Below are 41,955 nucleotides of genomic sequence, written 5' to 3'. Positions count from 1 at the left end.
GTGGCCTTCTCGCTGTTCAAGCAACACGCGATGTTCGATGCCCGCCTGGCGGCCACTGTCGCTTGACGAGAACCATAGAACCTCAGCCCGAACGGACCCAAAGGCTGCGTTCGGCACGCCCGGCGGCAAGCACGCCCGACTGCACGCGCATCCGCGCCGACGGGCACGCCGCGCAAAGCGCCGTGCCTTTCTCTGACGCCCGGCGCACCACCAGCCCCGGGTAATCCCGGTTCCCGAATGCGTCATGACGGTGTCACATGCGCACCTTCAAATGAAAACGTTTACATGATGTTTTCCATCGAAGGTTTCTCCGCATGAGCATCCAGGCCGTCGCCGACAAGGCCGGCGTCTCCATCGCCACCGTCTCGCGCGTGTTCAACGCGCCCGACAAGGTGCTGCCCGCCACGCGCGCGCTGGTGGAGTCGGTCGCGCGCGAGCTGGGCTACCTGCCCAGCGCCAGCGCGCGCACCCTGCGCACCCAGCGCAGCCGGGTGCTGGGCGTCGTGCTGCCCACGCTGCTCAACCCCACCTTCGCCGAATGCCTGCAGGGCTTGGCCCAGGCCGCGGCCGAGGCCGGCCATGCCATCGTGCCGCTGACCACCGGCTACGACCTGGACGCCGAGCAGCGCGCGGTCGACCAGCTGCTCGCCCGCGAGGTCGAAGGCATGGTGCTGGTCATCTCCAATCCGCCGACCTCCGCCGCGCTCGCCCGGCTGCAGGCGCGCCAGCGGCCCTATGTGCTGGCCTACAACCGGCATCCGGCGCATTGCTGTGTGGCGGTGAACAACGAGGCCGCCTCGGCCGAGGCCGTGGCGCATCTGGCCGCGCTGGGGCACCGGCGCATTGCCATGGTCAGCGGCACGCTTGCCCAGTCCGACCGCTCGCAGCAGCGGCACCGCGGCTTTCTGGCCGGCATGGCCGCCGCCGGGCTCGAGGCGCCGCCGCTGATCGAGGTGCCCTTCGTCGAAGCGGCGGTCGACGCGCTGCGCGAACGGCTCTCAGCCAGCGACCGGCCCACTGCCCTGTTCTGCTCCAACGACCTGCTTGCCATCCGCGCCGTGCGCGCAGCCCACCTTGCCGGCCTGCGCGTGCCGCAGGACCTGTCGGTGATGGGCTTCGACGGCATCGCGCTGGGCGACGAGCTCACACCGCGGCTCGGCACCATCGAGCAGCCCGCCGCCGACATCGGCCGCCGGGCCGCACAGCTGCTGGTGGCGGCGCTGGACGAGCAGCGCACGCCGCTGCCCGCGGACAGCCTGCTGCTGCCGCACCGCCTGCGCACCGGCGAATCATGTGCACCGCCGCCAGTCATGGCGGCCGACGAGCCCGCCTCCCCCACAACCCCCAAGAGCCGACGCCGCCCCGCGCGCTGAACCGGCCTGCCTCTGTCCGTCCCTCTCCCATCCAAAGGAACGCTTCCATGACCTCCAAGCTCCTCGCCGCCACCCGCCTCGCAGTCGCCGCCGCCGGCTTCGCCGCCACCGCGGCCTTCGCGCAGACGGCCATCTGCTACAACTGCCCGCCCGAATGGGCCGACTGGGGCAGCCAGATCAAGGCCATCAAGGCCAGGACCGGCGTCACCGTGCCGCCGGACAACAAGAACTCCGGCCAGGCCCTCGCACAGCTGGTGGCCGAGAAGGCCAGCCCCGTGGCCGACATGACCTACCTGGGCGTGACCTTCGCCATCCAGGCCCAGAAGGACGGCGTGGTGCAGCCCTACCAGCCCGCCAACTGGAAGGACATTCCCGATGGGCTCAAGGACCCGCAGGGGAACTGGTTCACCATCCATTCGGGCACCCTCGGCTTCATGGTCAACGTGGATGCGCTCAAGGGCAAGCCGATCCCGAAGTCGTGGGCCGACCTGCTCAAGCCCGAGTACAAGGGCCTGGTGGGCTACCTGGACCCGGCCTCGGCCTTCGTCGGCTACGTGGGCGCGGTGGCGGTGAACCAGGCGCGCGGTGGCAGCATGGACGACTTCAAGCCGGCCATCGACTACTTCAAGGCCCTGCAGAAGAACGAGCCCATCGTGCCCAAGCAGACCGCCTATGCCCGCGTGCTCTCGGGCGAAATCGGCATCCTGCTCGACTACGACTTCAACGCCTACCGCGCCAAGTACAAGGACGGCGCCAACGTGGCCTTCGTGATCCCGAGCGAAGGTACGGTGGTGGTGCCCTACGTGATGAGCCTGGTGGCCAAGGCGCCGCATGCGGCCGACGCCAAGAAGGCGCTGGACTTCGTGCTCTCCGACGAAGGCCAGGCCGTGTGGGCCAAGGCCTATCTGCGGCCGGTGCGCGCAAGCGCCATGCCCAAGGACGTGGAAGCGCAGTTCCTGCCTGCCAGCGAGTACGCCCGCGCCAAGCCGGTGGACTACGCGAAGATGGCCGGCGTGCAGAAGGCCTTCTCCGAGCGCTACCTGAAGGAAGCGCGCTGAGCCGATGCAGCGACCGCAGCTGATCCTGCTGGCCTGCGCCCTGCCGGCCGGCATCTTCTTCCTGGCCTTCTGGCTGCTGCCCGCGCTGCAGCTACTGGCCCTGCCGGCGCGCGAAGGGGCTTCGGCCTACTTCGCGGTGCTGACGCAGCCGCGCTACCTCACGAGCATGCTGCAGACGCTGGCGCTGTCGGTGGTGGTCACGCTCGCCACCCTGCTGCTGGGCGCGGCCGTCGGCCTGTACCTGGCGCGCCAGCGCTTCGCGGGCCGCCGGCTGCTGCTGGCGGTGCTGACGCTGCCGCTGTCCTTTCCGGGCGTGATCGTGGGCTTCTTCGTGATCCTGCTCGGCGGCCGGCAAGGGCTGGTGGCCGACATCTCGTCCAGCCTGGGCGGCGAACGACTGACCTTCGCCTACGGGCTGCTGGGGCTGTTCCTGGCCTACCTGTACTTCTCGCTGCCCCGGGCCATCGCGGCCTACACGGCGGCGGCCGAGGCCATGGACCCGGCATTGGAAGAGGCCGCGCGCTCGCTCGGCGCCTCGCGCATCGCCATTGCGCGCGACGTGTGGGTGCCCGAGCTGGCGCCCACCACGCTGGCCTGCGGCGCCATCGTCTTCGCCACCGCCATGGGCGCCTTCGGCACGGCCTTCACGCTGGCGAGCAAGTTCGAGGTGATCCCCATCACCATCTACGACGAGTTCACCAACTACGCCAACTTCGCGCTCGCGGCCTCGCTGTCGATCGCGCTGGGGCTGGTGACCTGGGCCGTGCTCTTCATTGCGCGGCGCTTCAGTGGGGAGGCCGGCGCATGACCACGGCCCGCAGCGGTACATCGCGCTCGCCCGTGTTGGCGACGCTCACCGGCCTGGTGGCCTTCTTCACGCTGGCGCCCATGCTGCTGTCGGTGCTGGCCGGCCTGGTGACCAACTACGGACGCGGCTGGCGCAGCGGCTTCACGCTGCGCTGGCTGGTGGAGGTGTGGGACAGCTACGGCAGCACCGTCACCGGCTCGCTGCTGCTGGCCGCGACCTGTGTGCTGTGCACCGTGCTGCTGGGCGTGCCCTGCGCCTGGGCCCTGGCACGCAGCCGCACGCGCGCGGCCCGCCTGTTCGAGGAGCTGCTGACGCTGCCCGTGGCCGTGCCGGGCCTGGCCACGGCCCTGGCGCTGATCCTCGCCTACGGCCAGGTGCAGGGCTTTCGCCAGAGCTATGCCTTCATCCTGGTGGGCCATGTCGTCTTCACCCTGCCGTTCATGGTGCGCACCGTGGCCTCGGCCTTCCAGCGGCGTAAGCTGGTGGCGCTGGACGAGGCCGCGCGCACGCTGGGCGCGAGCTTCGTGCAGCGCTTCCTGGGTGTGCTGGTGCCGGCCGTGTTCCCCGCCATCGTGGCGGGCTGCCTGATGGTGTTCACGCTGTCGGTGGGCGAGTTCAACCTCACCTGGATGCTGCACACACCACTCACCCGCACGCTGCCCGTGGGCCTGGCCGACAGCTATGCCTCGGCCCGCATCGAGATCGGTTCGGCCTACACCCTCGTCTTCTTCCTCGTCATCCTGCCCGTGCTCTGGGGCCTGCAGGCCGCCGCGGACTTCATTCGCAAACACCATGGAACTTGAACGAACGGCCATCGACATCGAACGCTGCGCCAAGACCTATGCCGACGGCACGCGCGGCCTGCAGCCCACCGACCTGCATGTGGAACCTGGCGAGGTGCTGGCCCTGCTCGGCCCCTCGGGCTGCGGCAAGACCACGCTGCTGCGCCTGATTGCCGGCCTGGAGGGCATGGACGCGGGCGGACGCATCCTCTTCGGCGGCCAGGACGTGAGCGACCGTCCGGTGGAGCGGCGCAACGTGGGCATGGTGTTCCAGAGCTATGCCCTCTTTCCGCAGATGAGCGTGGCCGCCAACATCGGCTACGGTTTGCGCATCCGCGGCACGCCGGCGGCCGAGGTCGAACGCACGGTGGGCGAGCTGGTGGAGCTGACGCGCCTGACCGGCCTCGAACACAAGCGCCCGTCCGAGCTCTCCGGCGGCCAGCGCCAGCGCGTGGCCCTGGCCCGCGCGGTGGCAGTGCGCCCGCGCGTGCTGCTGCTCGACGAGCCGCTGGCCGCGCTGGACGCCAAGCTCAAGGAGTCGCTCCGCGACGAGCTGGCCGAGTTGCTGCGCCGGCTGCACATCACGGCCGTGCACGTCACGCACGACCAGCAGGAGGCCCTGGCCATCGCCGACCGCTTGGCGGTGATGCGCGGCGGCCGCATCGTGCAGGTGGGCCGCGGCGAGGACCTGTACCGCACGCCGGCCCATCCCTTCGTGGCCGAGTTCCTGGGCCGGGTGAACCGCCTCGACCGCAACGACGCCGCGCGCCAGCAGGGCGTGGTCATGCTGGGCGGCGTGGCGCTGCCCTGCCCCGATGGCCTGGCCGCGCAACCGGCGCTGCTGGTGCGGCCTGAGGACATCGAACTCGGCCCCCCGCAGACCGGCTGGGGCCAGGCCCGGGTCGTGCAACGGACCTTCCTGGGCGAGCGTGTGCAGCTGCGGCTGGACACCGGCGACCAGCCGCCGCTGCTGGCCGAGGCTGGCCGCGACTGCCCTTGGCAGCAGGACCAGCAGGTGGGCATCCGCACCACCGCCGACCGCCTGATGCCCGCCACGGAGATTGCCTGATGACCCGACCCACCTTCCTCGTGCAGCTCACCGACCTGCACATCCGCGAACCCGGCCGCCTGGCCTATGGACGTATCGACACCGCGCCCTACCTGCGTGAGGCGGTGGCCAGCGTGCGGCGGCTGCGGCAGGCGCCCGACGCCATCGTGATCACCGGCGACCTGAGCGACTTCGGGCGCGAGGCGGAATACGCGCACCTGGCCGAGCTGCTGGCGCCCCTGGGCGCCACGCCCGTCTACCTGCTGCCGGGCAACCATGACGAGCGGGTGCAGCTGCGCCGCAGCTTTCCCACGCACGGCTACCTGGGCGACGGCGAGTTCGTGCAGTTCAACGTGGCGGTCGGGCCGCTGCGGCTGATCGCACTCGACACGGTGACGCCCGGCGCCTCGCATGGCTCGCTGTGCAGCCGCCGGCTCGACTGGCTGGCGCGCGAGTTGGAGGCCAGCCGCGGGCAGCCGGTGGTGATCGCCATGCACCATCCGCCCTTCCGCACGCTGATCGGCCACATGGACGACATCGGCCTGCTCGAAGGCGCGGCCGAGCTGGAAGCGCTGGTGCGGCAGCATCCCAACGTGGAGCGCATCATCTGCGGCCACCTGCACCGCGCCATCGACGTGCGCTTCGGCGGCACCGTGGCCAGCACCGCGCCGGCCCCCGCGCATCAGGTCTGCCTGGACCTGGCGCCCGATGCGCCCTCGGCCTGGACGCTGGAGCCGCCCGGCTTTCGCGTGCATGCGTGGGACGGCCAGCGGCTGGTGACGCACCTGGCCGCAAGCGGCGTCTTCGAGGGGCCGTATCCCTTTCATGACAACGGCGCGTTGATCGACTGAACGCCACATCCATGACGGACCAGCCAAGGCCTGCGCTCTGCTGGCGCTGCGCACCCGCATGCAGCGGCCGCAGAGAACTGGTCCTCAGCCTACGGCCAGGCTGGCACGAGGCGTGCAGAATGGTTGCCCCGTTTTCCACTGCCACTCTTCACGAAGGAGACGCACCCCGTCCATGAAGCATCTGCTGAACCTGCTTGCCGCCGTCGCCCTGCTCGTGTGGGGCACCCATCTCGTGCGCACGGGGGTGCTGCGCGTGTTCGGGGGCGACTTGCGCAGGTTGTTGCAGCGCAGCCTGGGCAACCGCTTCTCGGCGGCTCTGGCGGGCATCGGCGTGACGGCGCTGGTGCAGTCGAGCACGGCCACCTCGCTGATGACCTCGTCCTTCGTGGGGCAGGGGCTGATCACGTTGCCTTCGGCGCTGGCGGTGATGCGCGGCGCTGACATCGGCACGGCGCTGATGTCGGTGCTGTTCTCCACCGATCTTTCCTGGCTGTCGCCGCTCTTCATCTTCACGGGCGTGGTGCTGTCGATCACCCGGCCGGCCAGCGCAGCGGGGCGGTTCGGCCGCATCCTGATCGGCCTTGGGCTCATGCTGCTGGCACTGCAGCTGGTGGTGCAGGCGACCGGCCCGCTGTTCGAGAGCGAGGCCATGCGCGCCGTGATCGCCTCGATCACCAGCGACCTGATGCTGGAGATCACGGTGGGCGCTGCGCTGGCCGTGGTCGCCTACTCCAGCCTGGCCGTGGTGCTGCTGGTGGCGGCGATGGCCACGGGCGCGGTGGTGCCGTTGGACGTGGCGCTGGGCCTGGTGCTCGGTGCCAACCTCGGCAGCGGGCTGCTGGCCGTGCTGACGACGGCCAAGTCGCCGCCCGCGGTGCGGCAGGTGACCGTGGGCAACTTCCTGTTCAAGCTGCTGGGCGTGGTGATCGCGGCGCCCTTTGTGGGGCTGGTGCTGCGTCACGCGCCGACCTCGCTCGTGGATTCGCCGGCGCAGCTGGTCGTGATGTTCCACCTGGCCTTCAACGTAATCGCGAGCGTGGCCTTCATCGGTCTGACGACGGCCGTGGCCAAGCTGTCGATGAAGCTGGTGCCGGTGCCCCGCACGCCGGCCACCGGCTCGCGGCCGCGGCACCTCGACCCTTCTGCACTCTCCACGCCCACCCTGGCCATCTCCAACGCCGCGCGCGAGGCGCTGCACCAGGCCGACGTGGTGGAGAGCATGCTGATCGGCGTGCTCACGGTCATCCGCAGCAACGACCTGCGGCTGGCCGAGGAGTTGCGCAAGATGGACGACCAGGTCGACCGGCTCTACTCGGACATCAAGTACTACCTCACCAAGATCTCGCGCGAGGCGCTGGGCGAGGAGGAGAGCCGGCGCTGGACGGACATCATCAGCTTCACCATCAACATGGAGCAGATCGGCGACATCATCGAGCGGGTGATCTCCGACATCGAGGACAAGAAGATCCGGCCGCACCGCAACTTCTCCGAGGCGGGCATGGCAGAGATCGTGGAGATGCACGAGCGACTGGTGGCCAACCTGCGGCTGGGCATGAGCGTGTTCCTCAACGGCAATGTGCGCGACGCGCAGAAGCTGCTGGAGGAGAAGGTGCGCTTCCGCGATCTGGAGCGGGCCTATGCCAACACCCACCTCACGCGGCTGATGGACCGCACGGCGCCGAGCATGGAGACGAGTTCGCTGCACATCGACCTGATCAGCGACCTGAAGCGCATCAACTCGCACATCTGCTCCATCGCGTACCCGATCCTGGACTCGGCGGGGGCGCTGGCGCCCAGCCGGTTGCGGTCGTCACTGGTCGGGGCGGACGACCCGCACTGAGGGCTTTGACACGGCCCGTTGCTGGCTGCCGCGCGATACAGGTGTCGGTCAGGGCGGGTGCGCCGGTCCGGACGGGGGCGGGCCACCGCCCGGACCGGAACTGACCGCCGGTGCTGCAAGCCCGCAAGCCCGCAAGCCCGCAGCGACGCGAGGACGCGAGGACGTGAAGAGGCGAAGAATCCGTCCGTATCACCGCCCCCAACAGTTCGGGCTGAGCTCGTCGAAGCCCTGCGCAGCCCTGAAAAGGCAAGGCACGCCTTGAGCATCGTTGCTGCACGGCATGACGCCGGCAATGACCTCGAAGCGCCGCCGAGAGCCCACAGCCTTCGTACCGGCCGATCGAGCACCCGGTGTCCGCGCGCGAGGAATGGCCCGGCGCGGGCGATTTGCGAGGCGGCGAGAAGCGCAGCGGACCCGGCCGCGGGCCTGCCGAAGGACAGGCCCGCTTCGTGATCTGACTCGCGGCAGTTGTTTGAGCGGAGCTGCCGCAGGCAGCGCAGCGAGTTCTGCCGCGGGCCGGGTTCGCGAGCATCGCAGCGGAGTCGGCACGCAGTGCCGACCGCCTTGCCATGAGCCCACGCCGGGCCGTTCCTCGCGCGCCCGCCCTGCCCTCAACCAGGCTGGCTCCCCAAGCGTCCCACCAAATCCGCCCAACTCAAACGGTCCATCCACACCCCACCCAGCAGCGCCTCAGCCAACCGGCCCAAGCACGCCAAGTCCGCGGCCACCACGGGCCTGATCCGCCGAGCCCCACCGCACTTACACCATTCGCCGCACCGTTGCTCGCCGTCACGCAGACCACCGGCCGCGCTCGGGATATTGAGCTGACCCAAGGCTGACATCCACGCACCCGCACGATGATCAGCGCCCTCTGAAACCACGCCTGGGAGAAGGCCCGATGAACGACCTGACGAAGCACCACCAAGACGCCACCGGACTGCTGGACACGCTGCAGTGGCGCTACGCCACCAAGAAGATGGACCCCGCCAAGGCCGTGCCGGCCGACAAGGTCGAGCGCATCCTGGAAGCGATCCGCCTCGCGCCCACCTCCAGCGGCCTGCAGCCCTTCGAAGTGATCGTCGTCACCAACCCCGAAGTGCGCCAGCGCATCCAGGCCATCGCCTGGAACCAGGCCCAGGTCACCGAAGGCTCCCACCTGCTGGTCTTTGCCGCCTGGGACCACTACACGGCCGAGCGCATCAACCACATGTTCGACCTGGTGAACGAGGAGCGCGGCTTCCGCAACGAAGGCTGGGAGGCCTACCGCCAGAAGCTGCTGGCCGCCTACCCGGGCCGGCCCGCCGAGCAGAACTTCGAGCATGCCGCCCGCCAGGCCTACATTGGTCTGGGCGCGGCCGTCATCGCCGCCGCCTTCGAGCAGGTCGACAGCACGCCCATGGAAGGCTTCGACCCCGCCGCGCTCGACGAGATCCTGCAACTGCGCGCGCGCGGTCTGCGCAGCGTCGCGATCCTGCCGCTGGGCTACCGCCAGGCCGACGGCGACTGGCTGGTGAACCTGAAGAAGGTGCGCCGCCCGCGCGAGCAGTTCATCACCGAAGTGCGCTGATCGCGCACACCCCCCGTGGCGCGCTTCGGCGCTGCGCTGCGGGGCCTGTCTGTGTTCAGGCTTTGCGCCAGTTCAACGCCGATGATCGACGACGTCGGCTCAACCCGCGAAGCCGCCCTCGGCCAGGAAGGCCTCCTCCTCCGGCGTGCTCTGCCGCAGAAGGATCGCGTTGCGGTGCGGGAAGCGCCCGAAGCGCTCGACGATGTCCCGGTGCTCCTCGCCATGGCGCAGGGCCTCGGGCGCGAGGCGGCGGTAGAGCGCGACCGAGCGCTGCTGGTCGGCCAGCTCTTCCGAATGCGCGAAGGGCAGGCAGAAGAAGAGCCGCAACGGCGGCTCCACCCCCATCTCATGCCCTTGATCCAGTGCCCGGCTGGCAACGGCCCGCGCGCGCGGATCGGTCGCATACATGTGGGCCGTTCCACGAAAGGCATTGCGCGGGAACTGGTCCAGCAGGATCAGCAGCGCCAGGGCGCCTGTCGGCGTCGCAGCCCAGTCATCGCGTTCACCGCGCGCCGCCGCCAGATGCGACTGAAGGTAGCGGTCGAACAGCGCCGCATCGAAGGCATCGCTCTTGCGGAACCAGTTCGGCTGCGAAGCACGCCAGAAATCCACGAGAGCAGCGGCTTCGGGCGGAATGGAGGCGGAAGGCGACGTCATGGGCAGGGGGGGCCGCGCAGGCTGCGACAGGAAAGGGGGCCGGCATGATGCCAGCCATGGTCCACCGGGGCCGTCGAGCCTTCGAATGGACCCGGCTCGCGGCAGCGGCTCTGGAGGAAACGACCGTTCAGGCCGTCCGCGGCGCCGCAGCCGCTGCGCCATCGGCGAGCGCCGGCTCGGCCCGCCGCGCATAGCGCTGCGCCAGCACCGCGCACACCATCAGCTGGATCTGGTGGTACAGCATCACCGGCAGCACGATCGGCCCCACCGCCGAGGCAGGGAACAGCACGTTGGCCATGGGCACGCCGCTGGCCACGCTCTTCTTGGAGCCGCAGAACACGATGGCGATACGGTCCTCGATGGAGAAGCCCAGACGCTTGGCGACGGCGTTGGTGACGCCCAGCGCCAGGGCCAGCAGCAGCGCACTCACCACCGCCACGGCGATCAGGGCAGACAGCGGCAGTTGGTGCCACAGGCCCTTCACCACCGCGGCGCTGAAGGCCGTGTAGACCACCAGCAGGATCGAGCCCTGGTCCACCCACTTCAGCATCTTGGCATTGCGCTGCACGAAGCCACCGACCCAGGGACGCAGCAGGTGACCGGCCACGAAAGGCACCATCAGCTGCAGCAGGATGCGGCCGATGGCGTCCAGCGAGGCATCGGCATGGTGGCCGGGCACCACCAGCAAGTTGACCAGCACCGGCGTCAGCAACACGCCCAGCAGGGTAGAGGCCGAGGCGCTGCACACGGCCGCCGGCACATTGCCGCGGGCCATGGCCGTGAGCGCGATGGACGACTGCACCGTCGAAGGCAGCACGCACAGGTACAACACGCCGGTGTAGAGCGTTGGCGTGACCAGCGGCTGCAGCAGCGGCTTGAGCGCGAGCCCCAGCAGCGGGAACAGCACGAAGGTGCTGGCCAGCACCAGCAGGTGCAGCCGCCAGTGGCCCACGCCGGCCAGCACGGCCTCGCGCGACAGCCGGGCGCCGTGCAGGAAGAACAGCGCCGCGATGGCGATCGTGGTGAGGGTTTCCATGCCGACCGCCACGCGCCCCTGCGCGGGCAGCAGGCTGGCCAGGGTCACGGTGCCGATCAGCATCAGCGTGAAGCGATCGGGCAGGAAGCGGGCGAGCGATGTCATGAGGCGATTGGACGCCTCTGCTCCATCAAAGGGAAATGGATTTATCTGATGGTTTTATGATCCAGCCGCATGAATGTGTCGCTGCGCCAGCTCCGTGTCTTCCTTGCCGTGGCGCAGCTGCGCAACTTCAGCCGGGCCGGGCAGGAGGTGGGGCTGACCCAGCCTGCCGTGAGCCGCGCCATCCACGAGCTGGAGTCGCAGCTGGGCCTGAAGCTGCTGGACCGAACCACGCGCGAGGTCGCCCTGACCGAAGCGGGCCGGGCCCTCGCGCTCAAGCTGGCACGCGTGCTGGACGAGCTGGACCAGTCCCTCGCCGAAGTGCGCGACCTGGGCCGACTGCGCCGCGGCAAGGTCCGTGTGGCCAGCAGCCCGACGCTGTCGGCCTACCTGATGCCAGCCTGCATCGCCGCCTGCGTGCGCGAGGAGCCCGACATCCAGCTGCTGCTGCTCGACCGCATCCAGCAGGACGTGCTCACCAGCGTGCGGGCCGGCGAGGTGGACTTCGGCGTGGTGATCGAGCCCTCCGCCGACGAGGACCTGCATTCCGAGGCCATCATGCGCGACCCCTTCGTGCTGGTCCTGCCGCAGGGGCACCGGCTGGCGCGCAAGTCGGCGGTGCCCTGGTCCGCGCTGGACGGCGAGCCGCTGGTGCTGCTGGACCATGCCTCGGGCAGCCGGCGGCTGATCGATGAGGCGCTGGCGCGGCATGGCGCGCAATGTCCGGTGTCGCAGGAGCTCGGCCATCCGACCACGGTCTTCCAGATGGTGGTGGCCGGCCTGGGCATCAGCGTGATGCCGGCCCTGGGCCTGCCGCCGGGCGGCTTGAACGGCCTGCAGGTGCGGCCGCTGACGCCCAAGGTGGAACGGGCCATCGTGCTGGTGCACCGGCGCAACCGCCAGCCTTCGCCGCTGGCGTTGCGCGTGTGGGAACTGGTGCGCGCCACCGCGCGCGAGCGCGAAGCGCAGGGCGCCGTTCCCTCCGCCTGAAGTGCCCCGCGCAAGACGAGGCCGCGGCGGTCAGTCCAGCGTGAGCACGGTGCAGCCGGTGGTCTTGCGGGCTTCCAGGTCGCGGTGCGCCTGCTGCACGTCCTCCAGGCGGTAGCGCTGCTCCACCGGGATCTTGACCGCGCCGCTCTGCACCACGGCGAACAGGTCGTCGGCCATGGCCTGGGTGCTTTCGCGCGTGGCGATGTGGGTGAACAGCGTCGGCCGCGTGATGTAGAGCGAGCCCTTGGCGCCCAGCTGGCCGATGTTGACCGGAGGCACCGGTCCCGAGCCGTTGCCGAAGCTGGCCAGCAGGCCGAAGGGCCGCAGGCTGTTCAACGAACCCTCGAAGGTGTCCTTGCCCACCGAGTCGTAGACCACCTTCACGCCCTTGCCGCCGGTGATCTGCCTGACCCGCTCGGCGAAGTCCTCGCGGCTGTAGTTGATGCAATGCGCGGCGCCGTGGGCCAGCGCCAGCTCGCACTTGGCGTCACTGCCGGCGGTGCCGATCAGTTGCAGGCCCAGCGCCTTGGCCCACTGGCAGGCGATCAGGCCGACCCCGCCGGCCGCCGCGTGGAAGAGCACGAAGTCGCCCGGCTGCAGGCCTTCGGCGGGCAGCGTCTTCTTGAGCAGGTACTGCGCCGTCAGGCCCTTGAGCATCATGGCCGCGCCGGTCTCGAAGGAGATCGCGTCGGGCAGCCGGCACACGCAGCGCGCCGGCATCACGCGGCGCTCACAGTAGGCGCCGGGCGGCTGGCTGGCGTATGCCACGCGGTCGCCCACGGCAAGATGCGTCACGCCCTCGCCCACCGCCTCGACCACACCGGCCGCCTCCATGCCCAGTTGCAGCGGCATGGGAAAGGGATAGAGGCCATTGCGCTGGTACACGTCGATGAAGTTCAGGCCGACCGCATGGTGACGCACACGGATCTCGCCGGCGCCGGGTTCACCGACCTCCACCTCCACCAGCTTCAGTTCCTCGGGACCGCCCTGGCGGTCGATGCGGATGGCTTTGCTCTTCTGGCTCATGGGTTCATCTCCTGGGTTGTCGTGCGGGATCGCAGCCGATGCGGGGCGGGACCGGGCGCCCTTGCAAGGCGCCGGTCGCTGCGGGTCAGTAGGTGCCCGGGTACGCGCCGCCGTCCGCCAGCCAGTTCTGGCCGGTGACATAGGCCGCATGCATGCTGCACAGGAAGGCACAGATGGCGCCGAATTCCTCGGGCGTGCCGAAGCGGCGCGCGGGAATGGTCTTCTTGCGTGCCTCGTGAATGGCGTCCACGCTCTGGCCGGTCTTCTTGGCCGCGGCGGCGGCGGTGCCCTGCAGCCGATCGGTGTCGAAGCTGCCGGGCAGCAGGTTGTTGATCGTCACGCCCTTGGCCGCGAGACCGGTGCGCGCCACGCCGGCCACGAAGCCCGTCAGGCCGCTGCGCGCGCCGTTCGACAGGCCCAGGATGTCGATCGGCGCCTTCACCGAGCTGGAGGTGATGTTGACGATGCGGCCGAAGCCACGGGCGGCCATGCCATCCACGGTCGCCTTGATCAGCTCGATGGGCGTGAGCATGTTGGCGTCCACGGCCTTGATCCAGGCTTCGCGGTCCCAGTCGCGGAAGTCGCCGGGCGGCGGACCACCGGCGTTGGTGACCACGATGTCGTAGTCGGCGTGGGAGGCGAAGGCCTGGGCACGGCCCTCGGCGGTGGTGATGTCGGCCGCCACCCATTTGACGAATGGCGCATCGCCACTACTGGCCGGGCGCTCGGCCTCCAGCTTGGCGGCGGCGGCCTGCAGCGCCTCGGCGCCGCGCGCCACGATCACCACATTGACGCCCTCGCGCCGCAGCGCCTGCGCGCAGCCAAAGCCCAAACCCTTGCTGGCGCCGCACACCAGCGCCGTTCTGCCTGCAATACCCAGATCCATGTGTAGAAGACTCCTAGATGAATGCCGCGCCGGGCCAGCCGTGCGGCGATGGGGCGCAAGGGTAGCGGAGCCGGGCGATCCGTGCTCGGCCGAGGGGAGTGCCTGTACAGCCTGCGGGACCGGCAACCGCCGCTGCGCGACCGCCGCGCACGCGCAATGACGAGTGCGCTCAAGGCCGGGTGAAGACGTAGATGCCAGCCAGCACCAAGGCCGTCCCCGCGGCAATCCACACGGTGAAGGGCTCGCCGAGCAGCACCACACCCATCAGCAGCGTGGACATCGGTCCGATCATGCCCGTCTGCGCCGCAACCGCGGGCCCAATGCGCTCGATGGCCATCATCACGGCCAGCACCGGCACGGCGGTGCACAGCGTGGCATTGAGCACCGACAGCCAGACCACCTGCGGCGCCACATCCATCACCGTGCCGACGGGCCGCAGCACCAGGTACTGGCCGATGCACAGCAGACAGGCCACCGTCGTGGCCAGACCCACCAGTCGCAGCGAGCCCAGTCGTTTGACGAACTCGCCGCTCCACACGAGGTAGATGGCATAGCTGATCGCACTCAGGAAGACCAGGAAGGCCCCCCAGGCCGTCGCACCGCCCTGCCCGAGGCCGAGCTCGTGGCCGAAGACCAGCATGACGCCCGCATAGCTGATGGCCGCGCCCAACAGCTGTTTGCCGCGCACCTTTCGGCGGTACACCGCCCAGCCGAACAGCATCACCAGCGTGGGGTTAAGGTAGAGGATCAGCCGCTCCAGGCTGGCCGAGATGTAGGCCAGCCCGGCGAAGTCCAGGAAGCTCGCCAGGTAGTAGCCCGTGAGCCCCAGCCCGAACACGCCCAGCCAGTCGCGCTGCGTGAGCGGCGGCTTGCCCCGCCCTGCCCACCACGCCATCACCGCGAACAGCGGCAGCGCGAAGAGCATTCGCAGCATGATGAGCGTGACGGCATCCACGCCATGGCGATAGGCCAGCTTGACGATGATGGCCTTGCCGCTGAAGGCGATGGCACCGAACACCGCCAGCAGCAGGCCGGTGCCCATGCCGGCGCGGGCCTTGGGGGAAACGGAGGAAGACGCCGCGCCGCTGCTCATCTCACCAACCGGCGGCGAGGCCGTCGCGCCGCGGATCGCTGGCGATCACATAGCCCTCGGTCTTCGGATCGCCCATGCGCCAGATGAACTGGCCGGCGCCGAAGTCCTGGTACGAGTCGTTGATGACATCGATCTCGTGGCCCATGCCGCGCAGGCCCTCGACCACGCCGGGCGCCATGGCCGACTCCACATTGATGTTCAGCCCGGCGTTGAAGCGCCAGCGGGGCGCATCGCAGGCGGCCTGCGGATTCTGGTGATGGTCGATCATGCGCACCAGCGTCTGCATGTGGCCCTGCGGCTGCATGTTGCCGCCCATCACGCCGAAGCTCATCACCGGCTGGGCGTCCTGCGTGAGGAAGCCCGGGATGATGGTGTGGAAGGGCCGCTTGCCCGGGGCCACCTGGTTGGGGCTGCCGTCCTTCAGGCTGAAGCCGTGGCCGCGGTTCTGCAGGCTGATGCCGAATTCCGGCTCCACGCAGCCCGAGCCGAAGCCCATGTAGTTGCTCTGGATGAAGCTGACCATCATGCCGTTCTCGTCCGCGGCCGTGAGGTAGATGGTGCCGCCCTTGACCGGGTTGCCGGCCTGGAAGTCCTGTGCGCGGTGCATGTCGATCAGTTTGGCACGGCTCGCCAGATAGGCGTCATCGAGCATTTGCTCGGGGGTCACCGTCATCGACGATGGCTCGGACACATAGCGGTAGACGTCGGCGAAGGCCAGCTTCATGGCCTCGATCTGCAGATGCTGGGCCTGCGCCGAGTCGATGGCCATGTCGGCGATGTCGAAGTTCGACAGGATGCCCAGCGCGATCAGCGCCGCGATGCCCTGGCCGTTGGGCGGGATCTCGTGCAGCGTGTAGCCGCGGTAGTCCTTGCTCACCGGCGTGACCCACTCGGGCTTCCAGTTGGCCAGATCAGCCGTCGTCAGGCTGCCGCCGTTGGCCGCCGAGAAGCGGGCCAGCGCGTCGGCGATCTCGCCGCGGTAGAAGGCCTCGCCGCGCGTCTGGCCGATGGCGCGCAGCGCGCGTGCCGCGGCCGGAAAGCGGAACAACTCGCCCACCTCGGGCGCGCGGCCCCAGGGCATGAAGCTCTGCGCGAAGCCCGGCTGGTCGTGCAGGATCGGCGTGGCCGCGGCCCACTTCTGCTGCACCACGGGCGGGATCAGGTAGCCGCGTTCGGCCACTTCGATGGCCGGCACCATCAGGTCGGCGAAGGGCAGCTTGCCGAAGCGCTCCGACAGCGCGGCCCAGGCGCCCACGGCGCCCGGCACCGTCACCGAATCCATGCCGCGCATGGGTGGTGTGGTGCCATCGGCGCCATGCTTGCGGCGGAAATATTCGGGCGTCCAGGCCGAAGGCGCGCAGCCGGAACTGTTCAGGCCATGCAGTTGCTGGCCGTCCCACAGGATGCAGAAGGCATCGCTGCCCAGGCCGTTGCTCACCGGCTCCACCAGCGTCATGACGGCCGCGGTGGCGATGGCGGCATCCACCGCGTTGCCGCCTTGGTGCAGCATGCGCAGGCCGGCCTGCGCGGCCAGCGGATGCGAGGTCGACACCACGTTGCGGGCGAAGACCGGGATGCGGGTGGAGGGATAGGGGTTGCCGTAGTCGAAGCGCTTCATGGGTCTCTCCTGCAAGGTCCTGTGTGTCTGGGGGTCGAGGGCGGTCAGTCGTTGGTGATCTTGCGCTCGACGATGATCTTCTTCCACTTGGCGGCGTCCTGCGCCACCATGGCCGCGAACTGGGCCGGCGTGCTGGTGGTGGGCTCGATGCCCAGCTTGTCGAGCTTCTCGCGCACCTCGGGATCGGTGATGGCCTGCGCCGCTGCGGTGTTGACGCGCGCCACCAGGTCGGCAGGCAGACCCTTGGGGCCGTACAGGCCGAACCAGGTCACCGATTCGAAGCCCGGCAGCGTGTCGGCCACCGGCGGAAGATCGGGAACCAGCGGGCTGCGCTTGAGCGAAGTGACGGCCAGCGCGCGCAGACGTCCGTCACGCACGAAGGGCAGGCCCGTGGGCAGCGAATCGAACAGCAGGTCCACCTTGCCGCTCATCAGGTCGGGCATGGCCAGGGCCGTGCCCTTGTAGGGGATGTGCGTGACGAACACGCCGGCCATCGACTTGAACAGTTCCGCCGTCAGCTGCACCACGGTGCCGTTGCCGCTGGAGGCGTAGTTGAACTTGCCGGGGTTCTTGCGGGCCAGTTCGATCCATTCCTTGACGCTGCGTGCGGGCGAGCTGTTGGGCACCAGCATGATGCTGGGCGCGTTGCCCACGTGGACGATGGGCGTGAAGTCGCGCACCGTGTCGTAGGGCAGCCTGGGATTGATCGACGGGCCCACCGAATGCGTGCTGGTGGTGGCCAGCAGCAGCGTGTAGCCGTCGGCCGGCGCCTTGGCCGCCAGATCGGAGCCGATGGCACCGCCGGCGCCGGGCTTGTTGTCCACCACCAGCGCGTTGCCGAGCTTCTCGCCCATCTTCTGCGACAGGGTGCGGGCGAACAGGTCGGTGGCGCCGCCGGCCGGAAAGGGCACGATCAACCGGATGGGCTTGGACGGATAGCTCTGCGCCAGCGCGGCGCCGGCGGGAAGCAGGGACGCCGAGGCGGCCTGCAGGAAATGTCTGCGTTGCATCGTCAAGAGCGAAGAAGAGGGAATGGTGGGTGGCGGTCGGCCCGGCGGCCGCGCGGCGCCGATTGGAACGCTTTCGGGACTGATGAGGAAATGGATTTGGTTGATGAATTCATGCAGCCCATCTATGAATCGCACTGCACTCGCCCGCCCAAAGAAAAACGGCACCCGAAGGTGCCGTTCGTTGGTGCAAGGGGCGTGCCGCTGGCCGCACGCCGCCGCCCCCGTCATTCTTCGACGAAGGCTTCCTCGCGCTTGGACTTGACCGAAGGCAGCAGCACGATCACCAGGAGCAGCACCGCCATCAGCAGCAGGCCGGCCGAGATCGGCCGCGTGACCAGCACGCTCCATTCGCCGCGCGACAGCAGCAGCGCACGGCGCAGGTTCTCCTCCATCATCGGTCCCAGGATGAAGCCCAGCAGCAGCGGCGCCGGCTCGCAGCCCATCTTGATGAAGGCATAGCCCACCACGCCGAAGATGGCCACCATCCACACGTCGAAGGTGTTGTTGTTGGTCGAGTACACGCCGATGGCGCAGAACAGCACGATCGCCGGGAACAGCCACTTGTACGGAATCGACAGCAGCTTGATCCACATGCCGATCAGCGGCAGGTTCAGGATGATCAGCATCAGGTTGCCGATCCACATCGAGGCGATCAGGCCCCAGAACAGTTCCGGGTTGCTGGTCATCACCTGCGGGCCGGGCTGGATGTTGTGGATGGTCATCGCGCCCACCATCAGCGCCATCACCGGGTTGGGCGGAATGCCCAGCGTCAGCAGCGGGATGAAGGAGGTCTGCGCGCCGGCGTTGTTGGCCGACTCGGGGCCCGCCACGCCGCGGATGTTGCCCTTGCCGAACGGGACTTCGCCCGGACGCGGCTTGAGCTTCTTCTCCAGCGTGTACGACGCGAAGGACGACAGCAGCGCGCCGCCGCCGGGCAGGATGCCCAGGGCCGAACCCAGCGCCGTGCCGCGCAGCACGGCGGGCGTCATGCGCTTGAAGTCTTCCTTGGTGGGCCACAGGCCCTGCAGCTTGGCGGTGAAGATCTCGCGGTCTTCCTCGGGCTTGGCCAGGTTGGAGATGATCTCGCCATAGCCGAACACGCCCATGGCGATGGCGATGAAGCCGATGCCGTCCGTGAGTTCCGGAATGTCGAAGCTATAGCGGGCCACGCCCGAATTCACGTCCGTGCCCACCAGACCCAGCAGCAGGCCGAGCACGATCATGCAGATGGCCTTGAGCAGGGAACCGGAGGCCAGAACCACCGCGCCGATCAGGCCCAGGATCATCAGGCTGAAGTACTCGGCCGGGCCGAACTTGAAGGCCAGCTCGGTCAGCGGCGGCGCAAAGGCCGCCAGGATCAGCGTGCCCACGCAGCCGGCGAAGAAGGAGCCCAGGCCGGCGGCCGCAAGCGCCGGCCCCCCGCGCCCCGCCTTGGCCATGGCATGCCCGTCGATCACGGTCACCACCGAGGCCGATTCCCCAGGCAGGTTCACAAGGATGGCGGTAGTGGAGCCGCCATACTGCGAGCCGTAATAGATGCCGGCCAGCATGATCAGCGCCGCCACCGGGGGCAGCGCGTAGGTCGCCGGCAGCAGCATGGCGATGGTCGCCACCGGGCCGATGCCGGGCAGCACGCCGATCAGCGTGCCCAGCAGGCAGCCGACAAAGGCATAGATCAGGTTCTGCAGCGTGAAGGCCGCGCCGAAGCCGATCGAAAGGTTGGTAATCAGATCCATGGGATTGCGCCGATCAGCCGGTGATGAACGTGGGCCAGACCTGGAACTGCAGCTTCAGGCCGACGATGAATGCGAGGTAGCTGCCCACCGCGAGGATGGTGCCGAGGATCAGCGCCAGCTTGAGCGAGAACTCGGCGCCAGCCAGGGCGGCAATGATCACCAGCGCGTAGATGCCGATGATCAGGCCCATGGCCGGCAGGCCGATGCTGGGCAGGCCGCCCAACAGCACGCCGAACACGAGGTTGGCCGCGATGATGAACACCAGCGGCTTCCAGGCGATCTTGCCGATGGGCTCGCCGTCCACCGTCTCCACGGTCAGCGAGCCGAAGATGACCACCAGGCCCAGGATGGCCAGCACGATGCCCAGCATGAGGGGGAAATACCCCGGACCCATGCGCGCCCCGCTGCCCACGGTGTAGGTCGTGGCGCCCCAGGCGAACCCGGCCCCGACCAGCGTGAACATGAGGCCCGCGAAAAAGTCCTTCTGACTTTTGATCTTCACGAACGGTCTCCACACAAAAAAGAGTGGGCGGATTTTTGGTCAGCCACAAGTCAGCTTCGATGTGGATTCCACCTAACCTGAGTTCAGGGTTAGCCCGGGGTTGCCCCGGCCGCGATCAGCTTCTTTCCTGCAGGGCCGGCGTGGCCGCGAGCACTTCGGCCACGGTGGTCAGCCCCTCGGCGACGCGCAGCAGACCCGCCAGACGCAGCGGCCGCATGCCGTCGGCCACCGCCTGCCGACGCAGCGCACCGATGTCGGGCGCCTGGCCCAGCAGGCCGCGGAAGCTCTCGCTCACCATCATCAGCTCGTACAGGCCGGTGCGGCCGCGGTAGCCGGTCATGCGGCATTCGATGCAGCCGACGGGCTTGTAGGCCCGCACGGTGCCGCCGCTCACGCGCCAGGGCGAAGCCAGCTCATCGAGCGTCTCGCGCGTCACCTCGTCGTCGAGCTGCTTGCAGTGCGGGCACAGCGTGCGCACCAGACGCTGGGCCATCACGCCCAGCAGCGTGGCGTTGACCAGGTACGCGGGCACGCCCAGTTCCATCAGGCGCGAGATGGCGCTGGGCGCATCGTTGGTGTGAAGCGTGCTGAACACCAGGTGGCCGGTGAGCGCGGCTTGGACGGCCATCTCGGCGGTGTCCAGATCACGGATCTCGCCCACCATGATGATGTCCGGGTCCTGCCGCATGAGGGCGCGCAGGCCCTCGGTGAAGCCGAAGTCCAGATGGTGCTGCACCTGGGTCTGGTTGAACGAGGGCTCGATCATTTCGATCGGGTCCTCGATGGTGCTGACGTTGACCTCCTCGGTCGCCACGCGGCGCAGCGTCGAATACAGCGTGGTGGTCTTGCCCGAGCCGGTCGGGCCGGTCACGAGGATGATGCCGTGCGGATGCGCGACGAGCGACTTCCAGCGCGCCGCGTCGTGGGCCGAGAAGCCCAGCGCGTCCAGGTCCTTGACCACGGTGTCGGGGTCGAAGATGCGCATCACCATCTTCTCGCCGAAGGCCGTGGGCAATGTGGAGAGGCGCATCTCCACCTCCTCATGCGCTGCCGTGCCGGTGCCGGCGGCCTCGGCGCCGGGCAGCGCCGGGCGCAGGCGACGGGTCTTGATGCGGCCGTCCAGCGGGCGGCGCTTCTCGACCACGTCCATGCGGCCCAGCAGCTTGATGCGGGCGATCATGGCGCTCATCACAGTGAGCGGCATCTGGTAGGCCGGATGCAGCACCCCGTCGATGCGGAAGCGAATCACGCCCTGCTCGCGCCGCGGCTCCAGGTGGATGTCGGAGGCGCGCTGGTCGAAGGCGTACTGCCACAGCCAGTCCACCACCTGCACCACGCTCTGGTCGTTGGCATCGAGCTGGCGGTTGCTGCGGCCGAGCTCCACCAACTGCTCGAAGCTGGTGGCCGCCGCCTGGCCGCCGGCCTTCTGCGCCGCGCGCACCGAGCGCGCGAGGGCGAAGAACTCGGCCGTGTAGCGATGGATCTCGACCGGGTTGGCCACCACGCGCCGTACCTGCCGGCGCGACTGGCGCTCCACCTCGGCCACCCAGTCGGCGATGAAGGGCTCGGCCGTGGCCACGATGACCTCGGTGGGGCCGACCTGCACCGGCAGCACTTTGTGGCGCTCGGCATAGGCCGCGCTCATCACGTCGGCCACCTTGCCCACGTCCACCTTGAGTGGATCGATGCGCAGGTAGGGCAGGCCCGCGCGGCCGGCCAGCCACTCGGTGAGCCGCTCCAGGTCGAGCGGCCGCCCGTCCGCGGCGCCGGTGATGGCCACGTTGGCCAGTCGCACCAGCGGATGCTGGCTGCTCTCGGCCTGGGCGCAGCGGGCGATGGTGCGGTCAGCCTCCTCGCGGCTGATGACGCCGTCCTGCGCCAGCCACTCCACCAGGGTGCGCAACACCACCGGGCCTTGATGGGCGTTCGGCATGCCGGAGCGCGCGGGTCGGGTCATGGCTGCAGGGGTTTGAACACGCGCAGCCACTTGGGCGCCGGCAGGCCCCAGCGCGCCGAGACCACTTCGGCCTGCTGGGCCAGCCGTTCGCGCTTGGGCCGCGACGGGGTACGCTGGGCCAGCACGATGGTGTTGCCTTCACGCGTGGGCTTGAAGGCCCACAGCGCATCGGCGCCGAAGGCCTCGGCGATCTTCTCGACGCTGCGGTCGTAGCTGGAAGAGCGGCCGAAGAGGTTGACCGTCATGCAGCCGTCCTCGGCCAGCACGCCGCGGCAATCGGCATAAAACTCGGCGCTGTCGAGCACGGGCGCCGCCGCCTCGTGGTCGTACAGGTCGACCTGCAGCGCATGCACTTGGCCCTGCCACTGGGCGGCGCGCACCTCTTCAGCGGCATCGGCGATCACGACCTGAAGCTTGGCGTCGTCCTGCGGCAGCTTGAACCAGCCGCGGCAGGCGGCCACCACCGCCGGGTTCAGCTCGATGGCGGTGGTGCGCATGCGCAGCTGCTTGCGGCAGAACTTGGTGAGCGAGGCCGCGCCCAGCCCCAGTTGCATGGCATGGCGCTTGGTCACCTCGGACGGTTCGACGAAGAGCAGCCAGGCCATCATGCGCTGCACGTACTCCAGCTCGATCTCGAAGGGCGCATCGATGCGCATGGAGCCCTGCACCCATTCCGTGCCCAGGTGCAGGTAGCGGATGTCGCCCCAGTCCGAGAAGTTGACCTCGGGAAGCTCCTGCGGCTTGCTGCGGCGGGCCTTCATGCGCAAAGCCCGTGTCGTGCAAAGACCTCGCGCCACGCCTCGGTCTTGCGCGCCAGGCTCCAGGCGGCATGGGCCGGGCTGGTGGAAGGCAGGCGATGGACGACCACGCCTGTCATGCCCAGCCGCATGGCCTGGGCATGGCTGGCGGCGCCGTTGTGGGCGACGGCTTCGAGGCGGGGAAGATCGAGCTGGCGCAGGTCGTTGGGCTCGGCGTCACGGATGGCGGAATCCAGGCTGCCGGTGCGCCGGCAGCGTGCGTACACGTCCCACAGCCCCAGGCCTCGATCGAGGATCCACCGGCAGCGCCCGGCATAGTCGTGAGAAGGCGGAAGCGGCTGCTCGGGCCAGAGGGCTTGCAAGAGTGTCCAGAGCTGGTTGCGGGGGTTCGCATAATACTGCCGCCTCTCGAGCGAGATGCGGCTCGGGAAGCTGCCCAGGATCAGCAGCCGGGTGTGGGCGGCGACCACGGGCGCAAGCCCTTCCAGGAGCGGCGGCTCGGGTGGGGACGAAGGAGACGACACCGGCATGGCGCCATCATCGCGCGGTCGGCTGCGGCTTCCAGGGCCGCCATGCGAAAGAGCCCGCCGAAGCGGGCTCTTTGCCATGGGCCGGGTGGGCCGCCGATCCCGCGGGATGCGGGGCTCGGCGGCACTCACCCCATCACTGCTTGCCGGCTGCCTTGGCCGCTTCGTTCTGCTCGGTGCCGGGGATCTTCTCGCCGATCTTGTCGCCGGCCGTGCGCATGCCGTCGGCCGTCTTGTGGGCCACGTTGGCCGTTGCATCGCCGGCCTTCTGCACGCCGTGCTTGGTCGCGCTGTAGGCCTTCTTGGCACCGCTTTCCGTGGCGTCGACGGCCTTGCCGCCCACTTCCTTCGTCTTGCGATACGCCTTCTTGGCGCCGCTTTCGGTGGCATCGACCGCTTCGCCGCCGACTTCCTTGGTCTTGCGGTAGGCCTTCTTGGCGCCATGCTCGGTGGCGTCGGCCGCCTTCTCGGCGGTGTTCTTGGTGGCGTGGTAGGCCTTCTTGGCGCCGCGCTCGGTGGCGTCGACCGCCTCCTTGCCGGTTTCCTTGGCCCGCTCCGTCAGCGTGGGTTGTGCCGTTGCGGGCACGGCCGGCGTCGTCGCGGTGGTGGTCGTCGTGGTCGTGGCGCTGGTCTGCGCGACCGCCGGCAGGCCGATGGCGGCCAGGGCCACGATCAGGGCGGCAGGAAGGGCGCGGAGGTTGTACGTTGTCATCGGAATCGCTCCTTTGGATACGGGCCGCCTGGGGCAGCCCCGGTTTGGGACACACGGGGTGGTGCCCCCGTATGGCCTGCAACGGCAGGCCGTGGCCGAAGGATGACACCGAAGAACGCCTTGCAATCGCTGGAACGCCATGTTGCGACCTCCGCCTACGAAGCCGTGTCGGCCGCGTCCGACAGGCCGGCAAGCCCTTCATCCCGCGAGGGGCATCAATGCCGCCAGTCGAGGCACCGCCTGGAGGGCATTTCGCGTCGTGGCCGCTGCCACGCCGCCGACGGGCAGGCCGCGCAGTTCAGCCAGCACCTGTGCGATGCGGGGGACTTCCGCCGGCTCGTTGCGCCCCTGGGGCACGCCGGCTTCGCGGGCCTCCCGGGTTTGGTAGAGCCAGCTGGGCGGGATGTCCGGCGCATCGGTCTCGAGGACGAAGGAGTCGAGCGGCAGTTGCGCCGCCAGTTCGCGCAGCCGGGTCGCCCGCTCGAAAGTCATCGCGCCGCCCAGCCCGAGCTTCAGCCCAAGCGCCAGACACTCCTCGGCCTGCTGACGGCTTCCGACGAAGGCATGGGCGATGCCGCTCCATGGTTGGCCGCCGCCCACTTCGCGCAGTTGGCGCAGCACCTTGTCGACCGAGCGGCGCACATGCAGCAGCACCGGCAGCTGCCGCTGCCAGGCCACCTGAAGCTGACGCCGGAACAGCCGCTCCTGCGTCGGCCCGTCGAGGCCGGCTACGAAATAGTCCAGGCCGATCTCGCCCACCGCCACCAGACGCGGATCGTCGGCATGGCGATCCAGCGCGTCTTCCAGGGCCGCGAGCGCCGCATCGCCGCCCTCCGCGGTGCACAGCGGATGGATGCCCAGCGCATAAGCATCCTGTTGCGCATGCGCCAGTACCCGCACGGCGTCGAAATTGGAGGCGGATACGGCCGGGATCAGGCACAGCGCCACGCCCGCTTGCCGCGATCGCGCATGCACCTGCGACGCCTGCGCACCGAATTCGGGCGCATCCAGGTGACAGTGGGTATCGATGAAGACCGCCATGCGGGGAGATCATGCCGCAGGGGCTGCAAAGCGGTACGAAGCGTGCTAGGGTGACCCCACCCCTGCATCACTTTTCCGGAGGTGCATCGATGCGCAGGCCCGCCCGCTACAGCCCGTCGCCCCGTCGTCCCGTTGCCGAGGACGAGCCGATGTCCTCTCCGTTGCCGCCAGCGGGAGGGGAAGGCGACGCCCCCTCCCATGGCCCTTCCGTCCGCCCGGCGGCATGGCAGCCGGGCCGCCGCACCGTGGCGGCACTTACGGTGGCCGTGCTGGCCCTGGGCGCCACCAGCGCTTGGCTGTGGCAGCGCCCGACTACCGGGCTCCAGCTGACGCAGAAGGACATCGACGCCGCCGTGCTCAAGACGCTGCAGACGCAGACGCTGCCTTCGCAGGCGACGCGCGCGGCGGACACGATCCGGCCCTCGGTCGTCCGCGTCGTGAGCTACGGCGAGGAAAAGGAAACCCCCGCCGCGCGGACCGAGAAGCGCGGCCGCAACATGGCGCGCGGCAAACCGCCCGAGGCCTCGGGCCCGCCCGGCGAAGTCGAGCGCGGCATCGGCACCGGCGTGGTCATCGTCGACAAGGGCGTGATCCTGACCAACCTGCACGTCGTCGCGGGCGCGCAGAAGATCAAGGTGACCTTCTTCGACGGCCTGGAATCGGTGGCCACCGTGACCGGCGTGCAGCCCGAGAACGACCTGGCCGTCCTCCAGGCGCAGAAGATCCCCGACGACCTGGTGGCCGCCACCATGAAATCGACCGCCGACCTGCGCCCCGGCGACCAGGTGGTGGCGGTGGGCTTTCCCTTCGGCATCGGTCCGTCGGTCTCGGCGGGCGTGGTATCGGGGCTCAAGCGCTCCTTCCAGTCGCCAGAGGGCAAGCAGGAGCTGTCCAACCTGATCCAGTTCGATGCGGCGGCCAACCCCGGCAACTCCGGCGGCCCGCTGATCAACATGGACGGCGAGGTGCTGGGCATCGTCACCGCCATCCTCAACCCGACGCAGCAGCGCACCTTCATCGGCATCGGCTTTGCGGTGCCCATCGAGAACGCCGCCTCGGCGGTGGGCTCGCCGCCCTTCTGACGCTGTCCGCCGCCCAGCGCCAGCCCGTGCGGCTGGCATCGTGATTGCCCCATCCACAGACCGCCGCCTACCGACCGTCCACCGGAAGCCTCATGACCACACCGACCGCCCTGCCCGACACCGCTGCCACCACCGCCGAGCTGATGGAACAGATCCTCTACCAGGTCAAGCGCGTGGTGGTGGGCCAGGACCGCTTCCTCGAACGGGTGATGGTGGCCATGCTGGCCGGCGGCCACCTGCTGGTCGAAGGCGTACCGGGCCTCGCCAAGACGCTCACCGTCAAGACGCTGGCCGAGACCATGCGCGGCAGCTTCAAGCGCATCCAGTTCACGCCTGACCTGGTGCCGGCCGATCTGGTGGGCACGCGCATCTACAACCAGAAGACCGGCGATTTCTCGACCTCGCTCGGCCCGGTCTTCGCCAACCTGCTGCTGGCCGACGAAATCAACCGCGCGCCCGCCAAGGTGCAGAGCGCGCTTCTGGAGGTGATGCAGGAACGCCAGGTGACCATCGCCGGCGAGACGCACCGCGTGCCGCGCCCCTTCCTGGTCATGGCCACGCAGAACCCCATCGAGACTGAAGGCACCTATCCCTTGCCCGAAGCCCAGGTGGATCGCTTCATGATGAAGGTGCTGGTCGACTACCCCACCGACGACGAGGAGTTCGTCATCGTCCAGCGGGTGATCGGCGAGAAGCTGGAGGCCGCGCCGGTGGCCACCATCGAGCAGCTGGCGGCGCTGCAGGCCCAGTCGCGGCAGGTGTATGTCGACCCGTCGCTGATCCAGTACGCGGTCAAGCTGATCTCCGCCACGCGCAATCCCGAAAAGTTCGGCCTCAAGGACACGCGCCGCTTCATCACCTTTGGCGCCAGCCCGCGCGCCACCATCGGCCTGGCCGAAGGCGCACGCGCTCTCGCCATGCTGCGCGGGCGGGCCTACGTGCTGCCCGAGGACATGAGCGACCTGGTGCCCGACGTGCTGCGCCACCGGGTGACGCTGTCGTACGAGGGCCTGTCGGAAGGCCTCACGCCCGATCTGCTGATCGAGAAGATCATGCGAGCCGTGCCCGCGCCTCCGCGGCCACTCGAACACGACAAGCTGGTGGCCTGAATGAAGCTGTGGCGCCGCAAGCCCGCCGCCCTGCCGGCGGCCAACGACCCGGCTCCCGAGGCCGGGGCGGCCGACCGGCTGCTGCGCCGGCTGGAGTGGACCGTCATCCGCCGCCTCGACGGCCTGCTGCAAGGCGACTACCGCACGCTGATGCGCGGCACCGGCCTGGACCTGGCCGACCTGCGCGAATACCAGATGCACGACGACGTGCGCCACATCGACTGGAACGTCACCGCGCGCCAGCAGGTGCCGCACGTGCGCGTCTTCACCGAAGACCGGGAGATGGCCGCCTGGTTCGTGCTGGATCTGAGCCGCTCGGTGGATTTCGGCTCCGGCCCGAGGGCCAAGCGCGAGATCTCGGCCGGCTTCGTCGGTGTGCTCGCGCGACTGCTCACGCGCCACGGCAACCGCGTGGGGGCATTGGTCTACGGTCATGACCTCGAGGCCGTGCTGCCCCCGCGGAGCAGCCGAACGCACGTGCTGCGGTTGCTGCACGAGATGGAACGCCGTGCGCATGCCGCAACGGACACCAAGGCGCCCCACCACGGCATGACCCGGCTGGCCGACATGCTGCAGTCGGCAGCAGGATTGATGCCCCGGCGCAGCACCGTCTTCGTCGTTTCCGACTTCCTCACGGAGCCCGGCTGGGAGAAGCCCCTTGCGCGCCTGGCCCAGCGCCACGAAGTGGTGGCCGTGCGCCTGTTCGACCCCCTGGAGCGCGAGCTGCCCGACCTGGGCCTGGTGCCGCTGGCCGATGCCGAAACCGGCGAGCAGGTCTGGGTCGACACCCACGACGCGGCCTTCCGCCGCCGCTTCGCCAAGCTCGCCGCGGAGCGCGAGGACGCCCTGCGCGACGCCCTGGCCAACGCCGGCGTCGATGCACTGGAGCTCTCCACCGCCGACGATCTGGTCGAAGCCATCGTCCGATTTGCCGACATGCGCCGTCGCCGGGTGCGCGCGACCGGCGCGCCGCCACGACGCGCTGGAGAACTGCGATGAATGCCACGCTGCCCCTGACCTTCCTCTGGCCGCAGTTCCTGTGGCTGCTGCTGCTGGTGCCTGCGCTGGTGCTGCTGTACGTGTGGCTGATCCGGCGCAAGAAGAAGCTGGCCGTGCGCTATGCCAGCCTGTCCATCGTGCGCGAGGCGCTGGGCGCACGGCAGTCGCTGCGCCGGCACCTGCCACCCGTGCTCTTCCTGCTCGCGATCACAGCCATGCTGCTCGCCGCGGCCCGCCCGCTGGCGGTAATCACCCTGCCCTCCAACCAGCAGACCATCATCCTGGCGATGGACGTGTCGGGCAGCATGCGGGCCGAGGACGTGAAGCCCAACCGGCTGGTGGCCGCGCAGGAAGCCGCCAAGGCCTTCATCAAGGACCTGCCGCGCAACGTCAAGGTGGGCGTCGTGGCCTTCGCCGGCAGCGCCAACGTGGCGCAGTTGCCTACCACCAGCCGCGATGAGCTGGTGGCCGCCATCGATTCCTTCCAGTTGCAGCGGGCCACGGCCACGGGCAATGCCATCGTGGTGTCGCTGGCCACGCTCTTCCCCGATGCCGGCATCGACATCGCCGACTTCGGGCCGCAAAGTCGACAGCAGGGCATCTCGCTGGATCGCGCGGGGCGCAAGCCGGCCGAGCCGTTCAAGCCTGTCGCGCCAGGCTCCTACTCGTCGGCCGCAATCATCATGTTGACCGACGGCCAGCGCACCACCGGCGTCGATCCACTGGACGCCGCCAAGGCCGCGGCCGATCGGGGGGTGCGCGTCTATACCGTCGGGGTGGGTACGGTGGATGGCGAAACCATCGGCTTCGAAGGCTGGTCGATGCGCGTGCGTCTGGACGAGGAAACGCTGAAGGCGGTCGCCAACCGGACGGCCGCCGAGTACTTCTACGCCGGCACCGCGCAGGACCTGCACAAGGTCTACGAAACCCTCAGCTCGCGCCTGACGGTCGAAAAGAAGGAAACCGAGGTCTCCGCACTGTTCGCCATCGCGGCGGCCGCCCTGTCGCTGCTGGCAGCGGGCCTGTCATTGCTGTGGTTCAACCGGATTCTGTAAGCCTGCCAGCGGCGCGGCGGCCGAGTGGCGTGGTCAGCGCCGAGTCACTTGCAGGCCCACGGGAGAAAGCACGAAACCCCGCGCTGGCGGGGTTTCGTTCCCGAGCCTGACGGAGGGCGCAGATGCGCCCTTCCGTATCAGGGCACGCGGCAGGCATCAATATGCGGATTGGCGCCGGCTCAGGCGGCAGCCTGCGCCTCGTCGATCTGCATCGCCTCCGCCAACGTGCCCAGCCGCTGGTCCGTGGCCTGCTCCTCGCCCAAAGTCTCCTTGAGCAGCGAGACTGCCTCCTGGAAGCCCAGCTTCTGCGCCACCAGGCACAGCGAGGTGTAGCCGGCGATTTCGTAGTGCTCTGCCTTCTGCGCCGAAGCGATGAGCGCCGCATCGAGCACCGGGCCGGCTTCGATCTGGTCGATGAGCGAGGTCGCCTCCTCGATGAGGCCTTCCATGCCCTCGCACTTGATGCGCTTGAGCTTGAAGCCACACCGCTCGGCGACCTGCTCGATGCGTTCAACCTGCGCGCGCGTCTCTTCCAGGTGGGCTTCGAAGGCGGCTTGCAAGTCGGGGTTGGTCGCCGCCCGCGCCATCTTCGGCAGCGAGCGGGTCATCTGCTTCTCGGCGCTGTAGGTGTCGGACAGGTCGTGGATGAACAGGTCCTGGACGGTCTTCATGGGCATGGGAACTCCTTGGCAAACGATGGAGCCCCTACCCTGTCATGCTGCTCCAGGTCCGCTGTAGGAAGCGTCGCGGGGAGGCGTGCGCCCCGCGCGATGAAGGCCGTACGCGCCGCAGCAACGTGCGGCGCATCCGGCGGCGGCCCTCACTCCGCCATGGCGTCAATCATCACTTGACCGAAGCCGGAGCAGCTCACCTGCGTCGCACCATCCATCAACCGCGCGAAGTCATAGGTGACCCGCTTGCTCTGGATCGCCGACTCCATGGCCCGGATGATCAGGTCCGCCGCCTCCTTCCAGCCCATGTGGCGCAGCATCATCTCGGCCGAGAGGATGCTCGAGCCCGGGTTGACGTAGTCCTTGCCGGCATACTTGGGCGCCGTGCCGTGCGTGGCCTCGAACATGGCCACGGTGTCGGACATGTTGGCACCCGGTGCGATGCCGATGCCGCCCACCTGCGCCGCGAGCGCGTCAGAGATGTAGTCGCCGTTGAGGTTGAGGGTGGCGATCACCGAATACTCGGCGGGCCGCAGCAGGATCTGCTGCAGGAAGGCATCGGCGATCACGTCCTTGATGACGATGTCCTTACCGGTCTTCGGGCTCTTGACCCGCAGCCACGGTCCGCCGTCGATGGGCTGGCCGCCGAACTCGCGCGCCGCCAGGGCATAGCCCCACTCGCGGAAGCCGCCTTCGGTGAACTTCATGATGTTGCCCTTGTGCACGAGCGTGACACTGGGCTTGTCGTTGTCGATGGCGTACTGGATGGCCTTGCGCACCAGGCGCTCCGTGCCTTCGATGGACACCGGCTTGAGGCCGATGGCCGAGGTCTCGGGGAAGCGGATCGTCTTGGCGCCCAGTTCGTCGACCAGAAAGCGGATCAGCTTCTGCGCCTTCTCGGAGCGGGCCTCGTACTCGATGCCGGCATAGATGTCTTCCGAGTTCTCGCGGAAGATGGCCATGTCGGTCTTGCTCGGCTCGCGCAGCGGCGAAGGCACGCCATTGAAATAGCGCACCGGGCGCAGGCACACGTACAGGTCGAGTTGCTGGCGCAGCGCGACGTTCAGGCTGCGGATTCCGCCGCCGACGGGCGTCGTCAGCGGCCCCTTGATCGAGACGACGTAGTCGCGCACCGCAGCCAGGGTTTCGTCAGGCAGCCAGACGTCGGGACCATAGAGCTGGGTGGACTTGCCGCCAGCATAGATCTCCATCCAGTGGATCTTGCGGGCGCCGCCATAGGCCTGGGCCACCGCCGCATCCACCACTTTGAGCATCACCGGCGTCACGTCGCGACCGACGCCGTCGCCCTCGATGAAGGGGATGATCACCTGGTCCGGCACGTCGAGCGTGTTGTCGGCATTGACGGTGATCTTCCGGCCCTCCGCCGGGACTTGGATGTGCTGGTAGCTGGACATGGATGAGCTTGGGTGGAAGAAGCGCCACTTCGTACGACAACGGTCGCGCTCAGCCGCGGATGGGCCGGCGTGGCAAGGAATTCTAGACGCGGCCCTCCAGGCGACGGGGCGCATGGGGTACCCGCGCGATGTTCACCGGCGCCGTCAACCGGATCGCGTCTGCGCCGTTTTACAAGCAGCCGGCCACGATCCCGTGTATGGCTGAGTGCTCATCAAGGCAGTCCCAAAAACCGTCAATCCCAAAGGATGTTCTTATGAAGAAGCTTCTCGCTTTCGCCACCGCCGGTCTGATCGCCACCGGCGCCTTCGCCCAGGCCCCCGCCGCGGCGCCGACCGACGCGCCGGCCGTGAAGGCCGCCTCGGCCAAGCACACCAAGAAGGCCACCAAGCACAAGGTCGCCCACAAGGCCAAGGCCAAGAAGAGCGTCAAGGCCGCCTGAACGCTGCATCAGCGCATGCACGAAAGCCCGGCACCGCCGGGCTTTTTTGCGGGCTCGCCCCAGCGCTCTGTCCCACAGGGTGCGGCAAGGCAGGCATCAAAGAAATGAGCCCGGATCTGGCTCGCAGTCCGGGCTCGGAGGGCGTTGGCGATAGCAACGCTGATGTGTGGTGGAGCTGGGGGGATTTGAACCCCCGTCCGCAAGCCTTCGCCGCGCAGATCTACATGTTTAGCGCTCTGTTTTGGATCTCGCCACCGGCAACGCGCAGACGCACGCTTTGCCGACAGCCAGCACCCTTAGATCTCGCAACGGCCCAAGGTACCCGGACCGCTGCCAGCCAATGTGATTAACCTTGCAGCCGGGAGGCGTCAGATTGCTCTAACGCCCCCTTGCCCAGCCCATCGGCCGACTGTTGCAAGGCTCGCAGCGATTAGGCTGCGAGTGCGAAACGTTCGTCGTTTGCAGTTAGTTTGTTTGAATCTGTTTTACGAGCACATTCAGCTCGACATGCACCACTGCGGTCCCGAACCCACGTCGAAACCAATGCAGCCCCAGAACCGTTCATTTTAGGCCGACGGCAACCATTGCAAGAGGTCGAGGGGCAAAGAAATCACCGCATCCGCCTCCCAAAGGGTGACATCGGCCTCCGCGCCAAGGTAGCCATAGGCAACGGCAACCGTCCTCATGCCAGCGGCCCGACCTGCGACGATGTCCCTCTGGTCATCGCCCACATAGACGCAGCGGGCAGGGTCCACCCCCATGCGCCGTGCCGCCTCGAGCAACGGCGCCGGATGAGGCTTCGAATGCGGCGTGGTGTCCCCGCTGATGATCGCCCCTGCTGTGCGGAACAACGGCATGCTCCCAGTCAGTGGCACCGTGAAGCGGCTGGCCTTGTTGGTGACCACACCCCAGGGCAGGCGACGAGAGCCGAGTTGGGTGATGAGTGCCTCGACGCCCTCGAAGGCATGGGTGCCATCGAGCATGAGCGCTTCATAGTTCTTGAAGAACTCCTCCCTCAGCTCAGGGAACTGCGCGTCCTCGGGTCGCAGCCCGAATGCCACACCCAGCATGCCTCGCGCACCGGCGCCAGCCATGGACCGGTAGGCGCTCAGCGGCAGCGAGGCCATGCCCCGTTCGACCCGCATCCGATCGGCGGCCGCGCCCAGTTCGGGCGCGCTGTCGACGAGGGTGCCGTCGAGATCGAACAGGACCGCCTGAATGTCCTGCCAGGGCACTGTGCTCATGCGCCGGCCGCCTGGACCGCGCGCCGCGTTGCCAGCATGTAGTTGACACTCACGTCGTCGTTGAGCCAGTAACGGCGGGTCAACGGGTTGTATTGGAGCCCCCGCGAGTGATCGATCATCAGCGATGCCGCCCGGCAGTGCGCCGCAAGCTCCGCCGGCCGGATCAGCTTGGCGTATTCATGGGTTCCCCGCGGCAGCATGTTCAGCACGTACTCCGCGCCCACGATCGCCAGCATGAACGCCTTGGCATTGCGATTGATGGTGGAAAAGAACACCCATCCACCAGGCTTGACCAGCTTGGCGCAGGCCTGAACCACTGAAGCCGGCTTCGGCACATGCTCCAGCATTTCCATGCAGGTGACGACATCAAAGCTGCCGGGAGCCTCTTCGGCCAGCGCCTCCACCGCCACCTCGCGATAGCGCACGCCCTGGGTGCCTGCATCGAGGGCGTGCAATTGCGCGACCTTGAGCGCCTTGCCCGCCAGATCGATGCCCAGGACGTCGGCGCCGCGACGCGCCATGGCATCCGATAGGATGCCGCCACCACAACCAACGTCCAGCACGCGCTGGCCCGCAAGAGGCACCTGCCCCTCGATCCATTCGAGCCGCAACGGATTGATCTCGTGCAAGGGGCGGAATTCGCTGTCCACATCCCACCAGCGGTGGGCCAGTTCAGAAAATTTGGCCAGTTCGGCCGGATCTGCGTTGGGATGAGTTGCCGTCATCGTTGAATTATGGAGTTCGCGTCGAAGTCATCGACCGGATGCGAGGAATGGCCATAAAAAAACCCCGCCGAGGCGGGGTTTTCAGCGGGCTGATCGAAATCAGTTGGCGCGGGTGCCCACCACTTCGATTTCCACGCGACGGTTCTTGGCGCGGCCTTCCTTGGTACGGTTGTCGGCGACGGGCTGCTTCTCGCCCTTGCCTTCGGTGTACACGCGGTTGCGTTCGATGCCCTTGGAGACCAGATAGGCCTTCACGGCTTCGGCACGGCGCACCGACAGCTTCTGGTTGTAGGCATCGGTACCGATGGAGTCGGTGTGACCCACGGCGATGATGACTTCCAGGTTGATGCCCTTGATCTTGGAGACCAGATCGTCCAGCTTGGCACGGCCTTCCGGCTTCAGGACCGACTTGTCGAAGTCGAAGAAGGCGTCGGCAGCGAAGGTGACCTTCGAAGCGGCAACGGCCGGCGGTGCAGGCGGCGCGGGCGGCGTCACGGCAGCCGGGGGCGCAGCAACGGGAGCGGGGGCAGCGGTAACCAGAGCGCCATCGCAACCCACGGCGGCCGTGGCGGGGGTCCAGTTGGCATCGCGCCAGCAGAGTTCGTTGGTGCCGTTCTTCCAGACCAGCTCGCCAGTGCCGTTCTGCCAGTTGTCGATCACGGGACCACCGTTCGCGGCGGTGACCTTGGTCTGCGCGCCGGCGGCCGTGGCGAGCGCAGCGACTGCAAACATCATCGCCACTTTATTCAGTTTCTTCATGGTTCTCCTCTTGGGGAAAAAGCCGCAGCCGCAGCCGCGAAACAAGGACGTCTCAAGTGACCACCACCCAAAACGCTGGAGTTCATTGTGCCATAGGGTCTTTCTCAAACCGGGCGCGCCCGCCCCGGCCGGCGTAGGACTGCAACGGAAAGCCGCACTTGTGTTGCTGTCTCGCGACACCGCGGGCGACGTAAAATCCACCGTTTCGCCCGCCGACCTGCTGCCGCCTCATGACATCGTTCGCCAAGGAAACCCTGCCCATCAGCCTCGAGGAGGAGATGCGGCGCAGCTATCTCGACTACGCGATGAGCGTGATCGTCGGGCGCGCCCTGCCCGACGCGCGGGATGGCCTCAAGCCCGTGCATCGCCGTGTGCTGTACGCGATGCACGAGCTCAACAACGACTGGAACCGGCCCTACAAGAAGTCGGCCCGTATCGTTGGCGATGTCATCGGCAAGTACCACCCGCATGGCGACCAGTCGGTCTACGACACAATCGTGCGTCTGGCGCAGGATTTCTCCATGCGCCACATGTTGGTGGATGGCCAGGGCAATTTCGGCTCGGTCGATGGCGACAGTGCGGCGGCGATGCGATATACCGAAATTCGCCTTGCAAAAATCGCGCATGAAATGCTGGCGGATATCGACAAGGAAACCGTCGATTTCGGCCCCAATTACGACGGCAGCGAAAAAGAACCACTGGTATTGCCCAGCCGCCTGCCCAACCTGCTGGTCAACGGCTCAGGCGGCATTGCGGTGGGCATGGCCACCAACATTCCGCCCCACAACCTGAACGAGGTGGTGGACGCCTGCCTGCATCTGCTTCGCCACCCCGACGCCAGCATCGACGACCTGATGGAGATCGTGCCGGCACCCGACTTCCCGACGGCAGGCATCATCTATGGCATCAACGGCGTCAAGGAAGGCTATCGCACCGGCCGCGGCAAGGTGGTGATGCGGGCCAAGTGCCACTTCGAGGACATCGACCGCGGCCAGCGCCAGGCCATCATCGTCGACGAGTTGCCCTACCAGGTGAACAAGAAGACGCTGCAGGAGCGCATGGCCGAACTGGTGCACGAGAAGAAGCTCGAGGGCATCAGCCACATCCAGGACGAGTCCGACAAGTCGGGCATGCGCCTGGTGATCGAGCTCAAGCGCGGCGAAGTGCCGGAGGTGGTCTTAAATAACCTGTACAAACAGACGCAGCTGCAGGACACCTTCGGCATCAACATGGTGGCCCTGGTGGATGGCCAGCCCAAGCTGTGCAACCTGAAGGACCTGGTGCAGGTCTTCCTGCAGCACCGCCGCGAGGTGGTGACGCGGCGCACGGTGTTCAACCTGCGCAAGGCGCGCGAGCGCGGCCACGTGCTCGAGGGCCTGGCGGTTGCGCTGGCCAACATCGACGAGTTCATCCGCATCATCCGCGAGTCGCCCACGCCGCCGGTGGCCAAGGCCGAGCTGATGACCCGCTCGTGGGACAGCAAGCTGGTGCGCGAGATGCTCACCCGCGCGCGCGCCGACGGCGGCACCATCAATGCCGACGACTACCGGCCCGAAGGCCTGGAGCGCATCTACGGCCTGATGGGCGACGGCCTCTACCGCCTTTCCGAGACGCAGGCACAGGAAATCCTGCAGATGCGCCTGCAGCGCCTGACCGGCCTAGAGCAGGACAAGATCGTCGCCGAGTACAAGGAAGTGATGGCGGAGATCGACGACCTGCTCGACATCCTGTCCAAGCCCGAGCGCGTGTCGGTCATCATCGGCGAGGAACTCGGCGCCCTGCGGCAAGAGTTTGGCCAGACCAAGCTGGGCGCGCGCCGCAGCGAGATCGAATACAGCGCGCAGGACCTCTCCACCGAAGACCTGATCACGCCCACCGACATGGTGGTCACGCTCTCGCACAGCGGCTACATCAAGAGCCAGCCGCTCTCCGAGTACCGGGCGCAAAAGCGCGGCGGTCGGGGCAAGCAGGCCGCCGCGACCAAGGAAGACGACTGGATCGACCAGCTCTTCATTGCGAACACGCACGACTACATCCTCTGCTTCTCCAACCGCGGGCGGCTGTACTGGCTCAAGGTGTGGGAAGTGCCTTCGGGCTCGCGCAATTCGCGCGGCCGACCGATCGTCAACATGTTCCCGCTGGCCGAGGGCGAGAAGATCACCGTGGTGCTGCCGCTGACCGGCGACACGCGCAACTTCCCGTCCGACCGCTACATCTTCATGGGCACGTCGATGGGCACCGTCAAGAAGACAGCGCTCGACGAATTCAGCAACCCGCGCAAGGCCGGCATCATCGCCGTCGACCTGGATGACGGCGATTACCTCATCGGCGCGGCACTGACGGACGGCAAGCACGATGTGATGCTCTTCTCCGATGGCGGCAAGGCTGTGCGCTTCGACGAGAACGACGTACGGCCCATGGGCCGCAATGCCCGCGGCGTGCGCGGCATGATGCTGGAGGACGGGCAGGGCGTGATCGCCATGCTGGTGGCCGAGGATGAGACGCAGAGCGTGCTCACCGCCACCGAGAACGGCTACGGCAAGCGCACCAGCATCACCGAGTACACCCGCCACGGCCGGGGAACCAAAGGCATGATCGCGATTCAACAGAGCGAGCGCAACGGCAAGGTCGTGGCCGCCACGCTGGTGCATGTGGATGACGAGATCATGCTCATCACCGACAAGGGCGTGCTGGTACGTACACGCGTATCAGAAATCCGCGAACTCGGCCGCGCGACGCAAGGTGTCACGCTCATCAACCTCGACGAAGGCGCCAAGCTCAGCGGGCTGCAGCGCATCGTCGAGAACGACGCCAACGCGGCCGCCGATGCGGAAGACGCCGCAGATCCATCCCAGGAGAACCCTCAATGAAGAAACACATCAAGACCGCCCTGATCGGCGCCACGCTCGCTGCAGCCGTCTCCGGCGCCTGGGCCCAGGACAAGGCTGCCCTCATCAAGCAGTTCATCGAGTTGCAGCGTCCGGGCGTGGAAGCGCTGGCGCGGGGCCTGGTCGAAGAGTCGAGCCTGCCGATCGCCCGCGCGGGTGCCGGTTACCTGCAGACGCAAGTGCCCGAGGCCAAGCGCGAAGCCGCCGGCAAGGCCGCCGACGCCGAACTGAAGAAGTACTTCGACGACGCCTATCCGCTGGTGCGCGACAAGGCCGTCCAACTGGCTCCCGCGGCCCTGACGCCGGTGCTGGACCAGAACTTCAATGAAGAAGAGATGCGCCAGCTCGTGGCCTGGGTCAGCTCGCCGGTGAGCAAGAAATACCAGGAACTCAATCCGCAGCTGCAGAACGCGTTGACGGAGAAACTGGTGGCCGAGACCCGCACGTCGGTCGAGCCCAAGTTGCGCGCCCTGGACACCAACGTCGCCAAGGCCCTGGGCGCGCCCACCGATGGTGGTGCGGCCAAGGGCAACGGTGCAAGCAGCAGCGGCACCAGCGGCAGCGCCGCACCCAAGGCCCCCGCCAAGAAGTAACCCCTGCCTGCGCCTCCGCCCGCCGCCCGCCGCCCGCCGCCCGCCGCCGAATGACACCCGCCGCCCCACGCCGTCCTTACAACTTCTCTGCCGGCCCGGCCGCCATGCCCGAGGCCGTGCTGCGCCGCGCGGCAGCGGAGATGCTCGACTGGCACGGCAGCGGCATGGGCGTGATGGAGATGAGCCACCGCGGCAAGGAATTCGGCGAGATCATCGGGCAGGCGGAGGCTGACTTCCGCCAGCTTCTGGCGGTGCCGTCCAACTTCCGAATCCTGTTCATGCAGGGCGGTGGGCTGGGCGAGAACGCCATCGTGCCGCTGAACCTCTCGCGCGGTGGCACGGTCGACTTCGTGGTCACCGGCAGCTGGAGCACGAAGTCGCTCAAGGAAGCGGGCCGGTATTGCAAGGCGCGCATGGCCGCCACCAACGCCGAAGGCGGCCATGTGGCGATTCCTGAAGCCGCCAAGTGGTCGCTGAGCGCAGACGCCGCCTATGTGCACCTGTGCTCCAACGAGACGATCAACGGCATCGAGTTCCAGGAACTGCCCGACCTGAAAGCCCTCGGCAGCGACGCGCCGCTGGTCATCGACTTCTCCTCGCATGTCGCATCGCGCAGCGTGGATTGGAGCCGTGTGGGCCTGGCCTTCGGTGGTGCCCAGAAGAACCTCGGCCCCGCCGGCCTGACGCTGGTGGTGGTGCGCGAAGACCTGCTCGACCGCGCCCTGCCGATCTGCCCAAGCGCCTTCAGCTACAAGCTCGTGGCCGAGAACGATTCGATGTACAACACGCCGCCGACCTGGGGCATCTACATGGCGGGCCTGACCTTCCAGTGGCTGCTGCAGCAGAAGGAAGGCGAGCTGACCGGCGTGGCTGCCATGGAGGCGCGCAACATCGCCAAGGCCAAGCTGCTGTACGACTTCATCGACGCATCGGCCTTTTATGTGAGCAAGGTCGATCCGGCCTGCCGCTCGCGCATGAACGTGCCCTTCCTGCTGGCCGACGAATCGCGCAACGAGGCCTTCCTGACAGGCGCGAAGACGGCCGGGCTGCTGCAGCTCAAGGGCCACAAGTCCGTGGGCGGCATGCGCGCCAGCATCTACAACGCCATGCCGCTGGAAGGCGTTCAGGCACTTGTGTCCTACATGAGAGAATTCGAGCGCCTGCACGCCTGAATACAGGCGTGAGTCCGCTCGATGACTGCTGACCAATCCCCTCCCCCCCCCTCCTCCTCCGCCGCCGACAGCCTCGCGCCTCTACGCGAGCGCATCGATGCGCTGGACGCCCAATTGCTCGACCTGCTGAACCAGCGCGCCCATGTGGCAGAACTGGTGGGCGAGGTGAAGAAGCGCGAAGGCACGCCCTACTTCCGGCCTGACCGTGTCGCGCAGGTCATCGAGAAGGTCAAGCGCAACAACCCCGGCCCGCTCAAGGGCGCGCACGTCGAAGCCATCTGGCGCGAGATCATGTCCGCCTGCCTGGCACTCGAATCGCCGCAGCGCGTGGCGGTGCTGGGCCCCGAAGGCACCTTCTGCGAACAAGCCGCCATCGAGTACTTCGGCGGTGCGGCCGATCTGGTGTACTGCGCCACCTTCGACGAAGTCTTCCACGCCACGGCCGCCGGCAGCGCGCAGTACGGCGTGGTGGGCGTGGAGAACTCCACCGAAGGCGCCGTCGCCCGTTCGCTCGACCTGTTCCTGCATTCGCCCGCCCATGTGGTCGGCGAGGTCAGCCTGCTGGTGCGCCACAACCTGCTGTGCAGCCGCAACTCGCTGGACGATATCGAAGTGGTGATGGCCCATCCGCAGGCGTTGGCGCAGTGCCACGGCTGGCTGTCCAAGCATCTGCCGAAGGCCGAGCGGCGCGCCGTCTCCAGCAATGCCGAAGGCGCCCGCCTGGCGGCCACCAACCCGGCGTGGGCCGGCATCGCTGGCGAACGTGCCGCCACGCAGTTCGGCCTGCACATCGTGGCCCATGCCATCCAGGACGATCCGTACAACCGCACGCGCTTCGCCGTCATCTGCCTGCCGCACACGCTGGCGATGCCGCCGGCCTCTGGACGCGACATGACCAGCCTCGTGGTCTCGGTGCCCAACAAGCCGGGTGCGGTGCATGATCTGCTCGTGCCGCTGAAGGAGCACAAGGTCTCGATGACGCGCTTCGAGTCGCGCCCCGCCCGCACCGGCCAGTGGGAGTACTACTTCTACATCGACCTCGACGGCCATCCCAGCCAGCCGAACGTCGCCGCGGCCCTGGCCGAACTGCGCGGCCTGTGCGCGTTCTTCAAGATCATCGGCGCCTATCCCGTCAAGGCTTGAGTCCGAGGATGTTCCAGCAACTCGGCCTGATCGGCTGTGGCCTCATCGGCGGCTCCTTTGCCCTGGCGCTGCGCCAGGCGGGGCTGGTGCGCCGGGTCGTCGGCTACAGCAAGTCGCCCTCGACCACCGAGCGCGCGCGCCAGTTGGGTGTGATCGACACCGGGGCGCCTTCCGCCCTGCAGGCGGTCGCAGGCGCCGACCTCGTGGTGCTGGCGGTGCCCGTGGCCGCGACGGAGTCGACGCTGAGCGCCATCCGCCACGGCCTCGGCGAGCAGACGCTGCTGATGGACGTGGGCTCGACCAAGGGCGACGTGGTGCAGGCCGGCCTTCGCGCGCTGCAGCATCAGGTCGGCAACTTCGTGCCCGCCCATCCCATCGCCGGCAAGGAAGTCGCAGGCGTCGAGCATGCCGAAGGCGCGCTGTTCGTGGGCCGGCATGTCATCCTCACGCCCACCGAACGCTCGCGCGCCGAGCAGGTACAGCGCGCCATCGAGGTCTGGAGCCGGATCGGCGCCCGCGTGCTGACGATGGACGCCGCGAGCCACGATGCCGCCCTGGCGGCGGTGAGTCATCTGCCCCACCTGCTGGCCTTCGCCTTCATGCAGTCCATCGCGCAGCAACCCGATGGCGCCCGCTGGCTCGAACTCGCCGGTCCCGGATTTCGCGACTTCTCGCGCATCGCCGCCGGCGATCCGGCCGTCTGGCGCGACATCCTCTTGGCCAACCGCGAGGAAGTCCTGCGTCAATCGCGCACCTTCCGCGAGGCGCTGGCGGACTTCGAGGCGCAGATCGCCGCAGGCGACGCGAGCGGCCTCAGCGATGCCATCGGCCGGGCCAGCCGTGCCCGCGCCGCCCTGAAGCCCGCCTTCTCCCACTGAGCGCACGCGCGCGTCGGCCGATGGTGATCCTTGTCGCCCCCGCGTTCGAGCGCTGAGTCCCCGATTCCCGCGGCCCTCCTTCATCTGCCTCTTCCATGTACGCCACCGAGTTCCTCGACCTTCCCGCGCTGTCCGGCGCTGGCGGCGCCGTACGGCTGCCCGGCTCCAAGAGCATCTCCAACCGCGTGCTCCTTCTGGCTGCACTGGCCAGCGGCACAACCGAGATCCACGACCTGCTGGATTCGGACGACACGCGCGTGATGCTGGAAGCGCTGGCCCAGTTGGGCTGCACCCTCACCCGTGATGGCGCGGTGCTGCGCATCGAAGGCCTGGGCGGGCAGGTGAAGCAGCGGCAGGCCGACCTGTTCCTGGGCAACGCCGGCACGGCAATGCGGCCGCTGACGGCGGCGCTCGCGCTGCTGGGCGGCGACTTCCAGTTGCGCGGCGTGCCGCGCATGCACGAACGGCCGATCGGCGATCTGGTCGACGCCCTGGTGCAGCTGGGCTGTCCCATCGACTACCTGGGCAACCCGGGATATCCGCCACTGCGCATCCGCCCGGCCCAGATCTCGGCCCTGCAGCTCGACACCCCCATCCGCGTGCGGGGCGACGTGTCGAGCCAGTTCCTCACTGCGCTGCTGCTGGCCCTGCCACTGGCCGCCGGCAGCCGCGATGTGGTGATCGAGGTGGTGGGCGAGCTGATCTCCAAGCCCTACATCGAGATCACGCTCAACCTGCTCGCCCGCTTCGGCATCCAGGTGCAGCGCGAGGAATGGCGCCGCTTCACCATCCCGCAGGGCAGCC

Annotated in this window: 39 protein-coding genes and 1 other RNA gene (1 of these 40 cut by a window edge); 20 read left to right on the top strand and 20 right to left on the bottom strand. The window is 68.2% G+C overall.

Annotated elements, in window-relative coordinates; genetic code table 11:
• Window positions 1-314 precede the first annotated feature (314 nt).
• The 8 genes from ABIC63_RS25475 to ABIC63_RS25440 all read left to right on the top strand — a co-directional run bounded on the left by ABIC63_RS25475 (window position 315) and on the right by ABIC63_RS25440 (window position 9,327).
• Window positions 315-1,373, top strand: a complete 1,059-nt coding sequence (locus ABIC63_RS25475) for a LacI family DNA-binding transcriptional regulator (RefSeq protein ID WP_354321835.1) — start codon at window positions 315-317, stop codon at window positions 1,371-1,373.
• Between the two features lie 47 nt (window positions 1,374-1,420).
• Entirely contained in the window at window positions 1,421-2,431 is a 1,011-nt protein-coding gene (locus ABIC63_RS25470; RefSeq protein ID WP_354321834.1) for an ABC transporter substrate-binding protein, read from the top strand.
• A 4-nt stretch (window positions 2,432-2,435) separates the two neighbouring features.
• Complete coding sequence (locus ABIC63_RS25465; protein WP_354321833.1) at window positions 2,436-3,239, top strand: ABC transporter permease; 804 nt, start codon at window positions 2,436-2,438, stop codon at window positions 3,237-3,239.
• Between the two features lie 80 nt (window positions 3,240-3,319).
• Window positions 3,320-4,042 carry an ABC transporter permease gene (locus ABIC63_RS25460; RefSeq protein ID WP_502935913.1) on the top strand — a complete coding sequence of 241 codons (723 nt, stop codon included), beginning with the start codon at window positions 3,320-3,322 and terminating at the stop codon, window positions 4,040-4,042.
• On the top strand, window positions 4,032-5,090 hold the full coding sequence (locus ABIC63_RS25455; protein WP_354321831.1) for an ABC transporter ATP-binding protein: 1,059 nt from the start codon (window positions 4,032-4,034) through the stop codon (window positions 5,088-5,090). Before ABIC63_RS25460 ends, ABIC63_RS25455 begins: the two co-directional genes overlap by 11 nt.
• On the top strand, window positions 5,090-5,920 hold the full coding sequence (locus ABIC63_RS25450; protein ID WP_354321830.1) for a phosphodiesterase: 831 nt from the start codon (window positions 5,090-5,092) through the stop codon (window positions 5,918-5,920). Before ABIC63_RS25455 ends, ABIC63_RS25450 begins: the two co-directional genes overlap by 1 nt.
• 172 nt (window positions 5,921-6,092) lie before the next feature.
• A complete protein-coding gene (locus tag ABIC63_RS25445; RefSeq protein WP_354321829.1) occupies window positions 6,093-7,760 on the top strand; it encodes a Na/Pi cotransporter family protein in 1,668 nt (555 codons plus the stop codon).
• Window positions 7,761-8,658: 898 nt separating this feature from the next.
• Entirely contained in the window at window positions 8,659-9,327 is a 669-nt protein-coding gene (locus ABIC63_RS25440; protein ID WP_354321828.1) for an NAD(P)H-dependent oxidoreductase, read from the top strand.
• 99 nt (window positions 9,328-9,426) lie between these two features.
• Here ABIC63_RS25440 and ABIC63_RS25435 read toward each other — a convergent pair whose 3' ends face one another.
• Window positions 9,427-9,984, bottom strand: a complete 558-nt coding sequence (locus tag ABIC63_RS25435) for a DUF924 family protein (RefSeq protein WP_354321827.1) — start codon at window positions 9,982-9,984, stop codon at window positions 9,427-9,429.
• A gap of 127 nt (window positions 9,985-10,111) precedes the next feature.
• Window positions 10,112-11,125: a bile acid:sodium symporter family protein gene (locus ABIC63_RS25430; protein WP_354321826.1), complete on the bottom strand. Its 1,014-nt coding sequence runs from the start codon at window positions 11,123-11,125 to the stop codon at window positions 10,112-10,114.
• A 69-nt stretch (window positions 11,126-11,194) separates the two neighbouring features.
• On the opposite strand from ABIC63_RS25430, the gene ABIC63_RS25425 reads away from it, so the two are divergent.
• On the top strand, window positions 11,195-12,112 hold the full coding sequence (locus ABIC63_RS25425) for a LysR family transcriptional regulator (protein ID WP_295524470.1): 918 nt from the start codon (window positions 11,195-11,197) through the stop codon (window positions 12,110-12,112).
• Window positions 12,113-12,142: 30 nt separating this feature from the next.
• Here the strand turns inward: ABIC63_RS25425 and ABIC63_RS25420 are convergent, their stop codons facing one another.
• The 12 genes from ABIC63_RS25420 to ABIC63_RS25365 form a co-directional block, all read right to left on the bottom strand.
• Entirely contained in the window at window positions 12,143-13,138 is a 996-nt protein-coding gene (locus ABIC63_RS25420) for a quinone oxidoreductase family protein (RefSeq protein WP_354321825.1), read from the bottom strand.
• Between the two features lie 85 nt (window positions 13,139-13,223).
• Complete coding sequence (locus ABIC63_RS25415; protein WP_354321824.1) at window positions 13,224-14,024, bottom strand: SDR family oxidoreductase; 801 nt, start codon at window positions 14,022-14,024, stop codon at window positions 13,224-13,226.
• Between the two features lie 169 nt (window positions 14,025-14,193).
• Window positions 14,194-15,117: a DMT family transporter gene (locus tag ABIC63_RS25410; RefSeq protein ID WP_294378605.1), complete on the bottom strand. Its 924-nt coding sequence runs from the start codon at window positions 15,115-15,117 to the stop codon at window positions 14,194-14,196.
• A 1-nt stretch (window position 15,118) separates the two neighbouring features.
• Window positions 15,119-16,735, bottom strand: a complete 1,617-nt coding sequence (locus ABIC63_RS25405; RefSeq protein ID WP_354321823.1) for a gamma-glutamyltransferase family protein — start codon at window positions 16,733-16,735, stop codon at window positions 15,119-15,121.
• Window positions 16,736-16,779: 44 nt separating this feature from the next.
• Window positions 16,780-17,745 carry a Bug family tripartite tricarboxylate transporter substrate binding protein gene (locus tag ABIC63_RS25400; RefSeq protein ID WP_354321822.1) on the bottom strand — a complete coding sequence of 322 codons (966 nt, stop codon included), beginning with the start codon at window positions 17,743-17,745 and terminating at the stop codon, window positions 16,780-16,782.
• A 224-nt stretch (window positions 17,746-17,969) separates the two neighbouring features.
• Complete coding sequence (locus tag ABIC63_RS25395) at window positions 17,970-19,481, bottom strand: tripartite tricarboxylate transporter permease (RefSeq protein WP_294378600.1); 1,512 nt, start codon at window positions 19,479-19,481, stop codon at window positions 17,970-17,972.
• 13 nt (window positions 19,482-19,494) lie between these two features.
• Window positions 19,495-19,983 (bottom strand): tripartite tricarboxylate transporter TctB family protein, encoded by a 489-nt coding sequence (locus tag ABIC63_RS25390; protein ID WP_354321821.1) that lies wholly within the window; start codon window positions 19,981-19,983, stop codon window positions 19,495-19,497.
• A 115-nt stretch (window positions 19,984-20,098) separates the two neighbouring features.
• The gene (gene tfpB / locus ABIC63_RS25385) at window positions 20,099-21,940 is read right to left on the bottom strand and encodes a type IV pilus assembly ATPase TfpB (RefSeq protein WP_354321820.1); all 1,842 of its coding nucleotides are present in this window, start codon (window positions 21,938-21,940) and stop codon (window positions 20,099-20,101) included.
• A complete protein-coding gene (locus tag ABIC63_RS25380; RefSeq protein ID WP_354321819.1) occupies window positions 21,937-22,701 on the bottom strand; it encodes a class I SAM-dependent methyltransferase in 765 nt (254 codons plus the stop codon). The genes tfpB and ABIC63_RS25380 overlap by 4 nt, the downstream gene beginning before the upstream one ends.
• The gene (locus ABIC63_RS25375; RefSeq protein ID WP_354321818.1) at window positions 22,698-23,228 is read right to left on the bottom strand and encodes a DNA-deoxyinosine glycosylase; all 531 of its coding nucleotides are present in this window, start codon (window positions 23,226-23,228) and stop codon (window positions 22,698-22,700) included. The genes ABIC63_RS25380 and ABIC63_RS25375 overlap by 4 nt, the downstream gene beginning before the upstream one ends.
• A 133-nt stretch (window positions 23,229-23,361) precedes the next feature.
• Window positions 23,362-23,937 carry a hypothetical protein gene (locus tag ABIC63_RS25370; RefSeq protein WP_354321817.1) on the bottom strand — a complete coding sequence of 192 codons (576 nt, stop codon included), beginning with the start codon at window positions 23,935-23,937 and terminating at the stop codon, window positions 23,362-23,364.
• Window positions 23,938-24,135: 198 nt separating this feature from the next.
• Entirely contained in the window at window positions 24,136-24,978 is an 843-nt protein-coding gene (locus tag ABIC63_RS25365; RefSeq protein ID WP_354321816.1) for a TatD family hydrolase, read from the bottom strand.
• A gap of 89 nt (window positions 24,979-25,067) precedes the next feature.
• Between ABIC63_RS25365 and ABIC63_RS25360 the strand changes: the two genes are divergently transcribed.
• The 4 genes from ABIC63_RS25360 to ABIC63_RS25345 all read left to right on the top strand — a co-directional run bounded on the left by ABIC63_RS25360 (window position 25,068) and on the right by ABIC63_RS25345 (window position 29,223).
• A complete protein-coding gene (locus ABIC63_RS25360; protein ID WP_354321815.1) occupies window positions 25,068-26,060 on the top strand; it encodes a S1C family serine protease in 993 nt (330 codons plus the stop codon).
• A 92-nt stretch (window positions 26,061-26,152) separates the two neighbouring features.
• A complete protein-coding gene (locus ABIC63_RS25355) occupies window positions 26,153-27,169 on the top strand; it encodes an AAA family ATPase (RefSeq protein ID WP_294378593.1) in 1,017 nt (338 codons plus the stop codon).
• Window positions 27,170-28,168, top strand: a complete 999-nt coding sequence (locus tag ABIC63_RS25350) for a DUF58 domain-containing protein (protein WP_354321814.1) — start codon at window positions 27,170-27,172, stop codon at window positions 28,166-28,168.
• Between the two features lie 14 nt (window positions 28,169-28,182).
• Window positions 28,183-29,223, top strand: coding sequence for a VWA domain-containing protein (locus ABIC63_RS25345; RefSeq protein ID WP_234195049.1), 1,041 nt, complete (start codon window positions 28,183-28,185; stop codon window positions 29,221-29,223).
• A gap of 179 nt (window positions 29,224-29,402) precedes the next feature.
• Here the strand turns inward: ABIC63_RS25345 and ABIC63_RS25340 are convergent, their stop codons facing one another.
• Both ABIC63_RS25340 and icd read right to left on the bottom strand, forming a co-directional pair.
• Window positions 29,403-29,900, bottom strand: a complete 498-nt coding sequence (locus tag ABIC63_RS25340; RefSeq protein WP_354321813.1) for a YciE/YciF ferroxidase family protein — start codon at window positions 29,898-29,900, stop codon at window positions 29,403-29,405.
• A 143-nt stretch (window positions 29,901-30,043) separates the two neighbouring features.
• Window positions 30,044-31,309, bottom strand: a complete 1,266-nt coding sequence (icd, locus tag ABIC63_RS25335) for an NADP-dependent isocitrate dehydrogenase (RefSeq protein ID WP_354321812.1) — start codon at window positions 31,307-31,309, stop codon at window positions 30,044-30,046.
• A gap of 254 nt (window positions 31,310-31,563) precedes the next feature.
• Between icd and ABIC63_RS25330 the strand changes: the two genes are divergently transcribed.
• The gene (locus ABIC63_RS25330; protein ID WP_017757035.1) at window positions 31,564-31,749 is read left to right on the top strand and encodes a hypothetical protein; all 186 of its coding nucleotides are present in this window, start codon (window positions 31,564-31,566) and stop codon (window positions 31,747-31,749) included.
• 167 nt (window positions 31,750-31,916) lie between these two features.
• Here the strand turns inward: ABIC63_RS25330 and ssrA are convergent.
• The 4 genes from ssrA to ompA form a co-directional block, all read right to left on the bottom strand.
• Window positions 31,917-32,302, bottom strand: a transfer-messenger RNA (tmRNA) gene (gene ssrA, locus ABIC63_RS25325).
• Window positions 32,303-32,315: 13 nt separating this feature from the next.
• The gene (locus ABIC63_RS25320; RefSeq protein WP_354321811.1) at window positions 32,316-32,993 is read right to left on the bottom strand and encodes an HAD-IA family hydrolase; all 678 of its coding nucleotides are present in this window, start codon (window positions 32,991-32,993) and stop codon (window positions 32,316-32,318) included.
• The gene (ubiG, locus tag ABIC63_RS25315) at window positions 32,990-33,718 is read right to left on the bottom strand and encodes a bifunctional 2-polyprenyl-6-hydroxyphenol methylase/3-demethylubiquinol 3-O-methyltransferase UbiG (RefSeq protein WP_294378590.1); all 729 of its coding nucleotides are present in this window, start codon (window positions 33,716-33,718) and stop codon (window positions 32,990-32,992) included. Before ubiG ends, ABIC63_RS25320 begins: the two co-directional genes overlap by 4 nt.
• Before the next feature lie 99 nt (window positions 33,719-33,817).
• A complete protein-coding gene (ompA, locus tag ABIC63_RS25310) occupies window positions 33,818-34,477 on the bottom strand; it encodes an outer membrane protein OmpA (protein ID WP_043113615.1) in 660 nt (219 codons plus the stop codon).
• Between the two features lie 230 nt (window positions 34,478-34,707).
• Between ompA and gyrA the strand changes: the two genes are divergently transcribed.
• The 6 genes from gyrA to ABIC63_RS25280 form a co-directional block, all read left to right on the top strand.
• Window positions 34,708-37,347: a DNA gyrase subunit A gene (gene gyrA / locus ABIC63_RS25305; RefSeq protein ID WP_294378589.1), complete on the top strand. Its 2,640-nt coding sequence runs from the start codon at window positions 34,708-34,710 to the stop codon at window positions 37,345-37,347.
• Window positions 37,344-37,958, top strand: coding sequence for a DUF2059 domain-containing protein (locus ABIC63_RS25300; RefSeq protein WP_294378588.1), 615 nt, complete (start codon window positions 37,344-37,346; stop codon window positions 37,956-37,958). The genes gyrA and ABIC63_RS25300 overlap by 4 nt, the downstream gene beginning before the upstream one ends.
• 50 nt (window positions 37,959-38,008) lie before the next feature.
• On the top strand, window positions 38,009-39,130 hold the full coding sequence (serC, locus tag ABIC63_RS25295; RefSeq protein WP_294378587.1) for a 3-phosphoserine/phosphohydroxythreonine transaminase: 1,122 nt from the start codon (window positions 38,009-38,011) through the stop codon (window positions 39,128-39,130).
• A 21-nt stretch (window positions 39,131-39,151) separates the two neighbouring features.
• Window positions 39,152-40,273: a prephenate dehydratase gene (gene pheA, locus ABIC63_RS25290; protein ID WP_294378585.1), complete on the top strand. Its 1,122-nt coding sequence runs from the start codon at window positions 39,152-39,154 to the stop codon at window positions 40,271-40,273.
• Between the two features lie 8 nt (window positions 40,274-40,281).
• Window positions 40,282-41,151: a prephenate dehydrogenase gene (locus ABIC63_RS25285; protein ID WP_294378583.1), complete on the top strand. Its 870-nt coding sequence runs from the start codon at window positions 40,282-40,284 to the stop codon at window positions 41,149-41,151.
• Window positions 41,152-41,246: 95 nt separating this feature from the next.
• Window positions 41,247-41,955: the 5' portion of a bifunctional 3-phosphoshikimate 1-carboxyvinyltransferase/cytidylate kinase gene (locus ABIC63_RS25280; protein ID WP_354321810.1), read on the top strand. The gene runs 1,301 nt beyond the window's last position; 709 of the gene's 2,010 nt are visible here — the first part of the coding sequence; it begins with the start codon at window positions 41,247-41,249; its stop codon lies off the right edge, out of view.

Source organism: Pseudacidovorax sp. 1753 (genome assembly GCF_040544975.1).
In the GTDB taxonomy this organism is placed as follows: domain Bacteria; phylum Pseudomonadota; class Gammaproteobacteria; order Burkholderiales; family Burkholderiaceae_C; genus Xenophilus.
Note: the sequence above shows the minus strand (reverse complement) of the source record. Positions and strands in the feature narration are given on the sequence as shown.

Coding starts and splice junctions, on each gene's coding strand:
- ABIC63_RS25475 (WP_354321835.1), top strand. CDS start 315: ATGAGCATCCAGGCCGTCGCCGACAAGGCCGGCGTCTCCATCGCCACC.
- ABIC63_RS25470 (WP_354321834.1), top strand. CDS start 1,421: ATGACCTCCAAGCTCCTCGCCGCCACCCGCCTCGCAGTCGCCGCCGCC.
- ABIC63_RS25465 (WP_354321833.1), top strand. CDS start 2,436: ATGCAGCGACCGCAGCTGATCCTGCTGGCCTGCGCCCTGCCGGCCGGC.
- ABIC63_RS25460 (WP_502935913.1), top strand. CDS start 3,320: ATGCTGCTGTCGGTGCTGGCCGGCCTGGTGACCAACTACGGACGCGGC.
- ABIC63_RS25455 (WP_354321831.1), top strand. CDS start 4,032: ATGGAACTTGAACGAACGGCCATCGACATCGAACGCTGCGCCAAGACC.
- ABIC63_RS25450 (WP_354321830.1), top strand. CDS start 5,090: ATGACCCGACCCACCTTCCTCGTGCAGCTCACCGACCTGCACATCCGC.
- ABIC63_RS25445 (WP_354321829.1), top strand. CDS start 6,093: ATGAAGCATCTGCTGAACCTGCTTGCCGCCGTCGCCCTGCTCGTGTGG.
- ABIC63_RS25440 (WP_354321828.1), top strand. CDS start 8,659: ATGAACGACCTGACGAAGCACCACCAAGACGCCACCGGACTGCTGGAC.
- ABIC63_RS25435 (WP_354321827.1), bottom strand. CDS start 9,984: ATGACGTCGCCTTCCGCCTCCATTCCGCCCGAAGCCGCTGCTCTCGTG.
- ABIC63_RS25430 (WP_354321826.1), bottom strand. CDS start 11,125: ATGACATCGCTCGCCCGCTTCCTGCCCGATCGCTTCACGCTGATGCTG.
- ABIC63_RS25425 (WP_295524470.1), top strand. CDS start 11,195: ATGAATGTGTCGCTGCGCCAGCTCCGTGTCTTCCTTGCCGTGGCGCAG.
- ABIC63_RS25420 (WP_354321825.1), bottom strand. CDS start 13,138: ATGAGCCAGAAGAGCAAAGCCATCCGCATCGACCGCCAGGGCGGTCCC.
- ABIC63_RS25415 (WP_354321824.1), bottom strand. CDS start 14,024: ATGGATCTGGGTATTGCAGGCAGAACGGCGCTGGTGTGCGGCGCCAGC.
- ABIC63_RS25410 (WP_294378605.1), bottom strand. CDS start 15,117: ATGAGCAGCGGCGCGGCGTCTTCCTCCGTTTCCCCCAAGGCCCGCGCC.
- ABIC63_RS25405 (WP_354321823.1), bottom strand. CDS start 16,735: ATGAAGCGCTTCGACTACGGCAACCCCTATCCCTCCACCCGCATCCCG.
- ABIC63_RS25400 (WP_354321822.1), bottom strand. CDS start 17,745: ATGCAACGCAGACATTTCCTGCAGGCCGCCTCGGCGTCCCTGCTTCCC.
- ABIC63_RS25395 (WP_294378600.1), bottom strand. CDS start 19,481: ATGGATCTGATTACCAACCTTTCGATCGGCTTCGGCGCGGCCTTCACG.
- tfpB (WP_354321820.1), bottom strand. CDS start 21,940: ATGACCCGACCCGCGCGCTCCGGCATGCCGAACGCCCATCAAGGCCCG.
- ABIC63_RS25380 (WP_354321819.1), bottom strand. CDS start 22,701: ATGAAGGCCCGCCGCAGCAAGCCGCAGGAGCTTCCCGAGGTCAACTTC.
- ABIC63_RS25375 (WP_354321818.1), bottom strand. CDS start 23,228: ATGCCGGTGTCGTCTCCTTCGTCCCCACCCGAGCCGCCGCTCCTGGAA.
- ABIC63_RS25370 (WP_354321817.1), bottom strand. CDS start 23,937: ATGACAACGTACAACCTCCGCGCCCTTCCTGCCGCCCTGATCGTGGCC.
- ABIC63_RS25365 (WP_354321816.1), bottom strand. CDS start 24,978: ATGGCGGTCTTCATCGATACCCACTGTCACCTGGATGCGCCCGAATTC.
- ABIC63_RS25360 (WP_354321815.1), top strand. CDS start 25,068: ATGCGCAGGCCCGCCCGCTACAGCCCGTCGCCCCGTCGTCCCGTTGCC.
- ABIC63_RS25355 (WP_294378593.1), top strand. CDS start 26,153: ATGACCACACCGACCGCCCTGCCCGACACCGCTGCCACCACCGCCGAG.
- ABIC63_RS25350 (WP_354321814.1), top strand. CDS start 27,170: ATGAAGCTGTGGCGCCGCAAGCCCGCCGCCCTGCCGGCGGCCAACGAC.
- ABIC63_RS25340 (WP_354321813.1), bottom strand. CDS start 29,900: ATGCCCATGAAGACCGTCCAGGACCTGTTCATCCACGACCTGTCCGAC.
- icd (WP_354321812.1), bottom strand. CDS start 31,309: ATGTCCAGCTACCAGCACATCCAAGTCCCGGCGGAGGGCCGGAAGATC.
- ABIC63_RS25330 (WP_017757035.1), top strand. CDS start 31,564: ATGAAGAAGCTTCTCGCTTTCGCCACCGCCGGTCTGATCGCCACCGGC.
- ABIC63_RS25320 (WP_354321811.1), bottom strand. CDS start 32,993: ATGAGCACAGTGCCCTGGCAGGACATTCAGGCGGTCCTGTTCGATCTC.
- ubiG (WP_294378590.1), bottom strand. CDS start 33,718: ATGACGGCAACTCATCCCAACGCAGATCCGGCCGAACTGGCCAAATTT.
- ompA (WP_043113615.1), bottom strand. CDS start 34,477: ATGAAGAAACTGAATAAAGTGGCGATGATGTTTGCAGTCGCTGCGCTC.
- gyrA (WP_294378589.1), top strand. CDS start 34,708: ATGACATCGTTCGCCAAGGAAACCCTGCCCATCAGCCTCGAGGAGGAG.
- ABIC63_RS25300 (WP_294378588.1), top strand. CDS start 37,344: ATGAAGAAACACATCAAGACCGCCCTGATCGGCGCCACGCTCGCTGCA.
- serC (WP_294378587.1), top strand. CDS start 38,009: ATGACACCCGCCGCCCCACGCCGTCCTTACAACTTCTCTGCCGGCCCG.
- pheA (WP_294378585.1), top strand. CDS start 39,152: ATGACTGCTGACCAATCCCCTCCCCCCCCCTCCTCCTCCGCCGCCGAC.
- ABIC63_RS25285 (WP_294378583.1), top strand. CDS start 40,282: ATGTTCCAGCAACTCGGCCTGATCGGCTGTGGCCTCATCGGCGGCTCC.